This window comes from Streptococcus acidominimus, assembly GCF_001921825.1.
In the GTDB taxonomy this organism is placed as follows: Bacteria; Bacillota; Bacilli; order Lactobacillales; family Streptococcaceae; genus Streptococcus; species Streptococcus acidominimus.
Genome location: NZ_MSJL01000007.1, coordinates 1 through 57,671, shown reverse-complemented (window position 1 = coordinate 57,671; position 57,671 = coordinate 1). Strand labels below are relative to the sequence as shown.

Below are 57,671 nucleotides of genomic sequence, written 5' to 3'. Positions count from 1 at the left end.
ATTCCTTTGACAATATCACTTAAGCCCATAGAAGCAGTATTGGGCTTGTCCACGACCTGCTCGGTCATAAATGGAATGTGCATGAAACCAGCTTTCAGACCCGGGAATTTCTTGTCTGCCAAGTACAAGACTTGGTACATCAAGTGGTTGCAGACAAAGGTTCCTGCGGTATTGGATACAGATGCTGGTAGCCCGACAGCTTTCATAGCTTCGACCATAGCCTTGATTGGCAAGGTTGTAAAATAGGCTGGCTCACCATCTTCACGAATCGCAAGGTCAATCGGTTGGTTGCCATCATTATCTGGAATACGGGCATCATCTTGGTTGATAGCAACTCGTTCTGGTGTCAAACCAAAACGACCACCTGCTTGACCGATACAAAGCACAACGTCTGGCTGATATGAGGCAATTTTTTCTTCCAACACCTGAGCAGACTTATAAAAAACAGTCGGAACTTCTACCCATTTTACTTCCGCACTCGCAATATTTGCTGGCAATTGTTTTACAGCCTCTAAGGCTGGATTGACGGCTTCACCGCCAAAGGGATCAAAACCTGTTACAAGAATTTTCATGCTATACTCCTTTTCACTTTTGACTTGGGTACGATTAAAACGCTAGGAAATACATTAAAACAATGTGCGCTACAATCATGATAAGAGCGACCGGTGCCTGTACTTTGATCACCCCATTCTTATCTTTCATCTCAAGCAGGGCTGCTGGTAAGGCATTAAAGTTGGCAGCCATAGGGGTCAACAAGGTTCCACAGTAGCCTGCTGTCATAGCAAAGGCGCTGGCAACAATCGGATTAGCTCCTAAAGCAAAGACAAAAGGGACACCAATCCCTGCTGTAATCACGGTAAAGGCAGCAAAGGCATTTCCCATGATGATGGTAAAAATCACCATTCCAAGGACATAGGCAACAACACCGAAGAAACGGCTACCGTCTGGCACAAAACCACTGATAAGGTTTGAAATAACAGTTCCCACACCCGCTAAGGTAAAGATAGCACCCAAGGCTGCTAACAACTGCGGCAAGATACTGCTGGTTGAGGTCAATTGAATCATACGGTTATTTTCTGCCAGAAGTTCCCTTGGTTTAGCACGAGTTACCAAGAGGATCACAATGGTTGCGACTAGGGCTGCTATTCCCAAGGCAACTGAACTTAGTTTCGGAGCGAATCTTGCCACCAAGAAAGCGACAATCGCCAAGGTCATCACTGGAATAAAGATCAGAAAACCTAATTTTTGCGAAGCCTCTTCTGCCTTTTCTTCCTTGAAAACTGGTAGACTTCCAATTTTCACCTGCTTGAAAAGAGTGAGGATGGCAAGAAAGACCACTAAAATCCCTGTGATAAGAGAGGGAATGTAGCTTCCAGCAACAAAAATCACTCCCAAAATTCCCCAGAAAAGCCCTGTTCCGATGCGAGTTTTATTGCTATCGTCCTTAAACACACAGAAGGCTGTATGAAGTAATTGTAAGCCCATAACCACATAGGCGATTTCTAATAAGATTTGTACAAATGTTTCCATGATGCCTCCTATTTCTGACGCTTTCTCTGTAATTTCTTATCAAACAAATAATTGGAGATAAGAATGACAAGGAAAGCTACTCCTGCAATGATGAGCGAGGTCAAGGCAAGGCCTGCCTTATTTTCTTCATAACCTAAAGAAAGCAAGGTTCCGCTGATCAGCAAAATTCCTGCTGCCCCTGAAAAGGTATTTTGACCAAAGAAGTTACCGAAGTTTTCACTAGCCGCAGCGCGACCTTTTAATTCTTCGATTTCACTGTCTGTCAAGTCTCCATATTTAGCCTTGGCTGCTGCCTGTCCCATTGGCTCAACCAAGGGACGAACAAATTGCGGATGTCCTCCCAAACGGATCGAAAATAGACCGCAGAGCAAGCGAAGTAGGACATAGAGGCTGTAAAAGGAACCTACTGTTAGCGACTTGAGCGACTTCATCATCCGAATTGCTCGGTGACGTAAACCGTATTTTTCCGCTAAGCCAACCAATGGAAGTGTCAATAGGAAAATGGTTACCACACGCTGAGAGGTGAAATTTTCCCCCAAGACGCTAAGGAACTCCGTCAGAGACATTCCAGAAACAAGGGCAGTCACAAGACCTGCCACAACAACTGTCGCAATCGCATCACATTTTAAGACAAATCCCAATACAATGATGACGATTCCGACTAATTTAATCCATTCCATAATGAATCTCCTTTCGTCCTATCATTATACTCTTTTTTCACAAATAATACTCAATGAAAATCAAAAAAGGCGAAGAAACGAAGTTGAAGATAGGTGTCTAGTTGATTGCTAGACAGGTGAGTGATAAGAAAAGTGTAAGTTTTCTCAACTGTACCTCCCAATTTTAGGAGAAGAGGCTAACAACCCACTCCACTGGGGCTTTTTTCCTATTTTCTAAAAGCAATCACATCTGTAATCAGTTAAAACTGGAACAGCTACGTCCCCTAAAGAGAGCCACACTTGACACGAGTTACACTCGCTCTATTTCCAACCTTCAACAGTCTATTCTTAGACTGTTGAAGGAGGTAGAACTCTGTTCTTTCTTGTTTTAAGGGAACAGGCTAAAAACCTCCTCTGGAGCTTTTTACTCAGCAAGGTGAGCTAACGACGTCAGAATTTGATTTTTGACGAGTATTACTCCAGACACCATAGTGAAATTTCTGATTGGGGCGAACCAGACGGGTGAAACCCAGTTCTTCAAAAATGGGATCTCGAAAGTGTGCTTTCAGGATGATTTTTTCTCTTACCACTCGCTTAGCTTCTAGCAAAAGCTCCTCTGTGAGGCGGGCTGGATTGGCTAGTGCTGTAAGACCTGACAGATTTTGCGATTCGCTAATTGCTTCAGAAAACATGGGATCAAAATAGAGAATATCAAAGGATTGGCTAGGTTGCTGGCGTAAAAAGGAGAGACTCTCCGTTTCCACCACCTCAATTGATCGCATGGCTGCATTGACCTGACTATTTCCTGTATCAAACTCTTTCAATCCTTGGCTGACGATAAAGGCGATTAAGCTAGCAGATTCTACTGCCGTTACCTGATGCCCTGCGCTCGCCATAACGATACTGTCAGATGCTAGTCCCATCGTACAATCACAAATCCTTTTAGGGCTTTCACCAAGAAGCTCCAGCAAGGGATCACGGTTCGATTTAATCCGTAACAATGCCGTATCTGGATGAAAAAAGAGGCGTTCCCCTCCTAGCTGCTCGAAAACCATCTTATCCTGATAGAGAACTAGGATATGCCCATACTGGGTCTGAAGTTTTTTGATAGAAACTTTCTGACGCGCCACATAGGCCACACCAAAAGACTGGGCAAGGGCTTTTGCACGCGCCACCAATTGCTCGTCCATACCAAGACTTGTTGTAACAATCCATTTCATACAGAAAGTATACCAAAAAAGATGACTTCTGTCGAAATCATCTTTTAGCATTCCTGCTCTTATAAGGTTGCCTTGGTACGAATCAGTTCTGCATCAGCATCCGTGGCTGGTGTCCAGCCCTTTGCAAGGAGTTCTTTGATATAAAGTTTATTATAGAGAAGCCCCCAAACAACTCCTGATCCAATACTTAAATAAGAAATATCTAAACGATACGCAATGGCTCCAACCAACAGATTTACCCCAAACATGATTCCTGCCCACTTCCAATCCTGACGAAAGACAGGGACAAAGAATCCAAATAAGAAAGCTGTCCAAGAAAAGCCAACAGGCGCTTGCTTGAATTGTCCAACTGGACTCACTAAATTCACTTTCATTCTTCTTACCTCAATTTTATTTTTATAAAGATTATCATTTCCGTTTTGACTTATTACATCGGTGACTGCTAGGGCAACTGTTGAAACGAGTTCTACCTACCCTATATCTAACCTTCATCAACCTATCCCTAGGTTGATGAAGCGAGTACTAAATGAAAACTGAAAGGCTATCACTATTGTACCCTAAATCACATTGGTTGTAAAGGTACGGCTTTCTAATACTTTCAACATCGCTTCAGCGGTGTCAAGAGCAGTAAAGAGCGGTGTCCCTGTTTCAATGGCTGAACTTCGGATGACTTGTCCATCTCCTTCTGCCACACGCTTGGTTCCTACCGTATTGATAATAGCCTGAACCTGACCTTTCCGAACAAGGGCAGGAATATCATTATCTTCAGCTTCTCCTAATTTATTGACAGCGACAGACTCTACCCCATTTGCCTTGAAGAACTCACTTGTTCCTTCTGTTGCAAAAATACCGTAACCGATCGCTTCAAAGCGCTTCGCCAAACCAAGTGCCTCTTCCTTGGTCTCGTCTGCAATGGTAAAGACTACATTTCCAAATTCTTCCAAGTGGAAATGGCTAGCCTCAAAGGCTTTGTAAAGCGCCTTTTCAAGGGTTCGATCTGTCCCCATCACTTCACCAGTAGATTTCATCTCTGGCCCCAAAAGGCTATCGACCTTCGCTAGTTTGGTGAAGGAGAAAACGGGTGCCTTGACATGGACATTGGTTGACTCTTGATACAAGCCATCCTCGTAGCCCAATGCTGCCAAGGTCTGACCCAAGATGAGCTTGGTCGCTACCTGCGCCATTGGAATATCTGTCACTTTCGACAAGAATGGCACCGTACGGCTGGCACGTGGATTCACCTCAATGACATAAACGGTTTCATCCTTGATGACAAACTGAATATTCATCATTCCGATACAGTTGAGACCTATCGCTAAGCGCTTGGTATAGTCTGCAATGGTCGCCTGAATTTCTTTTGAAAGGGTTTGCGGAGGATAGACTGCCATAGAGTCACCTGAATGGACACCTGCACGTTCGATATGCTCCATAATTCCTGGAATCAGAACATCTTTCCCGTCAGAAATAGCATCGACCTCGCACTCACGTCCCACAATGTAGGAATCAACAAGAACAGGATGTTCAGGGCTTGCTTTTACGGCTGTCCGCATATAACTGCGCAAATCGGTCTCATTTTCAACGATTTCCATAGCCCGTCCTCCAAGGACATAGGATGGACGTACGAGGACAGGAAAGCCTATCTTGCGAGCTGCTGCAACCGCTTCTTCCTCATTGGTTGCCGTTTGCCCCGGCGGCTGTGGAATCCCTAAATCTTTCAAGGCTTTTTCAAATAAATCACGGTCTTCTGCTCGATCCAAGTCTGCAACTTGTGTACCGATAATCCGTACCCCAGCTTTTGACAGTGGCTCAGCCAAGTTAATCGCCGTTTGCCCACCAAATTGGACAATGACACCGATCGGCTGCTCTAACTCAATCACATTCATGACATCTTCAATCGTCAAAGGTTCAAAATAGAGCTTATCCGATACAGAGAAATCAGTCGACACCGTCTCTGGATTTGAGTTCATGATAATGGCTTCGTAGCCCGCTGCCTGAATAGCTTTCACAGAATGGACAGTAGCGTAGTCAAACTCGACCCCTTGTCCAATCCGAATTGGACCTGATCCTAAGACGAGGACTGATTCTCTTTCAGAGCGGATCGACTCATTTTCCCATTCGTAGGTTGAATAGAAATAAGGTGTCGCACTTTCAAACTCTGCCGCACAGGTATCGACCATTTTATAGACTGGAACAATCGCATTTTCCAAGCGGAACTGACGAACCTGATCCGCTGTCTGTTGCCATAGTTCCGCGATCTTACGATCCGCAAAACCGTTTTGCTTGGCAGTCTTTAAGAGCGCTATATCTCCGACATTTGCTGCTAATGCCGCTTCTAATTCGATAATGTGGAGCAATTTATCCAAGAAAAAGACGTCAATTTTAGTCAGCTTGGCAATTTCTTCTACGGTGAAACCACGGCGAAGTGCCTCTGATACGTAGAAAAGACGATCGTCTTGCGCTTTGATAATCTTTTCAATGAGAAGATCATCTGTCGCCTTAGCTAAGTCTTTCATTTCATTATGGTAAACACCAATTTCCAGCGAACGACAAGCCTTCAACAGGCTCTCTTCGATGGTCCGACCAATCGCCATGACCTCACCTGTTGCCTTCATCTGAGTTCCCAAACGGCGCTCCCCTTTTTCAAACTTATCAAATGGAAAGCGTGGAATTTTGGCAACAACATAGTCGAGTGCTGGTTCAAACATGGCATAGGTCGTGCCTGTCACGGGATTGATCATTTCATCCAAGGTCAAGCCTACTGCTATCTTGGCTGCTAATTTGGCAATCGGATAACCGGTTGCTTTTGAAGCAAGGGCAGATGAGCGAGAGACCCGTGGGTTCACCTCAATGACATAGTATTTAAAGCTATGGGGATCAAGAGCTAGCTGCACATTACAGCCCCCCTCAATCTTGAGCGCCCGGATAATGCTCAAGCTGGCATCGCGCAACATTTGATTTTCAATATCAGACAGGGTCTGCGTTGGCGCAAAGACAATCGAATCTCCTGTATGGATCCCCACAGGGTCAAAGTTTTCCATGTTACATACGACAAGGGCATTATCGGCACTATCACGCATCACTTCATACTCGATTTCCTTAAATCCTGCAATCGAACGCTCAATCAAACACTGGGTTACAGGGGATAGTTTTAAGCCGTTTTCAGCAATCTCACGGAGTTCTTCCTCATTGGCACACATGCCACCACCCGTGCCTCCAAGGGTAAAGGCAGGACGTACGATAACAGGATAACCAATACTATTTGCAAAGGCGATCGCTTCTTCCACGGTATTGACAATTTCAGATTCTGGAATAGGCTGTCCCAAGTCTTCCATCAATTGCTTAAACAGATCACGATCCTCTGCCTGATCAATCGCAGATAACTTCGTGCCCAGCAACTCAACTCCCAGTTCATCTAAAATGCCTGCCTTAGACAATTCCATTGCCATATTAAGGCCTGTCTGACCACCCAAGGTTGGCAAGAGTGCATCTGGACGTTCCTTACGCAGAATACGAGAGACAAATTCAAAGGTAATCGGCTCGATATATACCTTGTCTGCAATCTCCTTATCCGTCATAATGGTTGCCGGATTGGAATTGACCAAGACTACACTGTATCCCTCTTCCTTCAAAGCAAGACAAGCCTGCGTCCCCGCGTAATCAAACTCTGCCGCCTGACCAATAATAATCGGACCAGACCCAATCACCATAATTTTCTTAATATCATTACGTTTTGGCATAATTAAGATATAAAGGGCGTGTAGCGAACGCAGTCAAAATAGGAATTTTCCCGCAGAACTCTAGGTTCTAGGGGAAATTATCTTTTTGACCAAGTTCGTAGCCCGTATTCAGTTTCCCAAATACGATACCCTTTGTTTCTCCTTTCTATTCGTCAGCTCTCTGGCTGCCATTAAATACTTCTTCTCTTATTGCTTGTATGTCTCGGCTTGAAAGGCGTCGATCAACTCCATAAAATCATCAAATAGGTAGCTGGCATCATGTGGACCAGGTGCCGCGTCCGGATGGAATTGAACGGAAAAGGCTGGTTGGTAACGGTGGCGAACCCCTTCAACTGACTGGTCGTTGATTTCTTCGTGGGTAATCATCAAGCAGTCGGGCAAGTCTTCACGCGATACCGCAAATCCGTGGTTTTGAGAGGTGAAATCTACGCGACCTGTCGCAATCTCGCGCACCGCGTGGTTAAAGCCACGGTGTCCAAATTTCATCTTATAGGTACTAGCTCCATTTGCCTTGGCTAGCAACTGGTGACCCATACAGATACCGAAAATCGGGATTTTCCCTTGAATACCGCGAATCATTTCCAAAGCCTCCGGTACGTCATCTGGATCACCGGGTCCATTTGAAAGCATCACACCATCTGGGGCTAGATTTAAGATTTCCTCAGCAGTCGTATCAAATGGTACTACGGTAATATTGCAATCCCGTTTTGAAAGTTCCCGTAAGATGGAATGTTTCAGTCCGAAGTCGACCAAGACGATATTTCGTCCAATCCCTGGTGCGGGATAGGCTGTTTTAGTAGAAACTTGGGCGATATTGTTAGTTGGAAGTACCGTTGCTCGCAATTGATCAGACAAGTGCTCTACTGAATCCCCCTCGTCTGCAAGAGTTGCTCGCATGGTTCCGTGCTTGCGGATAATCTTGGTGAGGGCGCGTGTATCAATTCCTGCAATCCCAGGGATTTTCTTGGCCTTTAAAAATTCATCCAAAGTCAACTGGTTGCGCCAGTTGCTGGCACGACGTGCCCACTCACGGACTACCACACCCTTACAGGTCGGGGTAATAGACTCGTAGTCATCACGATTGACCCCATAATTTCCTACCAAAGGATAGGTAAAGGTTAGGATCTGTCCATTGTAGGATTGATCGGTAATAGACTCTTGGTAGCCCGTCATTCCCGTATTAAAGACAATCTCACCAGTCACCGCAATATCCGCTCCGAAGGCTTCCCCTTCAAAAATCGTTCCGTCTTCTAAAATTAACAATCGTTTTGCCATCATTTCCCTCCTCGTCTGCTCTCTCTTTGGAACTTGTCCATACTCTGCTAACTAGCTAATAAAGTCGCAGATAAGACTACGGTTCATCAAGCTAGGTTTTTGATTTTCGACAAGCATGAACTTTCTATCAACTGGCTCTTGCCTGTAAAACAGCTTCTAAAATAGCCATACGGACAAAGACACCATTTTGCATCTGTCGGATTATCCGTGATTGGGGAGCTTCCACCAACTCATCTGCAATTTCCACATCACGGTTGACAGGCGCCGGATGCATCAAGATAGCAGTATCTTTCATCCGAGCATAACGCTCTTGCGTCAAGCCATATAGGCGGTGATAGTCTTCCTTAGAAAAACTCTCATTGCCGTCGTGACGCTCATGCTGAACCCGCAAGAACATCAAGACATCTGCCTGCTCAACAATCTCATCCAAGGATACATGCTGACCGTAGGCATCAAACTCTTCTGCATACCACTCGCTCGGACCAGCAAAGAACAAACTTGCCCCCAAGCGTTTTAAAATGTGCATATTCGACTTGGCTACGCGTGAGTGGGTCAAATCGCCCGCAATCATAATCTTCAAACCTTCAAAGCGACCGAATTCCTCATAGATCGTCATCAAGTCCAGCAGGGATTGGCTAGGGTGTTGACCTGAACCATCTCCCCCATTGACAATAGAAGCCGTAATCGTCGGACTATCGATCAGCTCTTGGTAGTAATCCACTTCAGAGTGACGAATAACGCAAATATCCACCCCCAAGGCACTCATGGTCAAGATCGTATCATAAAGGCTCTCGCCCTTATTGACCGAGCTAGTCTTGGCATCAAAATCAATCATATTGAGCCCCAACCGTAGCTCTGCCATTTCAAATGACTTGTGGGTCCGCGTCGAATCCTCAAAGAAGAGGTTGGATACATAGGCGGTTTGAGAAATAGAAGCTGTCTCTCCTCTTTTAAAGGCTATACCCCGCTCAATCAACCCCATAACTTCTTCATTGGATAGACTTTCCATGGTCACTACATGCTGGAGTGACACTTTTTCATCGATGATTGGCATCTCAAACCTACCTCTTATTTTGCTTCATTGGCATCTAGCAACAATACAGAATCCTTACCATCTGATTCGTTCATGTGGACAATGATTTCCTCCGTCCGACTGGTCGGGATATTTTTTCCAACGTAGTCTGCCCGAATTGGCAACTCACGGTGTCCTCTGTCGACCAACACTGCTAGGCTGACCCGCGCAGGGCGTCCGAGTGAGACGATATTATCAATCGCTGCACGAATGGTTCGACCTGTATATAACACATCATCAACCAAAATTACATCGCGGTCATTGACGTCTGCGGTCATTGATGTCGTATCTTCTTCTACTTTCATATCATCTCGAAAAGGCTTGGTATCCAGTTCTCCGACCGGAACTTGGATCCCCTCCAACTGCTTTAGGCGCTCTTGGATCCGCTTAGCGATATAGACACCCCTGGTCTTAATACCCGCCAAGACAATATTCTCCAAATGTTTATTGCGCTCGATAATCTCGTAGGTAATTCGCGTAATGGCACGTTTCATGGTCATTTCATCAACTATTTCTTTGGTTTTCATCGTCATTCCTTTCTTGCCTAAAGGCACAAAAAATCTCCTTGAGACAAGGAGATTCCAGAAAATGAGGTTAGGATAGTAACGAGAGCCTTTGGAATAATGCAACTTGCCTGATGTCTTGACATGGACTCCAAGCCTTCATTATTTGCGAGGTTCACGAAATTATCACATACCTGTTTTAGCTGATACTCCTTGCCTGTTTCACGGAACAGTCCTTAAAGGATTTATTTTTTATTAGTATAGCAGAATTTTTCTGAAAAGACAAATACTAGCTTGAAAATAAAATAGGGGGGTGATAAACAGAACATAAGGACTGGCTCTTGTCCAATCCTTATCTCCTATCTTATTTCTCGGCTATTCCTGCTTCAGCAGTCAGCTCCACCTTCGTCCACTGCGCTTTAGACGCTGATCCGTATTTGGTATCAAAGTATTTGACACGCTTATTGATCGCAATCAACTTTTCAGATTCAAACAAAGGAATTGCAAAGGCTTCTTTTTCAGCATTTTCTTGCCATTTCTTGTAGTTTTCGATATTTTTCTTCTCATCAAAGGACGCTTCTGACCCAATTGCTTGAAGCAATTTGGTATTCTCGTCTGATACATACCGTGAGAAGTTAAACTTCGCTTCTGGTCCCCACAGTCCTGTCGGATTTGGATCATAGCCAGTTGACCAACCTGCGAGATAGGCATCAATGTTGGCGTCATTTGCTTCAATCGTATCATAGAAAGAATTCAACTCCATGGTACGACCCGTGTAGAGTTCAACGTTCAAGCCGACCTCTTTCCACCAGTTCTGGTATTGTTGGATAAGGGCTTCATTGGCTTCTGTACGTTTCCGAACTGCGAGGCTAATCTTGAATGGTTTTCCATTCTTATCTTCACGGATACCATCTCCGTCCACATCCTTGTATCCCGCTTCATCGAGCAAGGCTTTTGCCTTATCTGGGTCGTAAGTATAGCCTTTCAAGTCAGCATCATGTAGGTCACCAAAGAATGAGATCACAAGAGAGTTTGCTGGGTGATACAAACCATTGTAGAGTTTATCACCAGCAGTCTTGGTATCAAGCGCGTATCCCATAGCCTGACGCAATTTGACGTCATTCATTTTAGCATCAGGATTCATGACATTCTTACCTGTGTCCGCGTCATATTTCCCTAGATTGAATGACAGATACTCATAGGAAGAATCAAGGGTCCCAAGTACGGTAATGTTAGAAGCATTTTTGAAAGTATCCAATTGATCTGTTGGCATTTCCGCATAATCATAATGACCAGCTTTCATTTCTGACACAATGGTATCAGGTGAAACGATATCCATCTTCAGGCTATCCAGCTCCACTTTCCCTTTATAGTAGTATTCGTTTGGAACAAAAGTCACAGACTCACCACTGACTACTTCTTTAATCTTGAAAGCTCCCATACCGACAAACTTAGAGTTTGCACGCGCATACTCACTCTTTTCCCAGTCTGCTACTGGAATATCCTTAAAGATATGCTTTGGTGTGACATAGGACGGGACATCACCTCCCGCATACATCATAGAAGGCGACATTTCCTTAACATGTAGGACGACGGTATAGTCATCTACTTTTTCAAGACCTGAAATGCTATCTGCTTTACCTGCGGCAAATTCTTCCATTCCAATAATGTTTTTAAAGCCATCATCGAAACGCACACCTGTATAGCCTTTATCTGACATTTTTTCAATGGTAAAGATATAATCATCAATAGTAAAGGACTCCCCGTCTGACCACTTATAGTCCTTACCAGTAAGACTAACTGTTATGGTTTTAGCCTTTAAATCAAAGTCAACTTTAGCAAGACCTGAATCATCCAGTTTGCGCTCACCATCGTAACCAAACATTGCCTCATCCACCAAAACTCCAAAGGTAGAATCAACAGTCGTATTGGTCAATTCATCAATCAATAAGCCCGTTGAAGATGAAGCGGCTACAATCGCATACTTAAATTGTCCACCCTTAATCGCAGCACCGTCATTCGTTACTTCACCTGGGAAGCTCAAATTCGCTTGCTCAGCTGATGATGAACTCTTAGAACTCTTTGCGCCACAGGCTGCCAAGACGGATGCTGACAGAAGTGTAACTGCGGCTAGTGACATTATTTTACTTGTCTTTCTCATAAAATACAACCTCACATTTTTAGTATACAGCAGACAACGCTCTTCCGTGTCTGTTAGGATATTTTACCATAAAAAAGAACGGTTGTCTGTATTTTTATACATAAAAAATTCGTATTTTTTGTATATTCTAACAGAGTCATGTCAGAAAAACCTACTTCTTATGTTAGAAGTAGGCAATATTCTTTTAAATGAGTAGGCGTTTTGACCGCTTTTCATCATTTCTTGACATCTTGGATACAAGGTGGACTGGTGAGTGCTTCATCTTTCTCTCTAGTCTTTCATAGTAACTCCGAATATTTAAACAGCTTGTTCTTTTTCCAATCTATTCAATCGTGTCACCGACTTCAGCCCAAGAAGAACATAGCCTACAAGCAAATAGGCGATAAAAATCGTTGCTGCATAGAGCAAGACATAATGCCAGCCATATTTTGGTACATTTAAGAAGAAATAGGCAAAAGGACTATCCTTGGCATCAGGAATTGGCAACTGGATAAAGAGACCATTGATCAGCGCAAAGGCTAGATAGGCAACTGGCAGAGCCGTCCACCAGATAGGATCAAACCACTTGTACTGGCGCTTCTTGTCTACCAATAGGGTATCTAGCAGAAAATAGAGGGGGACGATATAGTGGCAGAGAAGATTTTCTACCCGCCAAAAATCGGTTGCAAGCGGCGCCAACATGAAATGGTAAATCACACAGGTAATCATAATTGACATGGTTACTGCTGCTTTCAAGCGCAGAAAAGACTGACGCTGCAAGTCCTTTTTCTGATACAGGGCATAGACCATGTAGGTCGAGAATAGGGCAACCAAGAGATTTGATTGCACGGTATAGTACAGCAACATCCCAAGACCGTGCTTGGCAATCTCAAGCGTGGTTCCAATAATAGCTAAAGTAGCCAACAGGCAACGCGAAAAAAACAATTTACTTTGATCCTTCAATTTATTCCTCCTAATACCCAAGAAATCAAAAATAGACTAAACGGCTATAAAATAATAAGAGGGAGCAAAAACTCATCAGGCTCCTTGCTCCCAAGTCTTATACAGATCTATCCTACTAGATTTTCTTTACAAATTCTGATTTTAATTTCATCGCACCAAAACCGTCAATCTTACAGTCGATATTGTGGTCACCTTCAACAATGCGGATGTTTTTCACGCGCGTACCTTGTTTAAGGTCTTTGGGCGCTCCTTTTACTTTCAAGTCTTTGATGAGCGTTACGGTATCACCGTCTGCCAAACGATTCCCATTGACATCAATGGCAACGACACCTTCTTCTTCAACCACTTCTGCTGGGTTCCATTCGTAGGCGCATTCTGGACAGATCAGCAATACTCCATCTTCATAGACATATTCTGATTGACATTTTGGACAATTTGGTAAAGTTTCCATGACTTCTCCTCTTCTTTTTTACTGATTTAGTATACCATGCTGACGTAAATTGAGCAAGTTAATTTTTTCTAAGTCTTTCTAATGTTTCACGGAAAATGGCTGGCACTTCTGCCGTAAAGAGTACAGCTTCCCCTGTCCGCGGATGAGTAAAGCCGAGCGTCTTAGCATGTAAAAATTGACCGTGACCTTTCAAGGTCTTACGTGGTCCGTAGACCTCATCACCAGCCACTGGATGACCGATATAGGCCATGTGAACCCGAATCTGATGGGTACGCCCTGTTTCAAGGCTTAGCTCGACCAAGCTATAATCACCGAAGCGCTCCAAGACCTGAAAACGTGTGAGAGCTTCCTTTCCCTTAGCCGTTACCGCCTGCTTCTTACGATCCTTGTCAGAGCGACCGATCGGCGCCTCAATCACCCCACGGTCATTGGGCAGGTTGCCGTGAACAATCGCGACATATTTTCGTAGGGATTTTTTAGCCTTTAATTCTTCCGCTAATCTCTGGTGAGCTTCGTCGTGTTTCGCCACCATCAATAAGCCTGATGTATCCTTATCAATCCGGTGGACGATTCCAGGTCGCATGACCCCATTGATACCAGACAAGTCTTTGACATGGTACAAAAGAGCGTTGACCAAGGTACCTGATCTATGACCTGCGGACGGATGGACGACCATACCCTGCGGTTTATTCACGACTGCCACATCTTCATCCTCGTAGACAATCTCAAGCGGAATGTCCTCTGCCACATAGTCTACTTCTTCGACTTCTGGCATCTCATATTGAATACAATCTCCAGCCTGAACGCTATATTTAGCTTTCTTTTCCTGACCATTGACGAGAACTAGACCAGCCTTTATCTGCTCATTTGCTACCGAGCGCGATAGAGGGGTTAGGTCAGCCAAGGCCTTGTCCAGACGGACACCACCTGTCTTAACTCTTACTTCCATTTTTCTCTTCTTTCATCATATAGATAAACAGGATTGCTACACCGACTGTCAAGCACATATCCGCGACATTAAAGACTGGAAAATCGATAAAATCAAGGTGAAACATATCGACGACATAGCCTAGGCGCAAGCGGTCGATAAAATTTCCAATCCCTCCTGCAATCACGAGTGACAGACTCGATAACAGCCACAAACTCCCCTTGATATGCTTGATAAAATACCAGATTGCAACGGACATCACGACTAAGGTCACAACTGTAAAGAACCACTGCTGATTCTGGAGAATCGAATAAGCTGCGCCATAATTACGCAGGTAATAGAGATTCAGCAGTTTAGGAATAAAGGTTCGTTGCTCATTCAAGGCGAGCCTTGCGACTGTCCAAGCCTTAACCCATTGATCTAGGGCAATCAAGGCTACCATTCCTAGTGGAAATCCAATCTTTCTCATACTATCCTTTCTTCTTGGCAAAATAAGCCTCCGTCACTCGGACAAAATCTTGTGCACACTGGCTCAATTCCGTGTCCTCCCGCTTGACATAGACCATACGGTTGCCCTTTCCTTCCTTGAAAGGGATTACCGTAATCCCATGCACGCTCTCGCTGTCTAGGAAGCCTGATCCCGTTGCATACGCGTCCGTCCGCTCCAAAATCCCATTTAAGGTCGCACGATCTGTCACATCAAAGGTTACTAACGAATCTGACGTATCAAAGAAATTCTCCGAGTAATAGAGATATTCATCTTTTTCTTGAGTGAACCGAACGGTCGGCAGACCTGCTAGATCTGCCAATTCAATCTCATCTTTTTGTGCCAACGGATGTTCTTTGCGAATATAGATATGTGTCTGAAAAGAAATCAAATCGACCACTTCCAAGCGTAATTTTTCCAGCTTTTGCATGATCCCCTTGGTATTGCGGTTGTTAAGATAAATAATCCCCAACTCACTATGGCCTTGCGCTACCTCATCTAAAATCTGCACCGTTGTTGATTCAAACAAACGAAACTTGGGATATTCTGGAAATTGTTGGGAAAATTCAGTGATGAGGGGCGGTAAAAAATCATAGTGCTGGCTGGAAATCGAAAACTCCGATTCCCCCTCATCATGCTGTAAATACAGATTCTCAAAATGATCAAAGCCCTTGACCAAACTTTGAGCCTTGTCATAAAATTCCATCCCCCGCCTTGTCAAGAACGTCCCTGAACTGGTACGACTAAAAATCTTAAAGCCTAGCTCTTTTTCCAAATCGCGAACAGAAATGGACAAGCTCGGCTGCGATACAAACATTTTTTCTGCCGCTTCTCGAAAGGTTCCACTATTGGCAATCGCTACGACATAGCGCAATTGTTGGATATTCATTCTGTCACTTCCTTTGTAAAATCTTTCTTATTATACCATATTCTATCTAAAAATAGAGCATTTGCCATCTTTTTGATTTTCATTGAGGATCAATATCATATAGTAAAAGTTTATCCTTGCCACCTTTCAAAACAAGAGCTTATACTCCCCAATAAAAATCAACATCTGACTAGGCAATGAAATCGCAGGTAGAACTGAAGTTCAGCAAGATGAGTTAACGACATCAGATGTTGATTTTTGACGAGTATTAGGATGTCTCTGTCAGATATAGTACCTCTGTCACATCTGTAAAGCCTAGATTACGGTAAAGAGAGGCCGCTCTTAGGTTGGACTTTTCAACGACAATTTGACACCCTTTATCAGATTGCAAAAGCAAGTCATTGATAGCATTTTTCATCAAGTACGATCCTAGTCCCTGTCCTTGATGAGCAGGTGCTACCGCTAGACCAAAAATTTGATAGTAATCGGAAGTAAAATCAATAGTGACCGATGCAATGACTTCCTTATCCTTTAGAAGCACATACAAGAAGGTTCCCTCCCCCTCAAGACTTGCGCGTGCATACTGCTCACTATTATCAAAACTCTTCTGAAAAGCTGCTGCCTGAACCTTGGCAATCGCCTCAATCATTTCCTTTTGGGCTAGCACAACGTGACAGTCATCACGTAGCGCTAGCTCATACGGCTTGGATTCCCTCCGCAACCAAAGTTCTGCATAGTCGGTTTCGACCAACTTAAAGCGAGGGAGCAACCACGGATTATGCTCGATAAAGACCCGCTCTGTTTCATAGGTGATTCCTTGCAGTTGGTAGGTTTGGGCAGTTTGAGCAAACGCTCTTATCAAAGCGCTCGCAATCCCCTGCTTCCTGACTGACGGTAATACAAAAAGAGAAACATTCACATCATCTTGCACATCTGCATAGACAGAGAGAAAGCCGAACAATCTGTTTTCTTCATAAGCAAGGAAGAGATAGGGCATACTCTTGTCAAATTGATAGGTATTTTCTAAATAGGGAGTGCTGATGGTCTTGTCTGCCTTATGGCAGGTATACAACAGATCCAGCACCTGCTGCATTTCCTCTTCTGATAAATGGGTTCTTGTCTGGATTTCCATTACACTTTTCTCCTGAATAAAAAAGAACTTACCAACAGGCAAGTTCTCAAGTAAACACTTATAAGGCTAGTAATAAGAAGTAGCTTATTATTTCGCGATAGGGTAAACAGATACTTGTTTTTTATCGCGTCCTTTACGTTCAAAACGTACTACACCTTCTACTTTAGCGTAAAGTGTGTCATCTCCTCCACGGCCTACGTTAGCTCCTGGATAGATTTTTGTACCACGTTGGCGGTAAAGAATTGATCCACCTGATACAGTTTGACCGTCAGCAGCTTTAGCTCCAAGACGTTTTGCTTGAGAGTCACGACCGTTTGACGTTGAACCTCCACCTTTTTTGTGGGCGAATAATTGCAAGTTAGCAAGATTCAAGTTTAACATAATGTTATTCCTCCAATATTCTGTGATGAGTGTTGTTTCGCTAGGCTAAGATTAAGCGTTGATAGCGTTGATAACAACTTTTGTATAAGGTTGACGATGACCTTGTTTACGGTGGCTACCTTTTTTAGGTTTGTATTTGAAAGTAACAACTTTCTTTTGTTTTCCTTGTTTTTCAACAGTTCCAACAACAGTAGCACCTGCTACAAGTGGAGTTCCGACAACAGTCTTTTCACCACCAACAAGAACAACTTCGTTAAATGTAACGTCTTGCCCAGCTTCAACGTTCAATTTTTCAACGTAGATTGCTTGACCAACTTCAACTTTAACTTGTTTTCCGCCAGTTTTAATGATTGCGTATGTGCTCATTATGCACCTCCTATGATAGTATGGGATTTCTCCCGATTTTTTGTGAAGACTCGCCTAGCATCGTGGGACAAACCTCTTAAACGATGATCGAGCGGTTGCACAGGCTGTGCATAGTCAACGTTTCTATTCTATCACTCTTATCCACATTTGACAAGTATTTACTATTAAAACAGAACAAAGGCAGGGAAAATTTCTCCTCCCCCTCTTGTCACTTAAAACCTTTTTTATACTAAAACTAAGATAGGAGGGTCTAAAAAAACTCGGCTATAAATTAAGTATCTTCAGCTAGCATTTAGTTAATCGCAGACCACACAAAAATCCCTTTGCGTTTGTAGGATCTCGCAAAGGGATTTTCCCTTGTCTATGTATAGGCATAAAGTATTTCTTTTGCACTACTATGTATCATATATTAGATAAACCTATCAAGAATAGAAAAAGTACCAACCACTCTGATTATTTGTTACTCCAAAGAGATAATGATCCAGCATATTCGACAGATACTGTTACATAACACTAAACCATCAACACCCTCGTAACCTAAGCCTATTTAATATATAATTCCCTTTTTATATTATGCTATCTCCTATTTATAAATGACCAGGAATATATCTAAAATCAGACACCTCTGTCTCTGAAAAAGAAAGAATATGCTTGTACAATGAAGTCAACCAAGTTTCATGATTGCAAAAATCACTCGGATTTAAGCCAATCAATTCGTTTTCCCAAATAACAGCATGATCCGTTTGGTACCTATGTTCAACGAGATTCTCTGCCATATAATTAAATTCTTGAATAATTTCCAAACCTTTTTTACTTTCTGAAACTTTTTGAAGGTTAAATTGCGGAAACAATGTCAATCTTATCAAGTTATAACCGCAATTATCCTGTTGAAAGTCCTCATCAGTTTTATAAATTTCGGGGTATAGATGAGAAAAATCTTTATGTAAATCTGCTTTTCTAAAAACATCTTCAACTAGAACATATACACGCAAATTATTCTTTTTATTTTGTAAACTAACAATTAGTTGATGATCTAAAATCAGTTCTAACATCACGGTATACATGTACATCCCCTCATACCAGAGCCAAAAATCCAGGGAGAAATGCTGGGGCAAGATATGCTACTCCAACTAAGGCTACAACAATACCTGCTGCAACAACTAAGTCCTTATTAATGTTTAAGTTTAGTCCTCTGCGATTAATTTCTGTTTTAGCTTCCCTAAATTTTTGAATATCCTTTTTTCCTTTTTGATAATCAGGAGAATTTCTCACTTTATCTTTTATTTTTTCGGAACACTATCTAACATTTTTCCACGGCTAGGGTTTTCATATTCATCCCCGCTATTATAGACATATTCGCGAGTTTTACTACCTAGAGCTGGTTTGTCAACACGACACTCCATCCCTTACCTAAATCATGTGTCCAACCATATCTAAAGGAAAAACATAAAAACAAATGTTCAGCGTCAAGAATATGGATTCTTGAATATGTCCCTTTTTCACTATTCTTGTTCTCCATAGTATTCTTGACCATATCCCTCAACTTCTGCATTGATTTGCCAAGAAATTCCAAATTTATCTGTTACATTACCGTAGGCTGGCGACCAAGGAACTGCTTGAAGTTCCATAGTGATGGCTTTTGCCTCCACAGATAGCTTGCTGTATAATTCCTGTGCTGTTTCATCATCATCAGTGATCAGAGCAACCGTAAGGTTATCACCAATTGTATAAGGCATGTCAGGATGATTGTCTGAAAGCATAAAACGCTGACCATTCAAGCGAAATTGTGCATTCATTACATAGTTCTCCAATTCTACCGGACAATCTGGTACAAAGTCTTTGAACAAATTTACCTGCTCAACCGTTGCGCCAAGGGCATCCTGATAAAATTCAATTGCCTCCAAACCATTACCCTTGGTAATCAAATATACTTCCATTGCTTTCAGCATGAGGAACCTCCAAAATCGTGATAAGCTATTATACCATTAGGAGGGGATACTGGCAAAGAAAGAAACCGGGAGTGGCGTCTTGCTAAAAGATACCATAGTAGGCGCAGTCAGGTGGGATTTAGACAGCAGTATGATAAGGTTGATAACAACAGCGCAAGCGCCACTAGGACATGTTCTTAGTCGATTGGTGACCTACAATAAATCGGAGATCCATTCATCCACTTCGTCTTGTTCTGCCTGTGGGGTGATTTCTGTCACCATGATACCACTGACAGCTCGCTTGACCAGTCCTTCTACATCTAAGCGGCTTTCATACTGCTCGACATTTTTAATCTTCGGATTGGTTTTGGGACGGTCGGGCGCAAAAATCGTACAGCAATCTTCAAAGGGCTGAATAGAAATTTCAAAAGTATCAATTTTCTCAGCAATGTCAATGATTTCTAGCTTGTCCATAGTGACAACGGGACGGATAACAGGGGTGTTGGTTACTGCGTTAATAGCCTGCATGCTTTCCAAGGTCTGACTCGCTACCTGCCCCAAACTTTCACCGTTGATAATCACCAGTCCCCCACGTTCCTTGCGAATGCGATCGGTAATCCGCATCATGAAGCGGCGCGTCAGGGTCATGAGATAGGCTTCGGGTGCTTTGGCCTTGATTTCCTCTTGAATTTCGGTAAAAGGAACCTCGATAAACTGAATATTGCCACCGAACTTGGTTAATTTACGGGTTAGATCCTGAGCTTTTTTAAGGGCACCAGGACTGGTGTAAGGAGGGCTAGCAAAATGCACTGCTTCAATATCCACACCACGTTTCAAAGCTAAATAGCCCGCCACTGGTGAATCGATACCACCAGAGAGCATAAGCATCCCCTTGCCAGAAGTCCCAACAGGAAGTCCTCCTGCCCCACGAATGGTTTCGTAAGAGATATAGGCTGCCTCTTTCCGAATTTCCACCCGCAAGTCAATATCGGGTGCCTTCATCTTGACCTGAACTGTTGGAATAGCCTCAAAAACAGCATTGCCCAAGGTTTGATTGAGTTCACGGCTATCCAGCTCAAAATCATGATCGCTTCGCTTACTGGATACCTTAAAGGTCATACCTTCTTGATAGATGTCCAGCATGATTGCTTGGACTGCCGCAATCAAGGCTGGAACAGATTTCTCAATCTTATAGGAGGGAGAAAAATTTTGAATCCCAAAAATCTGCTTGAGGCTTTCAGCTACGGGCTTATAGTCCGTCCCATGGAGATAGACATGGGCGCGATCGCGGTCTGCCATGACTTTTACTGCAGGATAAATGGACAAGACATCTTGGATATTCGTCCGGAGTTTAGTGATAAATCGCATCCGGTTCTTACCCTTGGTGGACAATTCACCATAACGAATCATAATTTCTGAATACTGCATATCTTCTTTCTATCTTACTTTCTTCGTTTGTTCATAGATGAGCTTAAAGGTTGTGAGTGCCTGCTCGATTTGCCCCATATCATTTTCCAAGTCCAAACTCATGCGAATAGCGCTAGTCGCTAATTGAGGCTGAACTCCCATGGATAAGAGCGTCCCAGCTGGCTTTCCTGCCTTGGATGAGCAGGCCGATGTCGTTGAGACGTAAATATCGTACTCCTCAAAGGCGTGTAGCAAGACCTCACCTCGGACACCTTTTAGACCAAAGGTCAGAATATGGGGCGCAAATTGGTCTTGACCTGAAAAAATAGTGATGTCCTTATAGGCACTTAATCCTTGGATCAAGACCTGCTTCATCTGACTGGTTTTCTTGATAAAATCTGTCTGGCGCTCCATCGCCATGCGAAGAGCCTTAGCCGTTGCTGCAATCCCTGCCAGATTTTCAGTCGTTGAACGCTTGTCTGCTTCCTGACCGCCTCCTCCCAAAAGTGGCGTGATCTTCTTACCGCTTTTGATATAGGTAAACCCGACACCTCGAACACCATGGAATTTGTGACTGGAAAAGGTTGCAAAATCAACACGGTCTGTCAGATAGTCGGCTGTGGAGATCTTAGTTAGTGCCTGAACGCCGTCCACATGGAAAGAAATAGTGGGTCTATCTTTCAACAAATCGGAAATGGCATGGATAGGCTGAATGGCGCCAATCTCATTATTGACTGCCATAACCGATACCAAGGTCGTATCTGGTCGTAACAAAGCTGCTAATTGCTCAACATCAATAAAGCCCTGCCGATCAACCGGTGCAAAATCGACATCAAACCCCTGTGTCGCAAGCCAGAGCGCTGATTCTTTAACTGCCGGATGTTCAATATCCGAGACAATAATATGCTGACCAAATTGTAGTTTCTCAAAGGCAACTCCCTTGATGACCCAGTTATCTCCTTCAGTCCCACCAGAGGTGAAAAAAATCTCCTGTGGTAGAACACCTAGAAGATCTGCAATTTGCGCCCTAGAAGCCTGCAAGATGCGACTTGCCTGACTACCAAGACGATGCAGACTTGACGGATTCCCCCAAATCTTGGTCGCTACTTCGGTATAGGTGGCAACTACCTCAGGATACGGACGGGTCGTTGCCGCATTATCTAAATAAATCATTTTCTATCCTCTTTTATAGTCTTCAAACATCAAAATGACACGTGATCAAGCCTTCTTCAAGCTAAGCACCTAAAAAGGAAATCTAGTCATTCCCGTTTAAACTGCTTACAGATACAGCTCCTTTATTCGCTTATTTTCCATTATATCAAATTTTAGGAGGGAGGGTTGGAAAAATATTGGTACAACAGAGCTTCTATTCTCTCGATTACAAGAATTGAGCCAGAGCATTGATGTCTTCTTGACTGGTTGACCAGCTGGTTGCTAGACGGATAATCGTATAGGTCTCATCGTACTTGTCCCAAAGTCCATAGCAGACACCCGCCTGATCCAGCTTTTCTAACTCCCCATCTGTGACCAATAAAAACTGTTGGTTCGTAGGGGATTTGAGATAGAAGCGATAACCTTTTTCTTCTAGCAATGCGACTAGCTGCTCTGCCATTTCAATCGCATGCGCTCCTAGCCGCAGGTACAAATCATCTGTAAAGAAACAATCAAATTGGATGCCCGTCAGACGCCCCTTAGCCAAGAGGGCGCCGTGTTGTTTCACAATGGTCATAAAATGCTTGGGTTGATTGGACTTGGTAAAGACAACTGCTTCTCCCATGAGCGCTCCCATCTTGGTTCCACCGATATAAAAGACATCTACCAATTCCGCAATCGCGGGTAAATCAAGATCTGTCGTCCGAGCAGCCAGAGCATATCCCAGACGCGCACCATCTAAGAAGAGGGGAATCTGATAGTCCTTGCAAACTCTTGCTAAATCAGACAACTCCTGCTTGCTATAAAGGGTTCCGTATTCTGTTGGGTGGGAGATGTATACCATGCCTGGAAAGACCATGTGCTCATGAGTAGCATCTGCATAGAAAGTCTCCAAGAAGTGACGGACAGCACTGGCCTCTAGTTTCCCCTCCTTGTGTGGTAAGGTCAAGACCTTGTGACCAGAATACTCAATAGCACCTGCCTCATGTACAGCAATGTGACCTGTATCCGCAGCGATCACTCCCTCATAGGAAGCCAGCATGGCAGCAATCACCACTTGATTGGTTTGAGTACCTCCTGTCAAAAAGCTAACCTCTGCTTGTGGACAGGAGATAGCTCGGCGAATTTCCTCAACGGCACGACGGCTATATTCATCTGTACCATAGCCAGGTAAGCCTATGTTGTTACTTACTACTAGAGCCTCTAGTATCGCTGGGTGCGCACCCTTGTTATAGTCATTTTCAAAATGTAGCATACTTCGCCTTTTCCTCCTACATAAGCCAAAAAGCCTTGAGTTCCAAGGCTTTCCATGTTCAATCATCCGTCCTGAGGGAATCGAACCCCCATCTCAAGAACCGGAATCTTACGTGATATCCATTACACTAAGGACGGCAAGAGAAAGACTTGCGCAGGGCAAGCCATCTATTACAATTCAATGTCGCCGAAAAGGTCAGCCATTGAGAATCCAGTTTGAGTTTCTGGAAGTTCAAAATCACGTTTTTCTTGACGTTTTGGACGACGTGGACGTGAATCACGTTTTTCAGCTTTCGCTTCGCCTTCAGCTTGAGCTGGACGCTCTTCCAAGGCTTTGATTGAAAGGGATACACGCTCATCTGCTGCATTTACTTCAAGAACTTTAACTGTTACATCTTGACCAACTGTAAGTGCATCTTTTGGATTTTCAACACGTTTGTGTGAAATTTGTGAGATGTGTACAAGTCCGTCAATCCCTGGCAATACTTCTACGAAAGCACCGAAGTCAGTCAAGCGTTTTACCTTACCTTCAATGACATCACCAGCAGCTAATTTTTGCTCAACGCCATCCCATGGTCCAGGGGTAGTCGCTTTCAATGAAAGGGATACGCGACCTTCTTCTTCATCAAGCGCAAGTACTTTTACTTCCACTTCTTCACCAACTGTTACGACTGATTTAGGTGATACGTTGCGTTCATGTGACAATTCTGTCAAGTGAACAAGTCCATCTACACCACCGAGGTCGATGAAAGCACCAAAACTTGTGATACGCGCAACTTTACCTGTTACATTTTCACCAACAGTCAATTTGCTAAATACTTCCTGACGCGCAGCTGCTGCTACTTCTTCTACCACATCACGACGTGACAAGATGAAGCGGTTTTCTGCTGGATCAACTTCTTTGATTTTCGCATCAAATTCTTGACCTACAAAACGTTCAGTGTTACGAGTGAAGCGAGTATCGATCATTGAAGCTGGGATGAATCCACGTAAACCTTCAAATTCAACTGAAAGTCCACCTTTTACTGCGCGAGTTGCTTTAACAGTAACGACTTCACCTTCACGTCCAACAAGTTTGTCCCATGCTTTGCGTGCTTCTAAACGTTTTTTAGATACAAGATAGGTAACAGTGTCTGTATCTTTACCAACTACTTGGCGAAGTACAAGCAATTCAAGCGATTCACCAACTTTTACAAGTTCGTTGATGTCAGCTTCACGGTCGTTTGTCAACTCACGAAGAGTGAGGACACCTTCAACACCAGTTCCAGCGATAGCTACATTAGCTTGACCAGCATCAACTGTCAATACTTCTGCAGTTACCACATCACCAGGTGCAACTTCATTTACACTGTTCAACAAATCTTCAAATTCGTTCATTATAAAAAAACCTCCGACAATCAAGTCTTTCGACTCAACATAAAATATATTTTATTTAAGGCACACGCAAGGACTAACAAAAGAGCATCTTTGACGAATTAGGGAACCTTCCTAATACCTTGACTGGGGTAGCTGGATTCGAACCAACGCATGAGGGAGTCAAAGTCCCTTGCCTTACCGCTTGGCTATACCCCAATATTGATAGGATAAAGTCCTTATCCAAAGCCTCGGTTGAAAGGCATTGGGTATGAACTTCATTGGAAAACAGACAGACTTCCTTGAGTGTAGACACTTTACACCAGTCACCTTTTTCCTAAGGATTTAAAATCCTTTCTATCTCTAGGATATGGAGAGAGAGGGATTCGAACCCCCGAACCCGAAGGAGCGGATTTACAGTCCGCCGCGTTTAGCCTCTTCGCTATCTCTCCTCAGCACTAACAGTCACTATTCTAGCATAAAAAAGTGACTATTACAAGAGGTTAATGGTGCAAATTGTAATTTTCAATAACATTTCCGACAGCTTTTTCGAGCTTTTTATAAAAACTCTCTGCATTTCCATTTTTTACGACAGCAAAATGATGCTCTGCCAGTTCTGCAATCTCACCGATAACCTTTTTACCAATGGTTAATGTATAACCAGGAAACTGCTCTCCCTTGACTTGTACCTTGCTTTCTTCTAGTTGGATTTCAATTTTTTTATCTTTCTTACTCATAGCAAACCTCACTTCCTCCATTCTACACGAAAAAAATAGAGCTTGCAAGTCCAAGCCCTAGTTTTCATCTACTTTTACAATCCAGCCTTCTGGCGCTTCAAGATCACCAAATTGGATCCCCGTCAATTCGTCATACAAGCGGCGCGTAATCGGTCCAACTTCTGTCTCACTGTAAAATACATGGAAATCCTCACCGTGCTGTACGCCACCAATTGGAGAAATGACAGCCGCAGTTCCACAGGCACCTGCTTCAACAAATTCTGGCAATTCATCCACCAGTACCTCCCGTTCAACAGCTTTCAGTCCCAAACGGTGTTCCGCTAAGTATAGCAAGGAATACTTGGTAATAGAAGGCAAAATAGAAGGGCTGATCGGCGTGACAAATTCCTTATTTTTCGTAATACCAAAGAAATTAGCAGAACCTACTTCTTCGATCTTGGTGTGGGTTGCAGGATCAAGATAAATCACATCAGAAAAACCTTTTTTCTTGGCATATTGACCTGGCAAGAGCGAAGCGGCATAGTTTCCACCGACCTTGGCTGCCCCGGTTCCATGAGGCGCTGCACGGTCATACTTGTCTTGAATGAGGAAATTGGTCGGAGCAAGTCCTCCCTTGAAATAATTGCCAACCGGCATTGCAAAGACTGTAAAAATATACTCCTCTGCGGGCTTGACCCCGATAATATCACCGACCCCAATCAAGAGCGGTCGCAGATAGAGGGTTCCTCCTGTTCCATAAGGGGGAACGTAGTCGCGATTAACACGCGCCACGGCTTTACAGGCTTCAACAAACATCTCTGTCGGTACCCGTGGCATCAAGAGGCGGTCAGCAGTCCGTTGCAGGCGCTCAGCATTTTGATCAGGACGAAAGAGTTGGATAGACCCATCCTTAGTCCGATAGGCTTTCAACCCCTCAAAGGCTTGCTGGCCATAGTGGAGGGCTGGCGAGGATTCGGACAGATGGAGGGTCGCATCCTCTGTCAAACTGCCCTCACTCCATTTTCCATCTGTATAGGTCGCTACGTAACGATAGGGTAGTTTCATATAGGAAAACCCTAGATTTTCCCAGTCAAGTGATACGGTCATAGACTTCTCCTTTTAAACGATGTGCTTACTATTGTACACCATTTTTCGATATTTTCAAGTATTATTTTTCAATTTTCAGACAATTTAATGGAAAGAAAAACCAGCACAAGGCTGATTTTTACAGGATATAGGCATCCTTGACTTCTTCGTCTGAAATCGTGTCTGAAATAAAGCTACCATTGCTGGTACGTTCTGAAAAAGAAAGATCCGAAAGGCTTACTTCATATACGCGACCAGAGGTTGACGTCACTTTTAAGATCTGGCTCTCCTCTAGCTTTTCGACTTGATGGAACAAGTCAAAATCAACTGCCTCACCTTGGACTATCCCTGCGACAAACACGCGGTGGGGCTTGGTCTTTAATTCGCGTAAGACCTGTAAACCACGGTTGGCACGACTGGTTGCTGGAATGTCATCCACTGCTACTTTTTTCAGGGCACCACGCTGGGTCAAGAGATAGAAGGCCTTGCTTGAGACGAGAAATGCCGCAACCACCCTATCGTCACCTTTTAAGTTAATCGCCTTAACGCCTGCTGCCTTGGCACCAACAACTGGTACTTCCTCACTGTTAAAGCGAAGCCCATAACCGTTCTTCGTGATCAGCATAACATCTTCCAGCTGAACAGGCGCTATCATAACGATTTGATCCTCGTCATTCTTCAATTTGGCAAACTTGAGAGACTTGGACTTATAGGTCCGCCAAGGACTAAACTCACTGCGTTCAACACGCTTAATCTGCCCCATTTTAGTAGCAGCTACATAGACACCTGCTTCAAATTGATCCACCAATTCCGCATAGATCATTTCCTCTCTCACTTCAAAGTTAGAAATGGTCTGGCTGATATGTTCCCCAATTTCTTTCCATTTAATGTCCGATAATTCATGGACAGGTCGATAAATGACATTTCCGAGGTTGGTGAAGATCAAGAGCTGTTGGGTGGTCTTAGCCGCACTCATGAAAATGAGGCGATCATCATCACGCTTGCCGATTTCTTCAACCGTGGAAGCCGCAAAGGAACGAGGGCTGGTGCGCTTGATATAGCCCGCCTTGGTGATGCTGACATAGGTCTCTTCTTCAACTACGAGGCTAGCTGTATCAATTTCAATAGCCTTGGCTGTATCCTGCAGTTCACTGAGCCGCGGATTCCCAAACTTCTTCTTGACCTCACGAAGTTCTTTTTTCATGAGGTTATACATGGTTCGTTCATCACCGATAATCGCCGCCAAATAGGCAATTTTCTCCCGGAGTTCCGCTTCTTCTTCCTCCAGAACCACCACGTCTGTATTGGTCAAGCGGTAGAGTTGCAAGGTCACGATAGCTTCTGCCTGCTCCTCGGTAAAGTCATAGCTGACCTTGAGGTTTTCCTTGGCATCTGCCTTGTTTTCGCTCGCCCGAATCAGCGCAATGACCTCATCCAAGATCGAGATAACACGAATCAAACCCTCGACAATGTGGAGGCGTTTTTCAGCCTTTTCCTTATCAAAGCGACTGCGAGCCAAGATAACCTCTTTGCGGTGGGCAATATAGCTAGTCAAAATCGGCACAAGTCCAACTTGTCGCGGAGTGAAATGGTCGATTGCCACCATGTTGAAATTATAGTTGACCTGTAAGTCCGTATATTTAAACAGGTAGTTCAAAATCAAGTCGCGATTGGCATCTTTTTTGAGTTCAATGGCAATCCGCAAGCCCGTTCGGTCCGACTCGTCTCGAACTTCTGCAATCCCTGCCACTTTATTATTGACCCGCACATCATCAATCTTTTTCACCAGAACAGACTTGTTAATTTCATAGGGAATTTCTGTGACAACAATTTGTTCCTTGCCACCTTTTAGCTGTTCGATTTCGGTCTTAGACCGTACAACCACGCGCCCTTTCCCTGTCTCATAGGCTTTTTTGATTTCATCACGCCCTTGGATAATAGCTCCTGTCGGGAAATCTGGTCCCGGTAGAAATTCCATGAGCTTATCCACCTTCGCCGTCGGATGATCAATCATGTAGATGACCGCATCAATAACTTCAGAGAGATTGTGGGGCGGAATATCGGTCGCATAACCCGCTGAAATTCCTGTCGCCCCATTGACCAATAGATTGGGAAAGGCGGCAGGCAAGACAGTCGGCTCTTTTTCCGTATCGTCAAAGTTCCAAGCAAAGGGAACGGTTTTCTTTTCGATATCCTCTAGCAGGTAGCCTGCCATTTCAGATAAGCGTGCCTCGGTATACCGCATAGCAGCTGGCGGATCCCCGTCCATGGACCCGTTGTTCCCGTGCATTTCCACCAAAATCTCACGGTTTTTCCAGTCCTGACTCATACGAACCATAGCGTCGTAAATAGACGAGTCACCGTGCGGGTGGAAATTCCCCATGATGTTTCCGACAGATTTGGCTGATTTTCGATAAGATTTATCAAAGGTATTGCCGTCCTTATTCATAGAATAAAGAATCCGCCGTTGTACAGGTTTTAAACCATCACGAATGTCAGGCAGAGCCCGCTCTTGAATAATGTATTTGGAGTAGCGCCCAAAGCGCTCTCCCATGATATCCTCAAGGGACATGTTTTGAATGTTTGACATAGTCACTCCTATGTATGTTTAATTTGTAGTCAACTATTAGATAGTTGTAAAGAGTTCTTTAAATTCCTCAATATCATCAGAAAAACTTTCCTCTGTTATCCCCTTAAGTATAGTATAGACCTCTTTTAATGGTTCGTATATATCGTTCAGATAATCTAAGTCATAACGAGCATCATCATTATACAATTCTTCAATTTCCACTACTAAATGTTCAATCTCGTCAGATTTATTTTCAAAGTGCCCTTTAAAATTTTGAAACGTATCTTTGTTGTTGTAATGTTTTAAATATGTATACAATTTCTTAATTTTCAAAATATAGTTTTGATAGTCAATGTCATCATACTGTAATTTCAAATATTCTACAAATTTTTTAGCAGCATCAAAGTCAATATTTTGAGTATGGTTATTAGCATGTGCGTAATCATGCCTAGCGTTCACTAAATTTTCATATGAGGTTTTATAATTTGAAATAATTTTTGGCATGTATAATGTAAAGCTGGGATAATATATCCTTAATTCTTGTCTTATTCGTGACAAAGTAGGTGTTACCGAATAGCGCTCTGGTGGCATTTGCTTCAAAATATACTTATCTTTTGGTGTCTGCTCATTTGTATCAAATCGAACGCTTAAAACTCTATAAATCTTATCCTTTAATAATTGTTCTGATAAGGAATAAATCGCAATCACAAGAGAGTTTTCAATCGTCTTTATCATATTTTCAGAAATAGAAATAAAACTTAATTCACTACTTGCCAACTGCTTTAGTTGTGTATAGCCTACTATTAATTTTTCAATTTCCAACAATTTCTCCTCATAACAAAACTTATACATGTCCTACTACCTCTTTCGCCACCTCAATCTGCCTATCTGTCCATTCTACTAAATCCTTGATGACAAGTTTTTCAATGACTTTGATAAAATCGGACATGAAGTTGTAGTCAGGTTTAGCGTTTATGGATGGGAGTGAAATGCTTTCTTTCTGTACCTTGTTCCAAACAGCTTTATTTTCCCAACCAAACCGTTGTTTAATAGATTTTTCTAAGGAGGTTGATAAAAATATCAACGGATGCCTATCAACTTCAATCTTCGATTTCAGCAGATAGGCATCCCAAAGGACACCAACCTTTTTAATTTGAGGATAGACAGTTCCTGTTGCTACTGCACCATTACTGATAATATCAATCGTTAACTCTGCAGTATCAAAATCTTCTTCTCGACCATAAAACATCACACCATTATCTCCAATCTTAGCATTTACTAGTGGAAGATTAAATTCTTCAGTTGGTATTTTTGATGTGTCCCGAATCTTGTCAAAATCCTTCCGCCGACATTTCAAATCTAGTTTACTAAATAATGACGAAATAGCATAAATTCCCCATTCCTCTACTCTACTCTTAGTATCGGAGAGTTTTGCGAACTTGTCAAGTATTTCTTCATCATTTTTAGTTAGATGATAATCTCTTAATCCAGTGACTGTTAGATAAGCCTCGAGCGTCTCGATGCGTTCAGCCTCGAGCGTCTTAATGTAGTTTTCCATATATTGAAATGCTATTTCTTTGTTTTTATATGGAATAGTCACAATAACTTCTTTCGCCCTATCCCGATTAAATTTATTTCCATAATCAAATTTACCTCGAGTTGCTGCGCGAAATGAGATAACAAAATAAAGCAACGAATGTTTAGACCATTTAATATAAGGAAACATTCCTTGAACATGAGAATAGCCAATAAAATCATTCGGTTGATAAAAAATACTATCTGATGTTGTTGTATCTGAAAATGTAACGATGTTTCCCTTTTCGGTTGGTTCTAAATCTACATATCCACCTATTCCGTTATTCAGACTTGAATTAACTACAACCGGAGTATTTCCTCTCATTTCAAACAATCTTTGATTGGTCAATCCATAATTCTTTGTAGGACGTATATCAAACAAATCTCCTACCCTAGTTTCTCTCCATTCTCCCCCAGCTTTGGCAAAATCATCTTCCAACTTTGCCAATCTGGGGCTCACACTTTTTTTGAGAGGTCTTCTCCTCTTTGTTGTAGAAGCTGGGTAACTTCCCAAGAGAGATAGTCTGCAACTGTCTTTTTAAAGTCCTCTATCGTTGGCTTAGTATCAATGACTTGATGCTGTTCAAAATTCCAATCATTTCCTTTATCGGTGATAAAGTCTTCAATGTAGGCTTTTTCCAAATCCCAGTCAGCAAGCACTCTGGCCTGCTTTCCTGCTTTATAAATTTTAATAATGTCTTGATAGCGTTCTGTCGGGCTATCAATCTCTGATATTCCCCGCTTCGCACGTTTATAGCCATCATTTCTAAAGTCAATGAACTTGACAACCTTTTCAAAGTCATGCTTGGTATGGGCTTTAAAGATGTAAATAGAAGTCTGTACCCCTGCCATGGGGACGAACAAATCAACAGGCATCTTAATAGAAGCTAACAGCGTATGTTTCTTTAAGATTGCTTGCGCTGTTGTAACCGCCTTTCCCGAACCCGCACTGTCTTGAATAATGATGGCTCCTAGACCACCTTTTTTCATCTTATTCAAGCCATGTTCAATAAAAGGGAGACCATTTTCACGATAAGAAAAAGGAGGATTAAGCAATACGCGGTCAGCTTTGAAATGATCAAAAAGACTTTCTGGGCGATTGAAAGCGGAACCTTTCTCAATACGACTAGAACCATCACCACGCAAAATCATATTGGTTGTCGCCAGTGTATACATCTCGGCATTTAATTCGATTCCTAAGAGATTATCTTTCTTTAACTTTAGGATGGTCTCTTCAGCCTTAGTTGTTCCTTTGCCATAACTACGGTTGGCATCTTCTATCATGAGCTCCATTGCTGAAATAAGGAAGCCAGCTGATCCTGTCGCCAAGTCCATGACTTTCCTATCTTTATCAATATCCAAGATTTGTGCCATCATTTTGGTTACATATGGGGGTGTTAAGACAATTCCGATTTCCTTCCCATCTCCAAGAGCATACTTCAGAAATTCAGAATACATCTCCCCCATAATATCAATATGACCACCCAAACCGTCAATAGATTTAAAAATATATTCGTAGATAAAGGTAAAAATTTGTCTAGTAACAGATGATTTTCTATTGATAAATTTAGCCACTTCTTTATCATTTTCTGTCAACTCATCTCGCTGGCTGTCTTTGGAAATCTCACTGAAAGAAGATAGCATGAGGTCTCTTTTTTCAGGGGCGATGGCACGCTCATCTAAAAATGTTCTGATCTGATCAACGACTTTCTTACCATCGCGCTTCGTATCTGACTGTATGCCTTTTAAATCATTTGGAATTAAACCGTCATCTACGTGATTTCCCTTCTTATCGACCACTTCTTGCATGGCTAAAAGCATACCAGATACGTAGAGAACACGTTGAGGAGCTGTAATATTATGATTGTGCATCAAGCGATTGAGCTTTTTAGCATAAGACTGTAAAACTGCTTGACTATCAATCAAAATTTGATGTTTTTCTTCTTCTGTCAGAATAGCTTCCTTGTAAAATTCCTCAAAAGAGTTTTTATTTTCCAAGAAATCCAAAGTTGAAACCCCTGACATTTTTTTATAGGCGTTAGGAGCTGAACCAAAAACATAGTAGACATTTATTGTGACGTTTTCTTCACTATCACCAGCCACACCAATCGCAATGACCTCTTTGTATTTATCCGAAGCAATCACAAAACGGGCATAATTCAAGGCTCCATTGACTGCAAAAGCCTGTATAGACTTTTCGTCCGTCTTAATCCCCTCTTTTGTCTCTGAGACTAGCTTTTTGAGACCTAGTTTATTTTCAATAATCACAGGAACTTTGTATTTTTCAATATGAAAATCTGGTTTTCCAAAATGAGTCTTAGTCGCGGTTTTCGCAGAACCTTTCAGTGCCTCTTTTAGATAGTCACTCATACTCGATTCTTCATTATAGTCTTTATGTTTCTCTAAACCAATTCGTGCAAACTGACTTTTTACCCAGTCATTGACATCTGTTTCTAATTTCCAGTCCATTTTATATCCTCAATATTTTATCTGTATCAGCATCATTAGGATTCTGCGGTCTAATAAACGTACTCTGCTAAAATACTCCACTTTCTTCCAAGGTAAAGGTGACATTGTCCTCAATCCATTTACGGCGAGGTTCAACCTTGTCTCCCATAAGGACCGATACGCGACGCTCAGCACGGGCTAGGTCTTCAATGGTCACGCGGATAAGAGTACGCGTATCTGGATTCATAGTGGTTTCCCAGAGTTGATCCGCATTCATCTCTCCCAGTCCCTTATAGCGCTGTAAGATTGCCCCCTTGCCAAAGTCCTTGCGGAGCTGCTCAAGCTCGTTATCCGACCAAGCGTAGGCAATCTTTTCCTGCTTGCCCTTCCCCTTACTCATCTTGTAAAGAGGTGGCAGGGCAATATAGACCTTGCCTGCCTCCACTAGCGGGCGCATATAACGGTAAAAGAAAGTCAGGAGGAGGGTCTGAATATGGGCGCCGTCCGTATCCGCATCAGTCATGATGATAATCTTATCGTAGTTGGCATCTTCTAGGTTAAAGTCCGAACCGACACCCGCCCCAATCGTATAGATCATGGTATTGATTTCTTCATTTTTCAGAATATCCGCCATTTTCGCCTTGGCAGTATTGATGACCTTTCCTCTTAGGGGTAAAATGGCTTGGAATTTACGATCCCGCCCCTGCTTAGCAGAGCCACCCGCTGAATCTCCCTCGACCAGATAGAGTTCATTTTTAGCCGCATTCTTCGACTGGGCAGGGGTTAACTTCCCTGATAAAAGCCCCTTGTCTTTCTTGTTTTTCTTACCGTTACGGCTTTCATCACGGGCTTTGCGCGCAGCTTCTCTCGCATCTCTGGCGCGAATAGCCTTACGGATGAGATTAGAAGCCAGTTCGCCATTTTCTAAGAGAAAGAAGGTCAATTTGTCAGAGACAATGCTGTCAACTACTGGACGAGCAAGGGGGCTACCGAGCTTATCCTTTGTTTGCCCTTCAAACTGCAAATGCTCCTCGGGAACTAGGATCGACAGGACGGCAGCTAAGCCCTCACGGTAGTCGGATCCTTCTAGGTTTTTATCCTTTTCCTTGAGCAGACCCGTCTTTCTAGCATAGTCATTCATGGCTTTGGTAATCGCCGTTTTAAGACCTGTTTCGTGGGTCCCCCCATCCTTGGTGCGAACATTGTTGACAAAGGAGAGGATGTTGTCTGAATAGCCGTCATTGTACTGAAGTGCCACTTCGACTTGGAAGCCTCCCTCCTCGCCGTCAAAATAGAGCACTGGGGTCAAGGTTTCCTTGTCTTCATTTAGGTAGCTGACAAAATCCTGTACACCGTTTTCATAGTGGAACTGGCTTTCCTCGCCTGTCCTTTCGTCTGTCAGTGTTAAGGTCACTTGTTTCAAGAGAAAGGCTGACTCATTCAAACGCTCTGCAATGGTATTGTACTTAAAATCAGTCGTTGAAAAGATACTGCTGTCTGGCATGAAACGAACCTTGGTACCTGATTTGGACTTGGGAGCTGTGCTAACTTTTTCAAGACCTGTTACGGGTTTTCCGCCCTGCTCAAAGCGCTGACGGTAAACAGCTCCATCACGGGTAATTTCCACTTCTAACCAGCTGGATAGGGCATTGACGACCGAAGAACCCACCCCGTGCAAACCGCCTGAAGTCTTGTAGCCACCTTGGCCAAATTTTCCTCCAGCATGAAGCACGGTGAAAATAACTTCTACCGTTGGAATCCCCATCGCATGCATACCGACTGGCATTCCCCGTCCGTGGTCAGCAACACTAAGACTTCCGTCTTTATAAATGGTGACATCAATCCTGTCACCGAAACCGGATAGGGCTTCATCAACCGCATTGTCCACAATCTCCCAGACCAGATGATGAAGTCCTGCCCCGTCGGTTGAACCGATGTACATACCGGGACGTTTTCGAACCGCATCCAGACCCTCTAAGACCTGAATCGCGTCGTCATTGTAATTGTTAATAGTGATTTCCTTTTTTGTCACAAGGACCCTCCTGTGTTGTTCATCCTTACTATCTTACAAGTTTTTTGCTATTTTTGCAAATGGTGGTTGTTATCAGCTCCCCCAACACCACCTATAAGGGTCATAAAAGACGATAAAGCTATCACTTTACTTGTTCCTTATTGGATTCTCAAAAAGATAAGGTTAACACAAGCGTACTGAATCTCCGACAATGTCTAGCAGGGCTGGAAAGATTATAATTTCCTTGCACATTTATATATTTTAGCGATTACAAATTGTTTCCACTTTATTGATACGGAAGAGGTAGGGAAAAACGCAGATGTTCTTGCTTTAACTAGCTCTAAAGGCATAACATGCGAGAAATAGACGGTTGCGGAGCAAACGCTCCCTAGGAGGTAGGCTGAAAAACTCCACTGGGGCTTTTCACTCATCGTATTTCCTATTTTTACCGTATCTGTTCAGGCTATGCCTGCTTTACAGATGCGGATGCTCTCCAGGTACATTCGTTTTTTACACCCCTCGTATCTTGAGTAATTGAACACGCCCTAAACTCTGCGCGAAAAAGAGACGAAGCCGTTGCGAGGTTTACTTGCTTACGGATACTTTTAGGAAGTAGGCTGAAAAACTCCACAGGAGCTTTTCACTCGTCAAATTTCCTATTTTCGCTTTGAGTTTTTAACGGGCTTTGTATCTTGATGTAACTGAACTCGAGCTACAACTCTCTGACAAAAAGAACAATCTCATTGGTTGCAAAGCAACCTGCTTCGATTGCCTATTTTGTCTAGGAGTTGCTTTACGCTCTCGTATCTTGATTTCCGCTGTCACATTTCCATCATCCTATTTTCTTCTATCAAATAGGTTCTTGAGCGATTTCGTGGTATAATGGGACTATGATGAAAACGATGATACTTTTATTGATTGCTTATTTACTGGGATCTATCCCGTCTGGCTTATGGATCGGTCAGGTCTTTTTCCATAAGAATATCCGTGACTATGGTTCAGGAAATATCGGGACGACCAACACCTTTCGAGTTCTGGGAAAACAGGCTGGTATAGCGGTCTTTATCCTAGACTTTTTAAAGGGAACCTTGGCAGTTCTCCTACCTATCTGGCTACATGCTGAAGGGGTCTCTCCTGTCATCTTTGGCTTGATCGCTGTATTGGGACACACCTTTCCTGTCTTTGCCCAATTCAAAGGAGGCAAGGCTGTTGCAACGTCCGCAGGTATGTTGATGGGATTTGCACCGCTCTTTTGTCTCTATTTAGTCCTCGTCTTTGCACTTACCCTATATATAACTTCTATGGTATCGCTCTCGAGTGTCATGGGAGCAATACTAGGCATGATCGGCGCTCTGCTTTTTCCAAGTATCGGATTTCTCATTCAGGGCTACGATCCTGTCTTTACCCTCGTCATCCTCTTTTTAGGCTCCTTTGTCATTGTCCGACACAAGGACAACATTGAGCGGATTCTAAAAAAAGAGGAAAACTTGGTGCCTTGGGGCTTAAACCTAACAAAACAACATCAAAAAAGAGAATAGGACAAAAACCGGTAACTCTAAGAGTTCGATTTATCGTCCCACTCTCTCATGAATGCCTGAAACAGCAGTGTTTGAGGCATTTTTTATGGTAAAAATTCTCGATTTACACCCAAATAAAGATGCCACACTACTGACCTAGGACAGGCAAGGCTGACGTAGTAATACTCGTCAAAAATCAAATTCTGACGTCGTTGATTCACCTTGCTGAGTAAAAAGCCCAGTGGAAGTTTTTAGCCTATTCCCTAAAAACAAGAAAGAACAGAGTTCTATTTGCTTCACCAGTCTAGGAATAGACTGGTGAAGGTTGGAAATAAAGAAAACGAAGTTTTCGTCAACCCAGTCTGGGGAGAGATTGTTGGAGGTAGGAAATAGAACGAGTGAAACTCGTGTCACAGTGTGATCCCCTTTGGAACATAACTGTTTCAGCTTTAGCCAGTTCCAGATTTTGATTTTTATCTAGAGTATAAATTTAATTTTTATTGAGAATTACTTTTCTAAATAGAGCCGTAGACAATCTCACCATCACAAATGGTATAGTGAACCTGCCCTTTTAGTTCCTCACCGACAAAGGGTGAATTGCCAGCCTTGGATTGGAAGTCAGGGGTGACCGTCCGCTCCTCATCCGGAGCAAAAATAGTGATGTCTGCTGGACCGTCTTCTGCTAAATAGCCTGCATCAAACTGATAGAGCTGAGCTGGATTCAGGGTCATTTTCTCCAAGAGCTGCATCAGGGTCAAGTGTCCTGCTGCTACCAGATAGGTCAGCCCAAGCGACAGCGAGGTTTCAAGACCTGTCATGCCAGATGGTGCCTGGGTAATATCGTCTACCTCTTTCTCTTTTTGATGATGCGGGGCGTGATCCGTAGCAATAATAGAAATAACCCCTGATTTCAAGCCCTCAATGACAGCCAAGCGGTCTGACTCTAAGCGTAAGGGCGGGTTCATCTTGGCGTTACTACCTTTAGTTAGGAGCAGATTTTCCGTCTTAGAAAAATGCTGCGGGGCTACTTCTGCTGTGACCCGGGCACCCAATTGCTGGGCAAATTCAACGACTTTTACGCTCTCTTCCTTAGACAGGTGCTGAATATGAACCTGTGCCTTGGTCGCATAGGCAATCATAACATCACGCGCTACCATGCTGTATTCCGCCACCCCTGTCGCTCCACAGACATGGAAATGCGTGCGTGCAATCTCTTCATTAAGGCCTAATACACCATTTAATTCTGGATCTTCTTCATGTAGGCTGATGAAACTGCCTACTTTTTTAGCCTCTTCCATGGCTGTTCGTACAACACGGGAACTGGTCAAAGGAATCCCATCATCTGAAAAACCAACTGCTCCAGCTGCCAATAAATTCTTGAAGTCTGTCAGATGCTGGCCGTCAAAATTCTCCGTAATGGTTGCGACAGAATGGATGTGAATCGCTTCACGCTCCGCTGACGCCAAGACTTCTTGTAGGGTTTCAACCCTTGAAATCGTTGGATTCGTATTCGCCATCATGACCACTCGGGTAAAACCACCAGCAGCTGCTGCTAGGGCACCTGTATGAATGTCCTCCTTATGGGTCTGACCCGGTTCTCTAAAATGCACATGAATATCAATCAAACCAGGAGCAACAACCAAGCCTGTCGCATCAATCACTCGGTCAGCTTCTACCTCAATTGTTTCTGCAATCTGCACGATTTTCTTGCCTTCAACTAAGACATCGCAGACTTGATCAAAGCCTGTCTTAGGATCCATGATCCGTCCATTTTTAATCAGTAACATCTCTACTCCTTTATCTTACCCGTAAAAATCCACATGACTGTCTACCAGTCGATCGCCCTCGTAGCTAAACTTAGCTGAAAAGAAGGGCTTGTTTTCCAATAACCACGAAAGAAAGGTACGATCTCCCTCCCAGGTTGGCTTTGAAAGAACATCCTCATAAGGCACCCATTCAAGCGTTCCCTCATCACATTCGCTTAGCTCACCTTCAAACTCTGTCGCTGTAAAGACGTAGGTATACCAATCATGGTCAGGTGTAAACTCTGGAAAGGTGATAATCCCCTTTAAAATTGGATTTGCTCGTAAGCCTGTCTCCTCAAAGATTTCCCGAACGGCACATTCCTGCGGTGTTTCTCCTGCCTCCAGCTTACCTCCCACGCCAATCCATTTTCCCGCATGAACATCCTGCTTCTTTTTATTGCGGTGCAACAGGAGCAATTCTTTTCCGTTATCAAGATAACAAATCGTTGCTAATTTTACCATTTCTCCTCCTACAAAAGCCAGTTAATCGGCGCCAAGCCCTTGCTTTCTAAAAATTGATTGGTTCGTGAGAAGGGTCTGCTCCCGAAAAATCCCCGATAGGCTGACAAGGGACTTGGGTGAGCTGATTCTACCACCAGATGCTGGGAATTGGTCACCAAAGCTTTTTTCTTGCGAGCATAGGAACCCCAAAGAATAAAGACAACGGGACTTTCTTTGGCATTGACCACCTTGATAATGGCGTCCGTAAAGGGTTCCCAGATTTGTCCTGCATGACCGTTGGCCTGTCCAGCAGGAACTGTCAAACCAGCATTGAGCAGCAAGACCCCTTGCTCCGCCCACGGGGTCAAATCATGGTGAGGTTTTTCCCCCACATCATCTGCCAATTCTTTCAAGATATTTTGCAGGGAAGGGGGTGCTGGTAAGTCGTTGGGAACAGAAAAACTCAAGCCTTGCGCTTGCTTGGGACCATGATAGGGATCCTGTCCCAAGATCACCACCTTTACGTCTTCTAGGGCTGTTGTCTGGATGGCATGAAAGACCTTTTCCCTTGGAGGATAAACGACCCCATGCCCATACACGTAATCCAAGAATTGATTGATTTTTCCGAAATACCCCTGTGGGAGCTGCTCTTTTATTAAATTATGCCAAGCTGAATGTTCCATCTGCGTCCCCTTTCTCACTCTTCTTCAGGATAGGTCAGGCCCCATTCTTGACGTAAGTCCGTCATCATCTGCATCACATCATAACTATAAGCTAGATACATCTGTTGATCAATGCCTGAGACCGCCCGTTCCATATCAAGTACCTCATAGCGGAGGGCTTGATTTGTATCGCCACTTTCCACTACTTCTTGATGCCCATCTTCGGTATAGGTGATCACCGCTCGCTGTCCGCGCGGGTAATCCCTTATTTCAATATAGCCCTGCTCATAGACCAAGAGCCCCCGCTTGGGCTGCTTAGCATGGAGGCTAAGACTGACCGTTGCCATCTCCCCCTCTTCATTGGTCAACAAGATACCGACTTGTTCATCTACACCTGTCGGAGCCAAACTGACCTGTGAGACAATCTGACGTGGACAAGAAGACATGAACCATCTCACAAAGGACAAGGCATAGACCCCAATGTCTAAAAGTGCTCCGCCTGCTAGGTGACGATTAAAAAATCGGTTGGTCATGTCATAATCTTTATAGCTCCCAAAATTCATCTGAATCATTTTAAGTGGACCAAGACTGCCTGATGCAAGAATTGCGCTCAACTTGCGGTAGAGCGGCATATGATAGATCGTCATGGCTTCTGCCAGTACGACACCATTTTCCTCGGCAAGCTGCATTGCTTCTTCTAATTCCGCACTATTTAGGGTGATGGACTTTTCGCATAGGACATGCTTTCCGGCTGCTAAAGCCTTGCGTAGAAAATCAATATGGGTATTATGGGGTGTTGATATATAGATAATATCGACTTCTTCATCTGCAAAGACCTCGTCCACTTCAGAGTACACTTTTTCAATCCCATACTGCTCTGCAAAGGCTACTCCTTTTTCATAGGTCCGATTCGCTACCGAGTAGAGATTTCCTCCCAATCCTTGCAAGGCCTGAGCAAGCTCATGTGCAATCACACCGGTTCCTAGGGTTGCCCAGTTCCAGTTTACATTAGCCATTCCTTCCTCCTTTTCATAGTCCTAGCCCCTGCTAGTTACTTCTTTCTTTCACTAAGTAAATCGGGCGTTTCTTGGTTTCTAAGAATACTTTTGAGATATACTTACCTAAAATTCCTATGGTCATTAGCTGCAAGCCTCCTAGAAACAAGATAATACAAATGGTTGAGGGCCACCCGATTGTCGGATCTCCAAATACGAGAGTTTTAAAGACAATCACTCCCATCAGCAAGAGGGAAAAGAGAAAGGTTAAGAGCCCTAGATAGGAGGCGATATTTAAGGGCACTTCAGAAAAATTGATCATCCCTTCAATGGAATAGGAGAGCAATTTCCAGAAAGACCAGCTGGTCTCGCCAGCCACACGCTCGACATTCTCATAGGGAAGATACTCCGTCTCAAAACCAACCCAGGCAAAAATTCCCTTTGAAAAACGATTGTATTCTGATACTTCTAGGATCCCGTCAACCATGTGACGGCGCATCAAGCGAAAATCACGTGCTCCATCCACTACTTCAACCTGACTAATCCTATTCATAATCTTATAAAAGAGGCTTGCAAAAAAACTCCGAATCGGTGGCTCACCAGCACGGGTCACACGCCGAGTACCGACACAGTCCAAGTCCGGATTCACATCCAACATGGCTTTCATCTCGATTAACATCTCGGGTGGATCTTGCAAGTCCACATCCATAACGGTCACCAAGTCACCTTTGGCTTCCTTGAGGCCTGCATAAAGCGCTGCTTCCTTACCGAAATTTCTGGAGAAAGAGAGGTAATGTACCGCCTCATCTTGGCTGGCTAAACCTCGTAACACCTCTAGGGTTTGATCCTGCGATCCGTCATTGATAAAGAGGTATTCAAAACTTTCCTCCATCTGCGCACGAATCTTCTCCATTTCCTGATAAAAGAGGGGGATTGCTTCTTCTTCATTGAAGCAGGGGATAATGACTGAAATCATAGTTTCCTTTCCTTGTTCTGGTCATTCCATTTCGATTGATATAGGCATTCGTTTATCTTGTTAATTGAACTTGAGTTAAACACTATGTGAAAAAGAGACGCAATTGCTACAACTTTAGTTGCTTCCCCAATCTAGGAATAGATTGGGGAAGGTGGGAGATAGAACGAGTGAAGCTCGTGTCAAGTGTGGATACCTTTTGAGACGGGAAATAGAAGTTTGCAAAGCAAACTCTCTCTAGTCTCTGCGTCAGATTTCCTATTTCACTGTGTGCTTTTAACGCTCTCGTAGCTTTGGGAATTGAACTCGAGCTAAGCACTGTATGAAAAAGAGACACAATTACTGGACTACATGCTGAAAACCTCCACAGGAGCTTTTCACTCGTCAAGACTCCTAATTTTCAGTCGCTTTTTTTACGTCCTCGTATCTTGTGTAACTGAACTCGAGCTACGAGCTGTGCAAAAAAGATAGTTTTTCCTAGAGCCTAAAGTTCTTCGTCAAAACTCCTATTTTTGCTTTGCTCGCTTAACGCTCTCGTATCTTGTTTAACCCAAGGCTCGATAGGAGCAAAATCTGCGGGAAGAATTGTAGTAGATAGCGGGTCTTTCCGCCCTCAAAGATCATGAGAAACAAGAGACCTCCAAAGATCGCTAGACTTAAAAAGTTGATGGTCTCGTCTGAACGATAGCGCCATACAGCGGCAAACAAACCGAGCGCTACCACAAGCCAGACAAGCTGTTTTATCCCTCGATAGTAGTGATAATAGTCCCCATCATACTGAATCACCGACTGCCGGATCACTTCTGCAAACCTATTTTCTTTCGTATACTTGTATAGGGGTGATACGAGGGGTGTCTTCTCATCTTCTGGCTTTCGATAGAGCCAATTCAGAGAACCGTCATACAGGGTCATGGCAAGTTTGTATTGGAGGTGTTGGGCAAATGTCACGGGCGTGTAATTCCTCAGTCTGCGTTTAATCTCTTTGATCTCATTTTCTTTCGCAAACATACCGTTGTTATAATCGCCATGCTTTTCAGGGTCTATATAGACGAGGAGCCCCTCTTTCATGTCTTCCTGATTCGTTCCTGAATAGGTCAAACCTAGATTGATAAAGGTTGTCAGCCCCTTGGCCAAGGTCTCGTCATGAACAATCTTGACTTCCTGCTGATGATGGATACCATAGGTCAGCCCTGCAAACATCACAGAAAAACTAGAGACAAATACCGCCATATAGCGAATAAATCGTCGCCACTTTCCTCTCAAAAAGAGGAGCAGGACAAAGGCAATCACAATAACCAGCGCTGTGGGGCGGAAAATGCTCGCAATCGCAGTCAGTATCCCGAGCAGACACAAACCTTGTGTGACCTTGCGCTCTTCTTTTAAGAGAGCAACCATCAAATAGAGTTGACCCGCCAGAAAGGGAAGCGAGGTAATATCTGTGTAAGTTTGAATAACATAAGGCGAGAAGCCAAGCAGCAATAGATAGAGGATAAAAAGAATATCTGCCACCTGCTGGCTAAAAAAGTCACGACCAGTTCGATAGAGAATATAGGCTGTTCCATTTATATACAGCATTCCCAAGGCTTGCAGAACCCAAAGAGAGGCAGTCCCGAAGAGACGATAGAGCGCTCTAGCATACAAGAACATGGGAAGATTATTGGGGTTGCGCGTCAGATAGTTGGAAATAGACTGATCTTCTATCATCTCCAAGGCGCCTGTAATAACGACCGCCGCGTCCCGTCTGACCAACAAATTAGCCGATCCAATGACCAGTAACTGAAAGAGAATCGCTAAACCAATTAGAAGCCTCTTATGAGCCATCGCATAGGTATAGGCTCTAAGGACTGCCTTCTTCTTCCACACGAGCAAGAGCAAGAAGATTATCGCCAGATAGAGAAACAGTCTTGGAAAACTCCACAATTCCCGAACCACCACGACTAGCCAAAAGAGTGTCATCAACCACATCAATTTCTGAAGACAATTAAAAAATAGATGATACATGCTACTTATTATACCACTTTAGACAGCCGATTTCTATTGTAGTCATTTCGTTTATCTTCATATCATTGAACTCGGAACTCGGGCTACGAACTCAATCTTGACAAAATCTCTTTTTGACTTTTAAAGAGCCCAATTACCTGCAACCTTTAACGAAAACTTCCTCTTCTTCATCTCCCACCTCAATCAGTCCCCCAGACTGGTTGGACTACAACTATAATAACCAAGTGTCTATCTTGCAAAAAAAGAGGGAAGGCTGAATCATCCGCCATTCCCACTCTTTGCTTTCAGACTGCTTAATCCTGCCAGGTTTCTTGGTTTTCTTTAAATTTCTTCAACAAGGTCAAACCGTCTGCATTGATATAGCCTTGAACCTTGGCAACCTTTATGAGATCACTATAATTGGATAGGGTCACCAATTTAACTCCTGCCTGCTCAAAATTAGCAGTTGCCTTTGGTAATTCATAGGTGAAAATGGCTACTACACCGAGGACATCTGCCCCCTCACGTTCTGCAGCTCTTACAGCATCAAGGACTGATCCTCCTGTTGAAATCAGGTCTTCAATCACGACCATCTTCTGCCCCTTAACAATGCGACCTTCAACCTGATTACCCGCCCCATGGTCTTTTGGTTTACTACGGATATAAGCAAACGGTAGATTCATACGGTCAGCAATAATGGCTCCATGAGGAATACCCGCTGTTGCTGTCCCCGCAATCACTTCCACTTCTGGGAATGATTCCTTGATTTTCTCGACAAACCCATCTTCAATCAAGGTTCTGGTATCTGGATAAGATAGGGTAATACGGTTATCTGTATAAATGGGGGATTGTATCCCTGATGCCCATGTAAATGGCGCGTCTGGCTGTAAATACACCGCCTTAATATCAAGTAAGTGTGCTGCAATTTCTTTGGATAATGTCATGGGTTACTCCTTTTCTACTCTGTTGATTTTGATAAATAGTTGACAATCTTCAACCGCTATTGAAGATTATATTAAAAGATAAACGAAACGACTATAATTGGTTCCACTCTTTGTAAACAGCTTGATAGGCTTTTACAGGATCTTCTGCCTGCGTGATGGGACGTCCCACAACAATGTAGTCGCTCCCTATGCTGTAAGCATCAGCTGGGCTGACCACCCGCTTTTGATCACCGACTGCCGCACCTTGTGGACGAATGCCCGGGGTTAAGCAGATAAAGTCATCAGCAGTCTCCTGTTTAATAGCTGACGCTTCTTGAGCCGAGCAAACTACACCATCCAAACCAGCCTCATAGGTCTTTTGGGCATAGTGTAGTACAGACTCTTTTAAACTGCTTTGAATGTTTTGATCTTCCCTCATCTGCTCTTCTGATGTTGAAGTTAACTGTGTCACAGCAATGAGCTTGGCTGCGTTCCCCAGACCTCGTTTGGCAGCTTTCATCATCTCAACACCGCCTGCAGCATGGACGTTTGTCATATCCACTCCAATATCTGCCAAGACCCGCATAGCTGACTCCACTGTATTGGGAATATCGTGCAGTTTCAAATCTAAAAAGATACTATGCCCTAAATCCTTGATGTAGGTTAGGATCTCCGAACCTGCTGCGTAGTACAACTCCATACCTACTTTGACATACAAGTTTTCATCGCTAGGAAAAAGACCTAAAAAGGCTTTCACCTGCTCAAAACTTGGAAAATCAAGGGCAATGACTGGACGCTTTTCTCTCATTTATTCTTCCTTTCCACAAAAAGAACCTTGCCTAACTAGACAAGGTTGCACGAAAAGAAGGGTAGAACCCTACTTTTACCATGAACACCTTTCTAGCCTCTCTGGACTGAGTTAAAGGGGTAAACTGTTATTCCTATTTTCCTACTCTTATTCTAGTAATTTATCTGACGATTGTCAACCACTACCTGCTAGGAATGTAATTCTTGGCGAATTTCTTGCCCTAATCTTTCCAAGGTTGCGATGCCATATTGATCCATTTTCCTTGGTAAGTCCTCAATAATCGTTGGACAGGCAAAGGGATCTGTAAAATTGGCAGTGCCGACACCGATAGCCGAAGCTCCTGCAATCATCATCTCTAGCGCCTTTTCTGCTGAATCAATCCCGCCCATCCCAATGATCGGTAGATTCGTTACCTGCGCTACCTGTCGAATCAATTTTAGCGCAACTGGAAAGACTGCGGGTCCTGACATCCCGCCTGTGCCATTTGCAATAATCGGTTGGCGACTTTTCAGATTGAAGCGCATCCCTACCAAGGTATTGATCATGGTCAAGCCACTTGCTCCCGCATCTTCTGCCGCCTTAGCTAGCAAGGTAATATCCGCCACGCTTGGCGTCAACTTGACATAGACGGGCACACTCGAAGTCTTAACGGCTGCTCTCACCGCTTCATATGCCAAGTCTGGTACCTGACCAATCAGAAGACCATGATTGCCGTGATCTACATTGGGACAGGAAATATTCAGTTCAATTGCCTTGACATTTTTCGCTTGGGAAATCTTTCCTGCCACATAGGCATACTCTTCATTGGAAAAACCGGCAACATTGGCAATGATGGGGAGGTCGGGAAAATGCTGCTCTAGCCAAGGTAACTTTTCTGCCAACACCGCCTCTACACCCGGGTTTTGGAGACCAATGGCATTGAGCATGCCCGACGGTGTTTCAGCGACCCGAGGAGTTGGATTGCCAAAGCGTGGGTGCTGGGTCGTCGCCTTGATCATAATGGACCCCAAACGATTCAAATCAAAATACTCTGCGTATTCCTGACCAAAGCCAAAGCAACCTGAGGCTGGGATGATGGGATTTTTCAGCTCAAGCCCCGGTAAGGAAATCCGTAAACGATTCTCTGTCATCTCCTACTCCTTTCTCATAAGACAAGACTACCTGTCGCAAAGACGGGACCCTCCTTGCAGACACGTTGATTTTCATGTTCTTGACCTCCTTTCGGACGAACGACACAGGCATAACAGGCTCCCATTCCACAGGCCATACGAGCCTCAAGAGACAGGTAGGCATGTGGGTGATCTTGAAATCGCTTGTCCACATAGGCCATCATAGCAGGTGCACCACAAGCATAGACAGCAGCAAAGGAATCAGATAGCCTGTCGACCACCGTCGTGACATAGCCCTGCTGACCGTAGCTACCGTTATCAGTTGTCACAAAAACCTCACCGTAGCGTCGCAATTCCTCTTCTAAAATGACTGCCTGTCGATCTGCAAAACCAATCACCGAAACCACCTTGACCCCTCTGTGATAGGCCTGTTTTGCTAGCTCCAGCAAGGGAGGAACACCGATACCGCCACCGATAATCAGAATGGTCTGACCTGCTTCTAAATGATCGAGTGGAAAACCATTACCGAGCGGACCCATAACATCAATTTTTTCTCCCTCCTGCATCTGGGAGAAAAGAGCTGTTCCCTGACCTTCTACTCGGTAAATCAGGCGGGCTTCACGCTGTTCAAGATCAATCTCCGAGATAGAAATCGGTCTGCGCAAGAGCATGGACTTGTCCGGCACTTTCAAATGCAGGAATTGCCCCGGCTTCATCTCGCTCACCATCTCCCCTCTTAGGTACAAGGAGAAAATATTGGGAGCCAAGCAGTCTTGACGGACAATGGTCATCATTTCTTTTAAAATCATGTTTCCTCCTACAAAAAAACCTTGCCATAGGCAAGGTTACACGAAAAGAACTAGTCCTTCACAACTCCAATCTAGTAGCGTATATTCCACAGTCCTTTCCCTTGCCTTTTGTTCGCACGTCAACTCCCCTGCTTTCTGCTATCATTTAGTGATCGCTGCGGTTAGTTTCCCTACTAAAAGCAAATGAAAGACCGATCATGCCTGTGAATCATGCACGCCATATCGTCTGAAATTGCCAGTCACTTTGTATCTGTATTCGCCTTTTTTGCCTCTCTGGACTCAATTAAAGGTTTTATTATTCTGCATTATACATTTTTCATCTTTTTTTGTCAAATCATGATACAATAAGAGCATGAGAATCCAACAATTACACTACATCATTAAAATTGCTGAAACGGGTAGCATGAACGAAGCTGCCAAACAATTATTCATCACCCAGCCTAGCCTATCAAACGCTGTCCGTGATCTAGAAAAAGAAATGGGCATTGAGATTTTCTACCGTAACCCCAAGGGGATTACCCTCACAAGAGATGGTATGGAATTTCTCTCTTATGCCCGCCAAGTGGTCGAGCAAACCGAACTCTTAGAAGAACGCTATAAAAATCCGGGTGCCAAACGCCAGCTCTTTAGCGTGTCTTCCCAACACTACGCCTTTGTGGTCAATGCCTTTGTCTCCCTCCTGAAAGAAACCGATATGGAAGATTATGAGCTCTTCCTACGGGAAACACGAACCTGGGAGATTATTGACGACGTCAAGAATTTTCGCTCTGAAATCGGTGTTCTCTTTCTCAACAGTTTTAACCGAGATGTCCTACTCAAAATGCTGGACGACCATCGTTTGAGCCACACCCACCTCTTTACAGCTAGACCCCATGTTTTTATCAGCAAAACCAATCCACTGGCTCAAAAATCACTCATTACCTTACAGGACTTGGCTGATTTTCCCTACCTAAGCTACGAACAAGGGATCCACAACTCTTTCTACTTCTCCGAAGAGATTCTCTCACAAGAACACCACAAAAAGTCCATTGTCGTATCCGACCGCGCCACCCTCTTCAACCTCCTGATCGGACTGGATGGCTACACCATTGCCACAGGGATTTTGAACGCCAACCTCAATGGCGACAATATTATCTCCATCCCTCTTGATTACGAGGATGAGATCGAGTTGGTCTATATTCAACACGAAAAGACCACACTCTCTAAAATGGGTGAAAAATTTATCCATTACCTGCTTGAAGAAGTAAAATTTGACGGTCATTCCTCCGACTAAGCCCCTCTTTCCTACAAATACCGAGCATTATGAAAGCGTATCGCAAGAAAAAATGAAAATATTTGAATTATTTTTTCGGAAAACGCTTCCATAATGCTTTTGTTTATGCTATAATAATTCTATCATATATATAAGGAGTGATCTATTTTGGCACAAAATAAATTATTAGCAATGATTCTTGCTGGCGGACGTGGAACACGCTTGGAAGGGTTAACCAAAAAAGTGGCAAAACCTGCTGTTGCATTTGGTGGAAAATACCGTATTATCGACTTTCCACTTAGTAACTGTGCAAACTCAGGGATTGACATTGTTGGTGTCTTAACCCAGTACGAGCCTGTCCTCCTCAATTCTTATGTTGCCCAATCACAGCGTTGGGGCTTGGATGTGCAAGGTTCAGGTGTCTTTGTGCTTCCTCCAAGTGAGAAAATTGAGGGATTCGGTCTTTATAAAGGAACGGCTGATGCCATTACCCAAAATATTGACTTCGTTGATCTTCACGACCCAGAATATGTTCTCATCTTATCGGGTGACCACATCTATAAGATGAACTATGATAAGTTGCTTGACACTCATATTCAAAATGAAGCAGATGCAACCATTGCCGTAATCGAAGTACCGATGAAAGAAGCATCCCGCTTTGGTATCATGAATACAAATAGTGAATACCGTATCGAAGAATTTGAAGAAAAGCCAGCCAAACCAAAGAGCAATCTGGCTTCAATGGGAATCTACATCTTCACTTGGAAAACCCTACGGAAATACCTCCTCGAAGATGACAAGCTCGATGGATCATCCCATGACTTCGGGCATGATATTATTCCAAAATACCTAGCAGACGGCAAACGCCTCTATGCTCATCCATTCCGTGGCTACTGGAAAGATGTGGGGACGGTCAACAGCCTCTGGGAGTCCAACATGGACTTGATCGACCATGCGGATGATTTGGATCTCTCCGATTCCTCTTGGAGAATCTATTCAGAAGATTCTGGCTCGCCAGCCCAAGTAATCGGCAGTCAGGCGACTGTCCGCAGCGCCTATATTGATAAGGGAGCGATCATTGAAGGCAGGGTCGAACACTCTGTCATCTCCACTGATGTAGTGGTCAACCAGAATGCCTCTGTAAAAAATTCTGTCCTCCTGCCGGGAGCTATTATCGGAGAAAATGTTCAGCTAAACTATGTTATCGTTGCCGAAAACGTGAAGATAGCAGAAGGAACAAAACTCTCCGGTACTGCTGACTCTATTCTCTTGATCGATAAAAACGTAAGCAAGTAAGAAAGGATTGCCATGCTAAGAAATACATTAGGAATTGTAAATATTGAAGGAAACAATGTTCATTTTGGAGATGTCATGGATCACCGCGGGATTCAAGCCTTTGGATTTTTAGGACGCTACCGCTTGATTGACTTTGTCCTTTCCAACATGTCCAATTCTGGTATCAATGATTTCCAAGTCTACATGCCTGCTAAAATGCGCTCAACCATCCAGCACGTCGGAACAGGAAAACACTATAATATCAATAGTAAGCGCGGGAAATTACGCCTCTTAAACAGCGTGACAGACCCAAATTCAATCTACCAGCACGACATCAAGGCCTTTTCAGACAATATTCACTATATCGAAAATTCCCATAAGGAATATGTCCTGATTGCCCCATCCTACTTCATTTACAGCCAAGATTATTCCAAATTACTAGACCAACATTTGGAGACAAAGGCTGACATTACTGTCTTGTACAAAAATGTCACCAATGCTAAAGAAAACTTTATCGGCTGCCAAACCCTTAAATTTGGTGAAGACAAGCAGATTGTTGAATTTGAAGAAAATCATGGGAAATACAAGAATCGTCCTGTTTCTCTTGAAGCCTACTTTATGAAACGCACCCTCTTCCTTGAATTGATTAAACGCGCCAACAAGGTATCTGCTCTCTACTGGCTCAAGGATATTCTGCATGATGTTGTAGACCAATACCGGATTGTCGGCTATGCCCACCGTGACTTTGTTGCCTGTATCAATACAGTGGGAGCCTATTTCCAAACCCAGCTTGACCTGATTGATCCAGATACCCGTAAACTTCTCTTCAAGAATAACTGGCCCATCCATACGCAAACCAGTGACAGCTCGCCCTGTCTCTACGGACCGCTTGCTGAAGTCAAACGCAGCCTCATTTCAAATGGTGGTACCATCAATGGTCAGGTGGAAAATTCAGTGATTGACCGTGATGTCGTCATTGAAGAGGGCGTTGTGATTAAAAACTCTATCATCTTAAATGGTGTCAGCATTAAGAGCGGGGCTAACATCGAAAATGCCATTATCGATAAAGCAACCGTGATCGCACACCCGGTCGATATTAAAGGAAGTGCATCCGCACCTGCCTATTTGAAAGCCTATCAAGTTATTTAGGAGGAACTATGTCTAAAAAATCTGTTCTCTTTGTCGCTTCAGAAGGTCTTCCCTTTATTAAAACAGGGGGCTTGGCAGATGTTATCGGCTCCCTCCCCAAAGAACTGGTCAAACAAGGAATGGACGTGCGAGTGGTTCTTCCACTCTATCTAAAAATCGCTGTCACCAATCATGCGGATTTTGACTATGTTTCTAGCTTTGATGTCCGAGCAGGCGATATTCAGTCTATGGCTAATGTCTATCAACAGGTTGTAGACGGCGTTACCTTCTACTTCATTGAACATCGTGACTACTTCGAGCGCAAGGACTTGTACGGCTACGATGATGATGCCATGCGCTTTGGCTTCTTCCAGCATGCTACTTGTCGCTTATTAGAAGCTCTCCACTACTTCCCAGATGTCATTCATAGCCATGACTGGCATACGGCTGCAATTCCTTTCTTATGCCGAACCTTTTATAGCTATCGCGAAGAGTTTCGGGCAATGAAGCATGTCTTTACCATTCACAACCTTGCTTTCCAAGGGATTTTCAACAAGCAGGCTCTCTGGTCTGCTTTGGGTATGGATTATAGCTACTATGTTGATGGGATTGCCCGCTTCCATGAGGACTGCATCAGCTTTATGAAGCTAGGTATCCTCTATGCAGATAAGGTGACAACTGTATCTGAGACCTACGCCCAAGAAATTCTGACAGAAGAATTTGGTGAACAGATGGAGCATGTCTTGGAGTTGCGCCGTCACGATTTATTCGGTATTGTCAACGGAATCGACTATGATACTTGGAATAGCCAGACAGACAGCTACCTCGCCCACAACTACTCTCTTGAAAGCATTCACGACAAGAAAGCCAATAAGCTCGCCCTCCAAGCCCAGTTCGGTCTACCTCAAGACGAACATGTGATGCTCATTGGAATCGTGTCCCGCTTGACTTGGCAAAAAGGCTTCTATCTCTTGACTGAAGTGCTCAACCAGCTCTTGCAGGCCCATGTCCAGTTTGTCATCCTTGGAAATGGGGAGGCAGATATTGAAAATGCCTTTCATTACTTCAAGGAGGCTCACCCAGATAAATTCGCTTTCTATCAAGGCTACAATGAACCCTTGGCTCATCAGATTTATGCCGCTAGCGACCTCTTCCTCATGCCATCTATGTTTGAACCGTGTGGCATCAGTCAGCTGATTTCCATGCACTACGGTAGCCTGCCACTCGTTCGTGAAACAGGCGGACTCCGTGACACCGTGCGTCCCTACAATTGGGTGACTAAGGAGGGAACTGGCTTTAGCTTCTGGGGCAAGGATGCCTACAATATGAAACAAGTCTACGATTTGGCTCTTGATACCTACTATAATCGTCCAGATGATTGGCAACAGTTAATCCGTCAAGCCATGACAGCAGAGGTCAGTTGGACCGCTTCTGCCAAACGCTACATTGACCTCTACAACCAAATCACTGACTAATCCCATGGGGAGAGTCCTTCTCCTTTGGTATAATAGTTTTTATATGTTTTATAATTGAACTGGGATACAAGCTGTCCGAAAAAGAGCCATAACTGTTTCAGCTTTAGTTGCTTCCCCAGTCTAGGAATAGGCTGGGGAAGGTGGGAGATAAAACGAGTGAAACTCGTGTCAAGTATGGCTATCTTTAGGTACAAATTCTTTCTAGCTCTAAAGGTATGGGATACCTTAGGAGGTGGGAAATAGAAGTTTGCGAAGCTAACTCTCCCTCGTTTCTGCGTCGAATTTTCTAGTTTGCCGTAGCTGTTGCAGGCTATGCCTGTTTTACAGATATGGTATTAACAGTCAGGGAGGTGACTGTTAATACATAAAGGAGTGCGCTTTGAGTTTTTAACGGGCTTTGTATTTTGGAATTGAACACGGGCTAAAAGCTCGGAAAAAAGATAAATACTCCTAGAAGCAGAGACTTCTTCGTCGTATTTCCTATTTTTCATTCGCTTTTTACGCCCTTTGTATCTTATGTGAAAGGAGAATCTATGACCTTCACAGATCTTGATTTATATTATTTGCATACTGGTGAACATACCAGTCTCTATGAAAAATTCGGTGCCCATATCATCAAGAAAGGCAACAAAATTCTTGGTACCCAGTTTCGGGTTTTGGCACCCAATGCACAAGCTGTTTTCCTAGTAGGGGACTTTAACCACTGGCAAAAGACCCATCCCCTGCAACAGGAACATACCGGCGTCTTTCAACTCTATATTGACGGACTAAAATCGCTTGAGAACTACAAGTACCTCATCATTACTCACGACGGCAGGGAACTCTACAAGGCAGACCCTTATGCTTTCTTTAGCCAACTTCGTCCCAATACCGCTTCGACCACCTACAATTCCCGCTACAAATTCAAGGATGACACTTGGATGTATCACCGGGTCAACTATGATTTCAAGGAAAAACCTTTTTCCGTCTACGAAGTCCACTTAGGCTCTTGGAAGCAAAAACAAGCAGGTGAAAACGAGGAAACAGACCGTTTTTATTCCTATAAGGAAATTGTGCCGCTTCTCATCAACTATGTCAAGGAACACCAGTTTACCCATATCGAGCTATTGCCGATTACAGAACACCCTCTAGACGCCTCATGGGGTTACCAAGTAACCGGCTATTACAGCCCGACCAGTCGCTACGGTAAGCCGGATGAATTGAAATACCTCATCGACCAATGCCATCAGGCAGGAATCGGTGTTATCCTCGACTGGGTACCACTCCATTTCTGCAAAGATGCCCACGGACTCTATCAATTTGACGGTAGCTGGCTCTACGAGTATGAGATTGAGGGTGACCGGGAAAATCAACAGTGGGGAACTGCTAATTTCGATCTTGGAAAAGGAGTGACACGCTCTTTCCTGCTCTCCAATATCAAATACTGGCTTCAAGAATTTCATTTTGACGGCATTCGTGTCGACGCTCTTTCCTATCTCCTCTATTGGCGAGGGGAGACAGAAGAGGACAAACTCAATCACACGGCAATCGACTTTATAAAGCGGGTCAATGCCTTGGTTCATGCTGAATTTAAAGGGGTAGTCATGATTGCCGAAGATTCCTCCAGCTATCCAAAGGTCACTCATGCACTCGAAGACAGTGGGCTTGGCTTTGATATGAAGTGGGACTTAGGCTGGATGAACGATACCCTTACACACATGGAACGACCATCCATTTACCGTAAGTATCATGCTAACGAAATAACCTTTGGCATGTACTATAATCCGAGTGAACACTTTATTCTACCCCTATCACATGACGAGGTCGTTCATGGTAAACTCTCCATTGTCAACAAAATGAGTGGTGACTATGAAGATCAGTTCCACTTGGCGCGTGCCTATTATAGCTTCTTCTTTGCACATCCCGGTAAAAAACTCCTCTTTATGGGCAATGAATGGGGACATATCCGCGAATGGCATGAGTACACGCAAATGGACTGGAATTTACTTGATTTTCCAATCCACCAATCCTTTGCCCAGATGATGAAATCCCTCTCGACATTCTACCGAGAACACGAGGCTTTCTGGAAATATGACTATCAGGCTCATGAAAAAGGATTTAAGTGGATAAATATATTTGCAGAAGCCAATTGCTACGCTTTCTGTCGTTATAGCGATACGGAAAAAATTCTCGTCGTCAACAACTTCAACGATCAAGAGGTTTACGATTTATCGCTCGATTTGCCGGAAGGTGCTACCTACCAGCTTGTCTTTTCTTCCAATAGTATCCCGACAGCAGATTTCACCCTAACAGCAGATGAAAATGGAGCCCATATCACCATTCCACGCCTGACTACCTACTATCTCAAGCGGATTGATAAAGGCACGACAAAGAAGACATAAGCCCCTGTGAATCTCTCTACCAGCCGGACGGTGGAGCTAGGAATAAGCTGTCATTTGAAGCTCCTACACGAAAAGCAAATTGAAGTCGGATAAATTTTCAGTCGCTTTTTATACGCCCTTATATCTTGTTTAATTGAACTCGGGCTAAGACATAAGAACCCCCAATCCTTAAACTGGATTGGGGGTTTCAAGCTATTCAACAGCTGTATACTTCGCTACCTCTTTCAGATAGGTTTCATATTCGCCTGTTTCCGTTAGTTCTTTGATGATCTTATCAATTTCTTCTTTTAGGCTACCGCTATCCTTAGGCATAACGATGGCCTTGGTATTGGCATCTGTCTCCGGGAAGCTCACTTCCGCCATAGCAAGATCCTTGTTCTGGGTGGTGTACCCCAAGGCTACTGGAGAATCTAATAGGACAGCATCAACTTGACCAGACTTCAACTCGTTAATTGCCTCGCCCATTTGAGTAAGAGAAACGACACTAGCATCTTTCAAGTTCTCTTTGGCATAAACTTCCTGAGTCGTACCTTTTTGAACAGCTAATTTTTTACCAGCTAGACTATCAATTGAAGTATAAGTGTTCGCTACATCTTTTTTGACCAGTAAGACATCTTGGACATGGTAGTAGGCTTCTGAAAAGTCAAACACTTTCATCCTGTCTTCAGATACAGAAAGCCCTGCAATCGCAATATCAGCCTTACCATTTTGGACACTATTTAAAACATTGTCAAAACTCATTGAAGATACTTCCAATTTAACACCTAGTTTTTCAGCAATCTTCTCTGCCATCAATATATCTGCACCAACGACCTTATTTTTTCCATCTACCAAGGTCTGAAATTCAAACGGGGCATAATCTGGACTGGTCGCAACCACCAAGGTTCCTTTTTCCTTAATCTTATCCAAGGGTGCTTTTCCTGCATCCTTGCTGCCTGAACCACAAGCTGCCAAGCTCAATCCTGCTGTAAGTGCTACTAGCGCTGTCATCATTTTTTTCAATTTCATCTGATCTCTCCTTTTTCTATTTTCAAGTTCTTTAAATATATCGTCTTTATGATACCTCTTCATTCCAAGAACATCATCGGACTTTAGCTATCATTTTCATCTGATTACTCCTCTTTTCAAAACTAATTCCATTTTACGGTATTTTTATTCACTTGTCAATCATTTTGTGTATTTTTATTCATTATTTCTGCGAAAAAATACAAAATGTTTAATACTTAGTCTCCATTGACAGTTTCCTTTTGAAGCATTTCTTGATGGGAGACATCAGTAAAACTTTCTTGCAAATCCCAACACCCCCTAGACTAAAGAGGCTTCTCGCCTCCTACTCTTCAAAAAACTTCTTGCCCAATAGTACACAGGCTACAAGTCTCTGACAACATTTGGCAAAGATTGAGTGGGAAATAGAATAGGTAGCTGATGTCACCCTTCCTCCACATTTCAAAAAGACTTGGTATCTTGCCAAGCCTTTTCTCTATTATCGAAAATGCTTATCCCATTTTCCATCTGTTCCTTTGTGGGTATAAAAGAATTCAGACAAGACAGGGTCAGCCATAACCTTTAAGACCTCAAGAAGATCGTAGGCCAGTTCCTTGTGAGCTAGGTCTGCCTTTGGTAACCAAAAGACCTCACCCTCTGCGCTTGATTGAAGCTGACCTGAAAAGTGGATAGCCTTGTAGAGAAAGACCATATAGCGGTGTCCGTCCTTATCGGGCCAATGCTTGATCCCAACTAAGCTGGGTGCCTCAATGGTCAAGCCCGTCTCTTCCTGAACCTCTCGAACCACTGCATCGTGAAAGTTCTCCCCAGATTCAACGTGGCCCCCAGGAAATGCAAGACCAGACCAACGATACAGGCTGGGATCCCTACGCTGAACAACCACGCGCCCCTCACTGTCTTCGATTAAGCACATATTGGTCAAGGTGACCATTTCTTTACGTGACATGCGTCCTCCTTACTGTCCATAAATCATTCTCTTTTCCAGTATCTCCTGATCGGGACAAACCCTCTTGCTTGCTCCATCAAAGCGAAAACCGATACGTTCGTAGAAGCGAATTGCTCGTTCATTGCCTTCAACAACCCATAGGGCGACTTGCGAAAAATCTTGTAGGGCTTTTAAGGCGAACTGCATCATGCGGTAACCAATCTGCTGGCCATAGTATTCTTCTAAGACATAGATAGCATAAATTTCCCCAGCATTTTCCAAATCTTCCTGCTGAGAAGCTGCACAACAAACAAAGCCCACTACTGTATCACCCATCTTCGCCACAAAGGTATTCTGTGGAAACTCGACAGCCAATTTACGACATTGGTCGAGCGAATGTGCTTCTAAAAATGTTGCCGGCAACAGATTGACATAGGCTTCCTGCCATGCCTTCCAATGGACATAGGCTTTGCCTTCTTTTTCCTGATTTGTCCGCAGCGGAACAATGGTTACCATAGAGAGTCCCCCCTTTGTGTAAGAATGAATAAGGTTTTTAATTCTTATAAATATATTATGCGCTAAAATCATGAAAATAACAAGTTCTTTTGCGTTTTATAGTCATTTAGTTTATATTTTTATTACTTCGTTAACTCGTCTTGCTATACTATAGTTGTTTCACTTTAAAAAACATTGTTCAGACATTCTATCACCGAGTTATATTTGGGTAGTAACTCCATGACTTTCTTCTTAAGGTTAGCCCATGCTTTTTCAATCGGATTCAGTTCAGGAGAATAGGGTGGCAAAGGTAGGAAGAAATGGTGATTTGCGATACAAAGCTCATCTAATTGTGCTTTTGGATGAAAGGTAGCGTTGTCCATAATCACTATGTGAGGGCTATCTAAAGCCGGCAATAACTGACTTTCAAACCATTTGACAAAGAAGTGACTGGTCATGCTTTGTTTGTAAATCATGGGCGCTACAAACTTACCATTGACTT

At 43.5% G+C, this 57,671-nt stretch carries 53 protein-coding genes, 3 tRNA genes and 1 other annotated feature (1 of these 57 running past the window's edge); of the genes, 6 read left to right on the top strand and 50 right to left on the bottom strand.

Going from position 1 to position 57,671, the window contains the following annotated elements; translation table 11 throughout:
* The 35 genes from pcp to parE form a co-directional block, all read right to left on the bottom strand.
* Positions 1-572, bottom strand: the 5' portion of a protein-coding gene (gene pcp, locus BU200_RS02550) for a pyroglutamyl-peptidase I (protein ID WP_075098670.1). Its footprint begins 76 nt before the window's first position; 572 of the gene's 648 nt are visible here — the first part of the coding sequence; its start codon is at positions 570-572; its stop codon lies off the left edge, out of view.
* A 34-nt stretch (positions 573-606) separates the two neighbouring features.
* Positions 607-1,530 carry a DUF979 domain-containing protein gene (locus BU200_RS02545; protein ID WP_075098669.1) on the bottom strand — a complete coding sequence of 308 codons (924 nt, stop codon included), beginning with the start codon at positions 1,528-1,530 and terminating at the stop codon, positions 607-609.
* A gap of 8 nt (positions 1,531-1,538) precedes the next feature.
* Positions 1,539-2,210: a DUF969 domain-containing protein gene (locus BU200_RS02540; RefSeq protein WP_075098668.1), complete on the bottom strand. Its 672-nt coding sequence runs from the start codon at positions 2,208-2,210 to the stop codon at positions 1,539-1,541.
* A 407-nt stretch (positions 2,211-2,617) separates the two neighbouring features.
* Positions 2,618-3,409, bottom strand: a complete 792-nt coding sequence (locus tag BU200_RS02535; protein ID WP_075098683.1) for a class I SAM-dependent methyltransferase — start codon at positions 3,407-3,409, stop codon at positions 2,618-2,620.
* A 59-nt stretch (positions 3,410-3,468) separates the two neighbouring features.
* On the bottom strand, positions 3,469-3,783 hold the full coding sequence (locus BU200_RS02530) for a hypothetical protein (protein WP_075098667.1): 315 nt from the start codon (positions 3,781-3,783) through the stop codon (positions 3,469-3,471).
* A 183-nt stretch (positions 3,784-3,966) separates the two neighbouring features.
* Entirely contained in the window at positions 3,967-7,146 is a 3,180-nt protein-coding gene (gene carB, locus BU200_RS02525; RefSeq protein WP_075098666.1) for a carbamoyl-phosphate synthase large subunit, read from the bottom strand.
* Positions 7,147-7,332: 186 nt separating this feature from the next.
* Positions 7,333-8,421 carry a carbamoyl phosphate synthase small subunit gene (locus BU200_RS02520; protein WP_075098665.1) on the bottom strand — a complete coding sequence of 363 codons (1,089 nt, stop codon included), beginning with the start codon at positions 8,419-8,421 and terminating at the stop codon, positions 7,333-7,335.
* Between the two features lie 127 nt (positions 8,422-8,548).
* Positions 8,549-9,475, bottom strand: a complete 927-nt coding sequence (locus BU200_RS02515) for an aspartate carbamoyltransferase catalytic subunit (RefSeq protein WP_075098664.1) — start codon at positions 9,473-9,475, stop codon at positions 8,549-8,551.
* A 14-nt stretch (positions 9,476-9,489) separates the two neighbouring features.
* The gene (gene pyrR, locus BU200_RS02510) at positions 9,490-10,020 is read right to left on the bottom strand and encodes a bifunctional pyr operon transcriptional regulator/uracil phosphoribosyltransferase PyrR (protein ID WP_075098682.1); all 531 of its coding nucleotides are present in this window, start codon (positions 10,018-10,020) and stop codon (positions 9,490-9,492) included.
* A gap of 340 nt (positions 10,021-10,360) precedes the next feature.
* Entirely contained in the window at positions 10,361-12,157 is a 1,797-nt protein-coding gene (locus BU200_RS02505) for an oligopeptide ABC transporter substrate-binding protein (protein WP_075098663.1), read from the bottom strand.
* 297 nt (positions 12,158-12,454) lie between these two features.
* Positions 12,455-13,099 (bottom strand): Pr6Pr family membrane protein, encoded by a 645-nt coding sequence (locus BU200_RS02500; protein WP_075098662.1) that lies wholly within the window; start codon positions 13,097-13,099, stop codon positions 12,455-12,457.
* 115 nt (positions 13,100-13,214) lie between these two features.
* A complete protein-coding gene (locus BU200_RS02495; RefSeq protein ID WP_075098661.1) occupies positions 13,215-13,550 on the bottom strand; it encodes a zinc ribbon domain-containing protein YjdM in 336 nt (111 codons plus the stop codon).
* Positions 13,551-13,608: 58 nt separating this feature from the next.
* The gene (locus BU200_RS02490; RefSeq protein ID WP_075098660.1) at positions 13,609-14,499 is read right to left on the bottom strand and encodes an RluA family pseudouridine synthase; all 891 of its coding nucleotides are present in this window, start codon (positions 14,497-14,499) and stop codon (positions 13,609-13,611) included.
* On the bottom strand, positions 14,483-14,947 hold the full coding sequence (lspA, locus tag BU200_RS02485) for a signal peptidase II (protein ID WP_075098659.1): 465 nt from the start codon (positions 14,945-14,947) through the stop codon (positions 14,483-14,485). Before lspA ends, BU200_RS02490 begins: the two co-directional genes overlap by 17 nt.
* Before the next feature lies 1 nt (position 14,948).
* Complete coding sequence (locus tag BU200_RS02480; protein WP_075098658.1) at positions 14,949-15,854, bottom strand: LysR family transcriptional regulator; 906 nt, start codon at positions 15,852-15,854, stop codon at positions 14,949-14,951.
* A gap of 247 nt (positions 15,855-16,101) precedes the next feature.
* A complete protein-coding gene (locus BU200_RS02475) occupies positions 16,102-16,965 on the bottom strand; it encodes a GNAT family N-acetyltransferase (RefSeq protein WP_075098657.1) in 864 nt (287 codons plus the stop codon).
* Between the two features lie 87 nt (positions 16,966-17,052).
* Positions 17,053-17,346, bottom strand: coding sequence for a 50S ribosomal protein L27 (gene rpmA / locus BU200_RS02470; RefSeq protein ID WP_067089616.1), 294 nt, complete (start codon positions 17,344-17,346; stop codon positions 17,053-17,055).
* Between the two features lie 51 nt (positions 17,347-17,397).
* Positions 17,398-17,712: a 50S ribosomal protein L21 gene (rplU, locus tag BU200_RS02465; RefSeq protein WP_008808969.1), complete on the bottom strand. Its 315-nt coding sequence runs from the start codon at positions 17,710-17,712 to the stop codon at positions 17,398-17,400.
* Between the two features lie 36 nt (positions 17,713-17,748).
* Positions 17,749-17,819 (bottom strand) — a sequence feature (ribosomal protein L21 leader region).
* A 480-nt stretch (positions 17,820-18,299) separates the two neighbouring features.
* Entirely contained in the window at positions 18,300-18,764 is a 465-nt protein-coding gene (locus BU200_RS02460; RefSeq protein ID WP_142237014.1) for a hypothetical protein, read from the bottom strand.
* A 22-nt stretch (positions 18,765-18,786) separates the two neighbouring features.
* Positions 18,787-18,984, bottom strand: coding sequence for a hypothetical protein (locus BU200_RS02455; RefSeq protein WP_075098655.1), 198 nt, complete (start codon positions 18,982-18,984; stop codon positions 18,787-18,789).
* 230 nt (positions 18,985-19,214) lie between these two features.
* Positions 19,215-19,661 (bottom strand): VOC family protein, encoded by a 447-nt coding sequence (locus tag BU200_RS02450; protein ID WP_075098654.1) that lies wholly within the window; start codon positions 19,659-19,661, stop codon positions 19,215-19,217.
* A gap of 192 nt (positions 19,662-19,853) precedes the next feature.
* On the bottom strand, positions 19,854-21,068 hold the full coding sequence (thiI, locus tag BU200_RS02445; protein ID WP_075098653.1) for a tRNA uracil 4-sulfurtransferase ThiI: 1,215 nt from the start codon (positions 21,066-21,068) through the stop codon (positions 19,854-19,856).
* A gap of 9 nt (positions 21,069-21,077) precedes the next feature.
* The gene (locus tag BU200_RS02440) at positions 21,078-22,220 is read right to left on the bottom strand and encodes a cysteine desulfurase family protein (protein ID WP_075098652.1); all 1,143 of its coding nucleotides are present in this window, start codon (positions 22,218-22,220) and stop codon (positions 21,078-21,080) included.
* Between the two features lie 205 nt (positions 22,221-22,425).
* Entirely contained in the window at positions 22,426-23,454 is a 1,029-nt protein-coding gene (locus tag BU200_RS02435; RefSeq protein WP_075098651.1) for a threonine aldolase family protein, read from the bottom strand.
* Positions 23,455-23,519: 65 nt separating this feature from the next.
* Positions 23,520-23,591: transfer RNA gene (locus tag BU200_RS02430), tRNA-Arg, on the bottom strand.
* Positions 23,592-23,624: 33 nt separating this feature from the next.
* Positions 23,625-24,830, bottom strand: coding sequence for a 30S ribosomal protein S1 (gene rpsA, locus BU200_RS02425; protein WP_075098650.1), 1,206 nt, complete (start codon positions 24,828-24,830; stop codon positions 23,625-23,627).
* Between the two features lie 123 nt (positions 24,831-24,953).
* Positions 24,954-25,025 (bottom strand) — tRNA-Gln (locus BU200_RS02420).
* A 152-nt stretch (positions 25,026-25,177) separates the two neighbouring features.
* A tRNA-Tyr gene (locus BU200_RS02415) sits at positions 25,178-25,258 on the bottom strand.
* Between the two features lie 51 nt (positions 25,259-25,309).
* Complete coding sequence (locus BU200_RS02410; protein WP_075098649.1) at positions 25,310-25,543, bottom strand: DUF2969 domain-containing protein; 234 nt, start codon at positions 25,541-25,543, stop codon at positions 25,310-25,312.
* A 57-nt stretch (positions 25,544-25,600) separates the two neighbouring features.
* On the bottom strand, positions 25,601-26,629 hold the full coding sequence (locus BU200_RS02405) for a branched-chain amino acid aminotransferase (protein WP_075098648.1): 1,029 nt from the start codon (positions 26,627-26,629) through the stop codon (positions 25,601-25,603).
* A gap of 118 nt (positions 26,630-26,747) precedes the next feature.
* Entirely contained in the window at positions 26,748-29,198 is a 2,451-nt protein-coding gene (parC, locus tag BU200_RS02400; protein ID WP_075098647.1) for a DNA topoisomerase IV subunit A, read from the bottom strand.
* Positions 29,199-29,234: 36 nt separating this feature from the next.
* Entirely contained in the window at positions 29,235-29,999 is a 765-nt protein-coding gene (locus BU200_RS02395; RefSeq protein WP_142237013.1) for a hypothetical protein, read from the bottom strand.
* Positions 30,000-30,021: 22 nt separating this feature from the next.
* Positions 30,022-31,200 carry a restriction endonuclease subunit S gene (locus BU200_RS02390; RefSeq protein WP_158015089.1) on the bottom strand — a complete coding sequence of 393 codons (1,179 nt, stop codon included), beginning with the start codon at positions 31,198-31,200 and terminating at the stop codon, positions 30,022-30,024.
* Positions 31,201-31,208: 8 nt separating this feature from the next.
* Positions 31,209-33,221 (bottom strand): HsdM family class I SAM-dependent methyltransferase, encoded by a 2,013-nt coding sequence (locus BU200_RS02385; RefSeq protein WP_075098645.1) that lies wholly within the window; start codon positions 33,219-33,221, stop codon positions 31,209-31,211.
* A gap of 67 nt (positions 33,222-33,288) precedes the next feature.
* Complete coding sequence (parE, locus tag BU200_RS02380; RefSeq protein ID WP_075098644.1) at positions 33,289-35,232, bottom strand: DNA topoisomerase IV subunit B; 1,944 nt, start codon at positions 35,230-35,232, stop codon at positions 33,289-33,291.
* 872 nt (positions 35,233-36,104) lie between these two features.
* Between parE and plsY the strand changes: the two genes are divergently transcribed.
* A complete protein-coding gene (plsY, locus tag BU200_RS02375) occupies positions 36,105-36,749 on the top strand; it encodes a glycerol-3-phosphate 1-O-acyltransferase PlsY (protein WP_172459322.1) in 645 nt (214 codons plus the stop codon).
* A 494-nt stretch (positions 36,750-37,243) separates the two neighbouring features.
* Here plsY and BU200_RS02370 read toward each other — a convergent pair whose 3' ends face one another.
* The 11 genes from BU200_RS02370 to BU200_RS02325 all read right to left on the bottom strand — a co-directional run bounded on the left by BU200_RS02370 (position 37,244) and on the right by BU200_RS02325 (position 47,233).
* Positions 37,244-38,515 carry a dihydroorotase gene (locus tag BU200_RS02370; RefSeq protein WP_075098642.1) on the bottom strand — a complete coding sequence of 424 codons (1,272 nt, stop codon included), beginning with the start codon at positions 38,513-38,515 and terminating at the stop codon, positions 37,244-37,246.
* Positions 38,516-38,530: 15 nt separating this feature from the next.
* A complete protein-coding gene (locus tag BU200_RS02365; protein WP_075098641.1) occupies positions 38,531-38,995 on the bottom strand; it encodes an NUDIX hydrolase in 465 nt (154 codons plus the stop codon).
* An 8-nt stretch (positions 38,996-39,003) separates the two neighbouring features.
* Positions 39,004-39,657 (bottom strand): uracil-DNA glycosylase, encoded by a 654-nt coding sequence (locus tag BU200_RS02360; protein ID WP_075098640.1) that lies wholly within the window; start codon positions 39,655-39,657, stop codon positions 39,004-39,006.
* 14 nt (positions 39,658-39,671) lie between these two features.
* Positions 39,672-40,652, bottom strand: coding sequence for a Gfo/Idh/MocA family protein (locus tag BU200_RS02355; protein ID WP_075098639.1), 981 nt, complete (start codon positions 40,650-40,652; stop codon positions 39,672-39,674).
* 31 nt (positions 40,653-40,683) lie between these two features.
* The gene (locus BU200_RS02350) at positions 40,684-41,607 is read right to left on the bottom strand and encodes a glycosyltransferase family 2 protein (RefSeq protein ID WP_075098638.1); all 924 of its coding nucleotides are present in this window, start codon (positions 41,605-41,607) and stop codon (positions 40,684-40,686) included.
* A gap of 522 nt (positions 41,608-42,129) precedes the next feature.
* The gene (locus BU200_RS02345) at positions 42,130-43,467 is read right to left on the bottom strand and encodes a glycosyltransferase family 39 protein (RefSeq protein WP_346243043.1); all 1,338 of its coding nucleotides are present in this window, start codon (positions 43,465-43,467) and stop codon (positions 42,130-42,132) included.
* Positions 43,442-43,585, bottom strand: a complete 144-nt coding sequence (locus BU200_RS11720) for a hypothetical protein (protein WP_346243042.1) — start codon at positions 43,583-43,585, stop codon at positions 43,442-43,444. The genes BU200_RS02345 and BU200_RS11720 overlap by 26 nt, the downstream gene beginning before the upstream one ends.
* Positions 43,586-43,898: 313 nt before the next feature.
* Positions 43,899-44,528: an orotate phosphoribosyltransferase gene (pyrE, locus tag BU200_RS02340; protein WP_075098636.1), complete on the bottom strand. Its 630-nt coding sequence runs from the start codon at positions 44,526-44,528 to the stop codon at positions 43,899-43,901.
* Positions 44,529-44,619: 91 nt separating this feature from the next.
* A complete protein-coding gene (gene pyrF, locus BU200_RS02335) occupies positions 44,620-45,315 on the bottom strand; it encodes an orotidine-5'-phosphate decarboxylase (protein ID WP_075098635.1) in 696 nt (231 codons plus the stop codon).
* A gap of 188 nt (positions 45,316-45,503) precedes the next feature.
* Entirely contained in the window at positions 45,504-46,445 is a 942-nt protein-coding gene (locus tag BU200_RS02330) for a dihydroorotate dehydrogenase (protein ID WP_075098634.1), read from the bottom strand.
* Positions 46,446-46,459: 14 nt separating this feature from the next.
* Positions 46,460-47,233: a dihydroorotate dehydrogenase electron transfer subunit gene (locus tag BU200_RS02325; protein ID WP_075098633.1), complete on the bottom strand. Its 774-nt coding sequence runs from the start codon at positions 47,231-47,233 to the stop codon at positions 46,460-46,462.
* Positions 47,234-47,585: 352 nt separating this feature from the next.
* Between BU200_RS02325 and BU200_RS02320 the strand changes: the two genes are divergently transcribed.
* The 5 genes from BU200_RS02320 (at position 47,586) to glgB (ending at position 54,744) form a co-directional block, all read left to right on the top strand.
* Positions 47,586-48,506: a LysR family transcriptional regulator gene (locus tag BU200_RS02320; protein WP_075098632.1), complete on the top strand. Its 921-nt coding sequence runs from the start codon at positions 47,586-47,588 to the stop codon at positions 48,504-48,506.
* Positions 48,507-48,653: 147 nt separating this feature from the next.
* A complete protein-coding gene (locus BU200_RS02315; protein ID WP_075098631.1) occupies positions 48,654-49,781 on the top strand; it encodes a glucose-1-phosphate adenylyltransferase in 1,128 nt (375 codons plus the stop codon).
* Positions 49,782-49,793: 12 nt separating this feature from the next.
* Entirely contained in the window at positions 49,794-50,909 is a 1,116-nt protein-coding gene (glgD, locus tag BU200_RS02310) for a glucose-1-phosphate adenylyltransferase subunit GlgD (protein WP_075098630.1), read from the top strand.
* Between the two features lie 8 nt (positions 50,910-50,917).
* Positions 50,918-52,363: a glycogen synthase GlgA gene (gene glgA, locus BU200_RS02305; protein WP_075098629.1), complete on the top strand. Its 1,446-nt coding sequence runs from the start codon at positions 50,918-50,920 to the stop codon at positions 52,361-52,363.
* Positions 52,364-52,896: 533 nt separating this feature from the next.
* The gene (gene glgB, locus BU200_RS02300; protein ID WP_075098628.1) at positions 52,897-54,744 is read left to right on the top strand and encodes a 1,4-alpha-glucan branching protein GlgB; all 1,848 of its coding nucleotides are present in this window, start codon (positions 52,897-52,899) and stop codon (positions 54,742-54,744) included.
* Positions 54,745-54,936: 192 nt separating this feature from the next.
* Here glgB and BU200_RS02295 read toward each other — a convergent pair whose 3' ends face one another.
* The 4 genes from BU200_RS02295 to BU200_RS02280 all read right to left on the bottom strand — a co-directional run.
* Positions 54,937-55,752, bottom strand: coding sequence for a transporter substrate-binding domain-containing protein (locus BU200_RS02295; protein ID WP_167740062.1), 816 nt, complete (start codon positions 55,750-55,752; stop codon positions 54,937-54,939).
* A gap of 475 nt (positions 55,753-56,227) precedes the next feature.
* A complete protein-coding gene (locus BU200_RS02290) occupies positions 56,228-56,695 on the bottom strand; it encodes an 8-oxo-dGTP diphosphatase (protein ID WP_075098627.1) in 468 nt (155 codons plus the stop codon).
* 9 nt (positions 56,696-56,704) lie between these two features.
* Positions 56,705-57,190, bottom strand: a complete 486-nt coding sequence (locus BU200_RS02285; protein WP_075098626.1) for a GNAT family N-acetyltransferase — start codon at positions 57,188-57,190, stop codon at positions 56,705-56,707.
* Between the two features lie 164 nt (positions 57,191-57,354).
* Positions 57,355-57,671, bottom strand: a 317-nt coding sequence (locus tag BU200_RS02280) for a transposase (RefSeq protein WP_211268954.1), incomplete at its 5' end; no start/stop codon positions are given.

Excerpts from the sequence above, each read along its gene's own strand:
- lspA (WP_075098659.1), bottom strand. The coding sequence starts at position 14,947 with ATGAGAAAGATTGGATTTCCACTAGGAATGGTAGCCTTGATTGCCCTA.
- thiI (WP_075098653.1), bottom strand. The coding sequence starts at position 21,068 with ATGCAGTATTCAGAAATTATGATTCGTTATGGTGAATTGTCCACCAAG.
- BU200_RS02515 (WP_075098664.1), bottom strand. The coding sequence starts at position 9,475 with ATGCCAATCATCGATGAAAAAGTGTCACTCCAGCATGTAGTGACCATG.
- BU200_RS02405 (WP_075098648.1), bottom strand. The coding sequence starts at position 26,629 with ATGACCGTATCACTTGACTGGGAAAATCTAGGGTTTTCCTATATGAAA.
- BU200_RS02370 (WP_075098642.1), bottom strand. The coding sequence starts at position 38,515 with ATGTTACTGATTAAAAATGGACGGATCATGGATCCTAAGACAGGCTTT.
- pyrF (WP_075098635.1), bottom strand. The coding sequence starts at position 45,315 with ATGAGAGAAAAGCGTCCAGTCATTGCCCTTGATTTTCCAAGTTTTGAG.
- BU200_RS02545 (WP_075098669.1), bottom strand. The coding sequence starts at position 1,530 with ATGGAAACATTTGTACAAATCTTATTAGAAATCGCCTATGTGGTTATG.
- BU200_RS02535 (WP_075098683.1), bottom strand. The coding sequence starts at position 3,409 with ATGAAATGGATTGTTACAACAAGTCTTGGTATGGACGAGCAATTGGTG.
- BU200_RS02490 (WP_075098660.1), bottom strand. The coding sequence starts at position 14,499 with ATGGAAGTAAGAGTTAAGACAGGTGGTGTCCGTCTGGACAAGGCCTTG.
- glgB (WP_075098628.1), top strand. The coding sequence starts at position 52,897 with ATGACCTTCACAGATCTTGATTTATATTATTTGCATACTGGTGAACAT.
- BU200_RS02325 (WP_075098633.1), bottom strand. The coding sequence starts at position 47,233 with ATGATTTTAAAAGAAATGATGACCATTGTCCGTCAAGACTGCTTGGCT.
- rpmA (WP_067089616.1), bottom strand. The coding sequence starts at position 17,346 with ATGTTAAACTTGAATCTTGCTAACTTGCAATTATTCGCCCACAAAAAA.
- BU200_RS02365 (WP_075098641.1), bottom strand. The coding sequence starts at position 38,995 with ATGGTAAAATTAGCAACGATTTGTTATCTTGATAACGGAAAAGAATTG.
- rpsA (WP_075098650.1), bottom strand. The coding sequence starts at position 24,830 with ATGAACGAATTTGAAGATTTGTTGAACAGTGTAAATGAAGTTGCACCT.
- BU200_RS02460 (WP_142237014.1), bottom strand. The coding sequence starts at position 18,764 with ATGTTAGAACTGATTTTAGATCATCAACTAATTGTTAGTTTACAAAAT.
- parC (WP_075098647.1), bottom strand. The coding sequence starts at position 29,198 with ATGTCAAACATTCAAAACATGTCCCTTGAGGATATCATGGGAGAGCGC.
- BU200_RS02505 (WP_075098663.1), bottom strand. The coding sequence starts at position 12,157 with ATGAGAAAGACAAGTAAAATAATGTCACTAGCCGCAGTTACACTTCTG.
- BU200_RS02440 (WP_075098652.1), bottom strand. The coding sequence starts at position 22,220 with ATGATTTATTTAGATAATGCGGCAACGACCCGTCCGTATCCTGAGGTA.
- BU200_RS02475 (WP_075098657.1), bottom strand. The coding sequence starts at position 16,965 with ATGGAAATCCAGACAAGAACCCATTTATCAGAAGAGGAAATGCAGCAG.
- BU200_RS02530 (WP_075098667.1), bottom strand. The coding sequence starts at position 3,783 with ATGAAAGTGAATTTAGTGAGTCCAGTTGGACAATTCAAGCAAGCGCCT.
- BU200_RS02355 (WP_075098639.1), bottom strand. The coding sequence starts at position 40,652 with ATGGCTAATGTAAACTGGAACTGGGCAACCCTAGGAACCGGTGTGATT.
- BU200_RS02435 (WP_075098651.1), bottom strand. The coding sequence starts at position 23,454 with ATGCTACATTTTGAAAATGACTATAACAAGGGTGCGCACCCAGCGATA.
- glgD (WP_075098630.1), top strand. The coding sequence starts at position 49,794 with ATGCTAAGAAATACATTAGGAATTGTAAATATTGAAGGAAACAATGTT.
- pyrE (WP_075098636.1), bottom strand. The coding sequence starts at position 44,528 with ATGACATTATCCAAAGAAATTGCAGCACACTTACTTGATATTAAGGCG.
- BU200_RS02350 (WP_075098638.1), bottom strand. The coding sequence starts at position 41,607 with ATGATTTCAGTCATTATCCCCTGCTTCAATGAAGAAGAAGCAATCCCC.
- BU200_RS02385 (WP_075098645.1), bottom strand. The coding sequence starts at position 33,221 with ATGGACTGGAAATTAGAAACAGATGTCAATGACTGGGTAAAAAGTCAG.
- BU200_RS02450 (WP_075098654.1), bottom strand. The coding sequence starts at position 19,661 with ATGCTGAAAGCAATGGAAGTATATTTGATTACCAAGGGTAATGGTTTG.
- BU200_RS02290 (WP_075098627.1), bottom strand. The coding sequence starts at position 56,695 with ATGTCACGTAAAGAAATGGTCACCTTGACCAATATGTGCTTAATCGAA.
- BU200_RS02285 (WP_075098626.1), bottom strand. The coding sequence starts at position 57,190 with ATGGTAACCATTGTTCCGCTGCGGACAAATCAGGAAAAAGAAGGCAAA.
- BU200_RS02360 (WP_075098640.1), bottom strand. The coding sequence starts at position 39,657 with ATGGAACATTCAGCTTGGCATAATTTAATAAAAGAGCAGCTCCCACAG.
- BU200_RS02320 (WP_075098632.1), top strand. The coding sequence starts at position 47,586 with ATGAGAATCCAACAATTACACTACATCATTAAAATTGCTGAAACGGGT.
- BU200_RS02330 (WP_075098634.1), bottom strand. The coding sequence starts at position 46,445 with ATGACAGAGAATCGTTTACGGATTTCCTTACCGGGGCTTGAGCTGAAA.
- BU200_RS02495 (WP_075098661.1), bottom strand. The coding sequence starts at position 13,550 with ATGGAAACTTTACCAAATTGTCCAAAATGTCAATCAGAATATGTCTAT.
- plsY (WP_172459322.1), top strand. The coding sequence starts at position 36,105 with ATGAAAACGATGATACTTTTATTGATTGCTTATTTACTGGGATCTATC.
- BU200_RS02520 (WP_075098665.1), bottom strand. The coding sequence starts at position 8,421 with ATGGCAAAACGATTGTTAATTTTAGAAGACGGAACGATTTTTGAAGGG.
- glgA (WP_075098629.1), top strand. The coding sequence starts at position 50,918 with ATGTCTAAAAAATCTGTTCTCTTTGTCGCTTCAGAAGGTCTTCCCTTT.
- BU200_RS02410 (WP_075098649.1), bottom strand. The coding sequence starts at position 25,543 with ATGAGTAAGAAAGATAAAAAAATTGAAATCCAACTAGAAGAAAGCAAG.
- BU200_RS02540 (WP_075098668.1), bottom strand. The coding sequence starts at position 2,210 with ATGGAATGGATTAAATTAGTCGGAATCGTCATCATTGTATTGGGATTT.
- BU200_RS02480 (WP_075098658.1), bottom strand. The coding sequence starts at position 15,854 with ATGAATATCCAACAATTGCGCTATGTCGTAGCGATTGCCAATAGTGGA.
- pyrR (WP_075098682.1), bottom strand. The coding sequence starts at position 10,020 with ATGAAAACCAAAGAAATAGTTGATGAAATGACCATGAAACGTGCCATT.
- BU200_RS02295 (WP_167740062.1), bottom strand. The coding sequence starts at position 55,752 with ATGAAATTGAAAAAAATGATGACAGCGCTAGTAGCACTTACAGCAGGA.
- carB (WP_075098666.1), bottom strand. The coding sequence starts at position 7,146 with ATGCCAAAACGTAATGATATTAAGAAAATTATGGTGATTGGGTCTGGT.
- rplU (WP_008808969.1), bottom strand. The coding sequence starts at position 17,712 with ATGAGCACATACGCAATCATTAAAACTGGCGGAAAACAAGTTAAAGTT.